Source organism: Streptomyces sp. NPDC042638 (genome assembly GCF_040647235.1).
Classification (GTDB): Bacteria; Actinomycetota; Actinomycetes; order Streptomycetales; family Streptomycetaceae; genus Streptomyces; species Streptomyces rameus.
In genome coordinates this window covers 113,535-163,036 of record NZ_JBEZBT010000012.1, presented here as the reverse complement: position 1 = coordinate 163,036, position 49,502 = coordinate 113,535, and the positions used below count along the sequence as shown (strand labels likewise).

The window sequence follows — 49,502 nt, the reverse complement described above, 5'->3', positions numbered from 1 at the left end:
GCTGCACCGGCTGGCCGGACGCCTCGTTGACGGGGTGGTGTCCGTATGGTATGCCACCACCGTGGACGGGGTCGTGGACGTCCCCGACGTCGGTGATCCCGTCTCGTTGATCACGTGCTCGTACTGGCCGTTGCCGCCGAGCGAGACCACCAGAAGGTCGTGGAACTTCACGCCCGGCCGGTTCGGGGCGGCGAAGCCGTGGTGCTGCACGATGGACGGGGCGACGTTGTAGTAGCAGTAGCTGCCCAGGCCCCAGCCCTCATGGACCGTGACGTTGTCGCCGACCTTGTAGGCCGCGTAGCCCTTCACCGACCCGTTCTGGATCGCCGCCTGGTTCGGGGCGTCGTACGCCTTCTCGTTCTGGAAGAAGATCGTGCGGCCCCGCTGGCCGTTCCACTGCACGTCGTACTTGTTGAAGTGCTCCACGAACAGGCCGGTGCACAGGACGTCGTCGCCGTTGACCACGATGCCGTAGTCGGCCCGGTTGGTCTCCCAGCCGACGCCGGTGCCGTGGTCGGCACGCCAGACCCAGGTGTGGTCGACGATGGTGTGCCGGCTGTTGATCACCATGCTGGTGGTCGCCTTGCCCGCGCCCGCCCCGCCGATCCGGACGAAGACGTCCTGCACGGTGGTCGGGTTGGCCGAGTGGTCCGCCGACGCGCCCGCCGGTCCGACCTCCAGCAGGGTCGCGGAGTTCACGGGCCCGGCGTCGACGAGGAATCCGGCGAGCCGGACCCCGTCCACGTCGGCGACCTTCAGCACCGTGGTCCCGTTGTCGGGCACGAGCGTCGCGTACCCCAGGCCCAGCACCACGGTGCCCGCACGGTTGACCTGTATCGGCTGGTCCACGTGGTAGATGCCCGGTGTCAGCAGCAGGTGAAGGCCCTGTGCCAGCGCCTGGTTGAGGGTCGCGGCGCTGACGCCCGGCTTGGCGACGTAGAACTGTGACAGCGGCAGGGAGGTGCCCCGCGGAGTGCCGTTGCCCCAGGTGACACCCCGGGCGTTGGTCCGCTTCTCCGGCAGGAACACGCGGAACTCGCTGCCGCTGACGTAGAGGAACGGCTTCTCGCGGGAGACGGGAGTGGTGTCGAGGGTGGTGTACGGCGGGTTGGGGAAGCTCTGCGCCGGGGCCCCCTGGACACCGGAGAACACCATGTTCCACACGCCGTTCAGCCAGCTGCCGATGACGCTGTCCCGGGTGTACCACTGCTGCTGCGAGTAGGGGCCGACCTGGCCGTCGATCCGGCTGTCCGCGAGGTAGCCGCCGCTCGCCCAACCGTACCCGGACGGCGCGAGGTTGAGCCCGCCGCGCACGTGCATCCGGCGGAACGGGGCTGCCTGGGCCACCGCCCACCGGTTGGTGCCGTTGGCGGGGACCAGGGCCAGGTTCTCCGCCGAACGCCAGAAGTTCTGCGTGGCGTTGCCGTTGAACCAGCCGGCGTCGACCGTCACGTCTCCGTTGATCGTGGTGTCGTCGGGGGAGAGCCCGAGACCGGCGATGGAGGTGTAGAAGCCGATCTGGGCGTTCAGGCCGTTGTAGGTGCCGGGCTTGAAGAACAGGGCGTAGCGGCCGGTGCCGAACTGCGCCGACTCCTGCTGACGGAAGACCTGGTCCAGCTTGGCCTGGATGCCGGGCGTGGACGGGTCGAACACGAGGACGTTCGGGCCGAGGTCGCCCCCGCCGGGCAGGGCGGACGGGGACACGCGGGAGGTGCCGGCCGCCCGGGCGGGCGTGGACACACCGGCCAGCACGGGCACCGCGGCGGCCGCCGCACCGAGAACGGCCCGGCGGCCGACGGAGGACGAGGACGGGGAGGTGGGGGAGGAGGGAGGCATGCGCGGCTCTCCTTGTTCAGGAAATGAACGAAGCGGGGTGGGGGAGCGCTCTCTCGACGTTGGATGCTTCATTGGCGTGAACGATGCGTCAAGAGTTGCGACCGAATTCCCCCACGAGGCGCCTGAGCGGCCGTCAATTCGCCTGTTCTGTCTTCGAGTAGTGAGCAGGACCGGCCGACTCATCTGATCCTTTGGCGGTTTCCCTTGACACCTCCCGTCGCCGCCTCAACACTCCAGCGGTGGGAGAGCGCTCTCCCACCTCCGTACGACCTCTCCTTCCCCTCCCGTCGAGGAGCCCCCATGTCACGGAGATCGAAGATCCTCTCGGGCGCGCTGATCACCTCCGCCCTGGTGCTGGCCTCGTTCGGCGTCACCGGTGTGGCCGCGTCCTCCACCCCCGGAGCCGCGGTGACGGCGGCGCACGCCGGCCACGGCATGGCGCTGTCGACGGCCGCGTCGCCCGAGGACCCCGACGGCGACGGCTACATCCCCGTCAACCCGCCCGTCACCGGCACCGCCCCGTCCACACAGGTCCCGCCGCACCGCTACTTCCACGAGTTCCAGGCCAACTGCGCGGTCAGCCACACCAGGCCCGACGACCCGATCGTCTATCCGCAGCAGCCCGGCAAGTCTCACGACCACACCTTCATGGGCAACACCACCACCGACGCGGGCAGTACGACCGCCTCACTGAGCGCGGGCGGCACCACCTGCAAGGCGCCGGGAGACCTGTCCGGCTACTGGATGCCCACCCTGTACAACGGCGGCAAGCAGATCCTGCCGGTCGGCCCGCAGGTCATCTACTACAAGGCCGGCGTCACCGACTACACCAGCGTCCGGCCCTTCCCCAAGGGGCTGAGGTTCGTCGTCGGCAGCCCGATGCAGAGCGCCGACGAGTTCCGCCACCACCCCGGCTTCGTCGAGGGCTGGGAGTGCGGTGACAGCTACTTCAACACCGAGTTCCCGGCGACCTGTCCGAACCGCGCCGACGTCCAGCTCAACATCCGCTTCCAGGCGCCCAGTTGCTGGGACGGCAAGTACCTCGACACGCCGGACCACAAGAGCCACATGTCCTACCCGGTGGTCAAACCCGGCACCAACGACAACGTCTGCCCCGCCGACCACCCGGTGGCGCTGCCGATGATCGAGTTCAAGATGGCGTTCCCCGTCAACGGCGACATGTCACAGGTACGGCTGTCCAGCGGCACCGGTCACAGCTTCCACTACGACTTCTTCAACGCCTGGGACGACCGCACCCTCAAGGCGCTGGTCGACCACTGCATCGTCGGCGGACTGCAGTGCGACGCCCGCGGCTACGACGAGACCCACCCCGAGGCGGGTGCGGCCCTGAACGCCGACTACCGCCTGCCCTGACACCCCCCCGCACGGCACCGCCCCCGTAAGGCACCCGCCCCCCACGGCACCCGCACCCCCCCGCGACACCCGCACTCCCCACGGAGACCGGACTCACCATGACCCCACCACCCCGCACTCACGCGCGCCGCCTCGCCGCGCCGCCCCTCATCGCCGGCGTCCTGACCGTCGGCGCCCTCACCGCCCTGCCGGCCGTCCAGGCCCACGCGGCCGGCAGCGTCGTCAAGGTCACCGGCACCCAGGGCAACTGGCAGCTCACCGTGGACGGACAGCCGTACCAGATCAAGGGACTGACCTGGGGCCCGTCCATAGCCGACGCCGACAGGTACCTGCCCGACCTGAAGTCCATGGGCGTCAACACCATCCGCACCTGGGGCACCGACGCCACCAGCAAACCGCTGTTCGACTCCGCCGCCGCGAACGGCATCAAGGTCATCGCCGGATTCTGGCTCCAGCCCGGCGGCGGCCCCGGCAGCGGCGGCTGCGTGAACTACCTGACCGACACCGCCTACAAGAACCAGATGCTGGACGAGTTCCCCAAGTGGGTCCAGACCTACAAGGACAACCCCGGTGTCCTGATGTGGGACGTCGGGAACGAGTCGGTCCTCGGACTGCAGAACTGCTACAGCGGGACCGAGCTGGAACGCCAGCGCGACGCCTACACCACCTTCGTCGACGACATCACGAAGAAGATCCACGCCGTCGACCCCGACCACCCGGTCACCTCGACGGACGCCTGGGTCGGCGCGTGGCCCTACTTCAAGAAGAACGCCCCCGACCTCGACCTGTACGCCGTCAACTCCTACAACGCCGTCTGTGACGTCAAGTCGGCCTGGCAGCAGGGAGGTTACAACAAGCCCTACATCGTCACCGAGACGGGCCCGGCCGGCGAGTGGGAGGTGCCCGACGACGCCAACGGCGTGCCACTGGAACCGAGTGACCGGGCCAAGGCCGACGGATACACCCGCGCCTGGGGCTGCGTCACGGGGCACAAGGGCGTCGCCCTCGGCGCCACGATGTTCCACTACGGCACCGAGTACGACTTCGGCGGCATCTGGTTCAACCTGCTGCCCGCCGGCCAGAAACGGCTGTCGTACTACGCGGTGAAGCGGGCCTACGGCGGGGACACCTCCCGCGACAACACCCCGCCCGTCATCTCGGACCTGACCGTCGAGGGCGACGCGGGCAAGGTCCAGGCGGGCCGGGACCTGACCCTCGCGGTCAAGGCCACCGACCCGGACGGGGACGCGCTCTCCTACGAGGTCCTCGACAACAGTATGTACATCGACCAGAGCAAGAACCTCACCCCGCTGCCCTTCACCGCCCTCGGCGGCGGCCGTCTCAAGGTCACCGCGCCGGACCGGCCGGGCGTCTGGAAGGTCTACGTCAAGGTGACCGACGGCCACGGCAACGTCGGCGTCGAGACCCGGTCCGTCAGGGTCGTCCCGCCCACACCGAGCGGCACGAACCTCGCCCTCGGCAAGCCCGCCACCGCCTCCTCCTCCCAGGCGAGCTACGGCGACTGCCCCTGCACCGCCGCCAACGCCGTCGACGGCAACCAGAACACCCGCTGGGCCAGCGACTGGAGCGACCCCCAGTGGATCCGGGTCGACCTCGGCACCCGCACCGCCTTCCGGCACGTCCAGCTGCTCTGGGAGGCCTCCTACGCCAAGGCGTACACCGTCCAGACCTCGGACGACGGCCAGACCTGGCAGACCGTTCGCACCGTGACGGACGGAAACGGCGGCGTGGACGACTTCGACGTCACCGGAACCGGCCGGTACGTCCGGATCAACGGCACCGCCCGCGGCACGGGCTGGGGCTACTCGCTGTACGAGTTCGGCGTCTACAGCTGACGATCACCGTCGATGCCCGAGGGGGTGGGGATGGCCGACGAGGACGAACTCGACCGGCTGCTCGACAAACTGACCGTACGCACCAAGGTCCGGCTGCTCACCGGCGCCACCACCTGGCGCACGGCGGCCGAACGGGACCTGGAGCTGGGCGAACTGGTGCTGTCGGACGGCCCGGCGGGGGTCCGCGGGGAAGGCTGGGACGAACGCCGCACCTCCGTGCTGCTGCCGTCGGCCTCCGCGCTGGCGGCCACCTGGGACGAGCAGCTGATCGAGGAACTCGGCGGCCTCCTCGCCTCCGAGGCCCGGCACAAGGGCGTGGACGTGGTCCTCGCCCCCAACCTGAACCTGCACCGCACCCCCCTGGCCGGCCGGCACTTCGAGTGCTTCTCCGAGGACCCCGTGCTGACCGGCAGGATCGGGGCCGCACTGATCCGGGGCATCCAGGCGCACGGCGTCGCCGCCACGGCCAAGCACTTCGTGGCCAACGACGCCGAGACGGACCGGCTCACGGTCGACGTACGCATCGACGAACGCACCCTGCGCGAGGTCCATCTGGCGCCGTTCGAGGCGGCGGTGGCAGCCGGTGTCCGGCTGGTGATGGCCGGATACAACCAGGTCAACGGCACCACCATGACCGCCCACCGACTGCTGACCGCACCGTTGAAGAGCGAATGGGGATTCGACGGCGTCGTCGTCTCCGACTGGGGCGCCGTCCGCGGCACCCACGACACCGCCCGTGCCGGGCTGGACCTGCAGATGCCGGGACCCGCCGGCGAGTGGGGCGAACTGCTGGTACGGGCGGTGGAGGCGGGCGAGGTCGAGGAGGCGGCCGTGGACGACAAGGTCCGCCGGCTGCTGCGGCTGGCCGCCTGGTCCGGCGCCCTCGGCAGACCCCGGCGCAGGGGCCGCCCGCACCTGCGGCCCCGGCAGGCGCGGGCCCTGGCCCGGCGGGCCGTCGCGGCGGGAGCCGTCCTGCTGGCCAACCGGGGGGTGCTGCCCCTGGACCCCGCACGGCTGGGCACGGTCGCCGTCATCGGCGCGGCAGCCGCCCGCACCCGCACCCAGGGCGGCGGCAGCGCCGGGGTGTTCCCCCAGGACGAGGTGTCGCTCCTGGACGGCCTCAGGGCGGGACTGCGGGGCCGGGCCCGCGTCGTCCACATACCCGGCCCCGCCCCGGCCGGGCCGCCGCCACCCCTGGACATGGTCATCGGATCCGACCCGCGCACCGGCACCCCCGGCGTGCTGCTGCGTGTCCTGGACGCCGACGGCACCGAGCTGCACGCCGAACACCGACGCGGCGGAAGGCAGTTGGAGCCCCCGCTGCCGCCCGGCGCGCACACGGTGGAGATCAGCGCACGACTGCACCCCCGTACCTCCGGCACCTGGCGGATCGGCATCTCCGGCTTCGGCCGTCTCAGCCTCCATCTCGACGGACACCCGCTCCTGGACGGCGAGTTCGCCGCCACCACCGACGATCCCGCCGTCCTCCACGTGAGCCCGCCCGCCCAGACCGTCACCGCCCGGCTGAGCGCGGGCTCCACCCCGTTGCTCGTCGCCCGCCGCGAACTCGCGCCCGGCACCGGCCGCGCCACCGTCGTCGGCGCCCAGCCACCCGGCCCCGCCCAGACCCTGGCCGCGGTGTCCCGCGCCGCACGCGAGGCGGACGTGGCCGTCGTGGTCGTCGGAACCGGCGAACAGCACGAGTCCGAAGGACGCGACCGCAGCCACCTCGCACTCGGCCCCGAGCAGGACGCCCTGGTACGCGCCGTCGCCCGGGCCGCCCCGCGCACCGTGGCGGTCGTCAACAGCGGCGGCCCGGTGGAACTGCCCTGGCGCGACGATGTCGGCGCACTCCTGCTGGCCTGGTTCCCCGGCCAGGAGGCGGGGGGCGGCCTGGCCGACGTCCTCCTCGGCCGCACCGAGCCCGGCGGACGGCTGCCCACCACCTGGCCCGCCCGCCTCACCGACGCCCCCGTCACCCGGACCCGCCCGGTCGCCGGCCGCCTGCCCTACGACGAGGGCATACACCTCGGCCACCGCGGCTGGCTGCGCGCGCGGCGCACCCCCGCCTACTGGTTCGGGCACGGACTGGGCTACACGACCTGGGCCTACGACGAACTCTCCGGCCCGGCGCACACCGCGGCGGGCGACGACCTCACCGTGTGCGTGCGGCTGCGCAACACCGGACCGCGCCCGGGACGGGAGGTCGTCCAGGTCTACCTCTCCCGGCCGGACGCCACCGCCGTCGACTATCCCGAGCGGTGGCTCGCCGGGTGGACCGCCGTCCGGGCCCGGCCCGGCGAGACGGTCGTCGCACAGGTGCACGTCCCGGCGCGCGCCCTGAGCCACTGGGACGTCGTCCCGGGTGGCTGGCGCACGGAACCGGGACCGTACCGCGTTCTGGCCGGCCCCTCGGCGGGCCGACTGCCCCTGACCCTCGACATCCATGTGAGCGAGCGGACCTGAGGGGGCGCCCGCACGCCGGAGAGCGCTCTATCCGCGCAGGCCGCCCGGCCGTTAGGGTGCCGGACATGAGCAGACAGGCCCCGACCCTGGAGGACGTCGCCCGGGAGGCAGGCGTCTCCCGGGCCACCGTCTCCCGGGTCGTCAACGGCGTACGCAACGTGGACCCCGCGATCCAGGAACTGGTCCGCCAGGCCATCGAACGCACCGGCTACGCGCCCAACCGAGCCGCCCGCTCCCTGGTCACCCGGCGGGCCGAGACCGTGGCACTGGTGGTCTCCGGCGCCGGGGACACCTCCGACGAGGCCCAGGCCGCCTTCGCCGCCCGGGTGTTCGCCGACCCGTTCTTCGGCCGGGTGGTCGCCGGGATCGTCGGCCGTCTCCGACCGCGTTCGGTCCACCCGGTGCTGATGTTCGCCGAGTCGGCCGCCGCCCGGCACGAGGTGGTGACCTACCTGAGGCAGGGACGGGCCGACGGCGCGCTGGTGGTCTCCAGCCACGCCGACGACCCGCTCCCCGCGCTCCTCGCCGGAGCCCGGCTGCCCGCCGTCCTCTTCGCCCGCCCCGTCCGCCCCGTCCCGCTCAGCTACGTCGATCTGGCCCACCGGGACGGCGGCCGGCTCGCCGCCGAGCACCTGCTCGCCCGCGGTTGCCGCAGACCGGCCACGATCTGCGGGCCCCTGGCGGTCGCCGCCAGCCAGGAGCGGCTGGCCGGCTTCCGTGACGCCCTGGCTCGCCGGGGCCTTCCCTACGTCCCCGTCGCCGAGGGCGGCTTCACCCTGGACAGCGGGTGCGCGGCCATGACCGACCTGCTCGCCGAACACCCCGACGTCGACGGTGTGTTCGCGGCCAACGACCTCATGGCCCGCGGTGCCTGCCAGGTGCTGTGGGAACACGGCAGGCGGGTCCCCGAGGACGTGGCGGTCGTCGGCTTCGACGACTCCACCGCAGCTGTCACCGGCCGGCCCCACCTGACCACCGTGCGCCAGCCGGTGGAGGACATGGCCGCCGAGATGGCCCGCCTCCTCGACGAGCACATCCACGGCATCCGCACCGAGCCCACATCCATCGTGTTCGACCCGGAGCTGGTCGTGAGGGACTCGTCCTGACGACGGCGGCTCAGCAGCCCGTGGTCCAGGTGTGGGAGCCGCCCTGGTCGTTGGCGCCCGCGTTGTAGCCGACCTCCTGGCCCGGAGCCAGGCAGAGGGTGACGCGTCCCAGCAGCTCACGGCCCTCGTACACCTTGACGTGGTCCTTGACTCCGGGGCCGGAGAGACCGTGGTTCGCCCACGAGGAGTCCTGCTTGAACATGTCGCCCTCCCACCAGTGGTCGTCACCGCTGTGTTCGATCTTCAGACCGTCGAAGTTCGCGTTCGTCCAGACACAGAAGTATCCGGCGCGGCAGTCCGCCGCCCGTGCCGTCGCCGACGTGGCGAACACGGCGCCGGCGGTGATCAGGGTCGCGGCGAGGAGAGTGGTGAGGCGCTTCACGGTTGCGGGTCTCCCGTAGTTCGAGGTGCTGAGCCGGTGCCGGGACGCGCATGTCTCGGGGCGCCCCGTGCGGCCGAGGTGACCGATGTGCGTGCCCACCCCACCATTTGGCACCCACCCCCTGCATCCGCCGTTGGAGTGATAGCCGCGGGCCGCTTCGACGGCACGGGCGGCCGAAGAGGCTCAACCGCGCAGGGCCGGGGTGCCATAGGACTTACCTATGGCAGCTGCTGATATTTCGTCTTTGCCTCGCGTTCTTTCCCGGCCCTACCGTGAAACGGGTCGACGAGGTGTTCACCACGATTCACGCGGAGATTCGTGCTCCGCGCACGTCGATCCTTTTCTGGCCAGTTTCTGTCGAGCGGACGAGTACGCGATCGAAAGGACCGGTGGTATGACCACCATCGAGAACGGACCGGGAACGCGGGAACTCGCGGGAAAGCGGGCTCTGGTGACGGGGGGTTCCCGCGGAATCGGAGCGGCCGTCGTGCGTCAGTACCTGGACGCGGGCGCGGAGGTGATCACGACCGCCAGGTCCGCCACGAGCACGGTGCCGGAGGGGGCCGCCTTCGTGGCGGCCGACGTGCGCACACGGGCCGGAGCGCAGGCGCTCGCCGCGGCCGTGCGGGAGACGCTCGGCGGGGTGGACATCCACGTGGCGCCGGGTCCGGCGAACGCCGACGGCACCACGCCGCTGGGGCGCGACGGTCAGCCCGACGACATCGCCCACGCGGTGCTGTTCCTCGTGTCCGGCCGGGCGAACTGGCTGACCGGGAGCAAGTTCGTGGTCGACGGCGGGGAATTTCCCAGGGGATGACGCCGACGGCATTTCGGAAGGCAAGTCCTGTGAGAGAGAAAGAAGGAATTCGGTATGGGAAAGTACAGCGACAAGAACGTGGTGATCACGGGTGGCGGCAGCGGTTTGGGGTTCGCGACGGCGAAGCTGCTGGCGGACGGCGGGGCGCGCGTGCTGATCACCGGTCGTTCTCAGGCCACGCTCGACACCGCGCGGGAGCGGCTCGGCGGGAACTCGGTCGCCGTCCGGGGCGACGTGGCCTCACTGTCCGACCTGGATGCCCTGGCTGACCGCGTGAGGGACGAACTCGGCACGGTCGAGGCGCTGTTCGTCAACGCCGGCATCGCCACCCTCACGCCGTTCGGATCGACGACCGAGGAGATGTACGACGAGCTGTTCGCGGTCAACGTCAAGGGCGCCTACTTCACCGTGCAGAAGCTCGCCCCGCTGCTGAGCACGGGCGCCGGCGTCGTCCTCACCACCTCGGTCGCGAACGTCATGGGCATCCCGGAGACCAGTGTCTACGCGGCCGGCAAAGCGGCGCTGCGCTCGATGGCCCGCAGCCTCTCCCGCGAGTTGCTTCCACGTGGCATTCGTGTCAACGCGGTCAGCCCCGGTCCCATCGACACGGGAATCCTGGACAGGTCGATGACCCAGGAGGCCGCGGCGGAGTTCAAGGCGCAACTGGTCGCGAACAATCCCATGCACCGCTTCGGCACCCCCGAGGAGGTCGCCGCAGCGGTCGCGTTCCTCGCCTTCGACGCCACGTACACCACCGGCGCCGAGTTGGCCGTGGACGGAGGCGCCACCCAGCTGTGAGGAAGAATTCGCGGCTCCCGCCTTCTTCCCGGCCGTCAGGGCACCGGTGAGAAGGCGGACCCCGACCAGGCCTCCTGACGCAGAAGTTCGAGCAGGGCCGTCTCCGCCGGGCCCGCGCCGTGCCGGACCACCGCGATGACGGGCTGGGACACGACCGGGAACACCGGGCGGACGAGGTGCTCGTGACCGTGGGGCACCGCGGAGGCCGGGACGAGCGTCACCCCCAGCCCCTGGGCGGCCCAGCGCACGGCCGTCGCCGTCTGGGAGACACGGGCGGCCGTGACCGGGGTCAGGTCATGGTCCCGCAGCACGTTCAGCAGCACGCCGTCGAGCGCGCTGTCGCGGTCGAACCTCACCCACGGCTCCCCCTGCAGTTCGCGCAGCTCGACCCGGTCCGCGGCGAGCTGCCGGTGCCCGGCGCCCAGCACCGCGACGAACTCCTCGTCGCCGAGATGGTGGGCGTGTCCGGGGCTCCGCTCGCACGCCGCCATCAGGGCGAGGTCCAGCACACCCCGCCGGCACAGCCGCTCCAGCTCGGCGGAGCTCGGCTCCTCGAAGACGGTCACCTCCAGCCGCGGGAAGCGGCGCCGCAGCGCGCCCAGCGCGCCCGGCAGCTGCCGCGTGCCGAAGCCCAGCTGTACCGCGACCACCAGCTCGCCCACCAGCTCATCGGCACCGGCCCGCGCCGTCGCCCTCGCCCGCCGCGACGCGCTCACGGCGACCTCCGCCTCCCGCAGGAAGGCACGGCCGACCACGGTGGGCACCAGCCCGGTCGGTGTGCGGGCGAACAGCTCCACGCCGAGTTCCCGCTCCAGGCCGCGGATCTGCTGGGACACCGACGGCTGAGCGACGCGCAGCAGCTCCGCCGCCGCCGTCACCGAACCCGCCTCGGCCACGGCCAGGGCGTACTCGAACTGACGAAGGCTCATCGGATCCTGTTCCCTCCCGCGGTCCATCCCCTTGTGATCGTGGGTAACCCGGTTCCGCCGGCGGAGATTCCCGTGCGCACGGTCGCCGTGTCCAAGGCTCCCCTGCCGGTTCCCGAGGCGCGGCCCGCGCGCGACGGAACGCCGCCGCGCCGCTCCCTCAGGCGTGCGTCGTCAAGATCATGTACGGGGCGGTCCGGGTCTCCGCCGGGGACTCCTCGGCGGCGCCGTCGGCAGGGAGGGTGGGCAGGTCGACGGTGGGGGCGGGGAAACCGGCTTCGGTCAGGAAGGACCGGTACCGGTCGAGGGAGCGGTAGTAGGTGGCGCCGGTCATCGTGGTGCCGTCGCGCAGGCGCAGCAGCGTGGGGACCGTGTCGCCGTCGCCGTAGACGGCCTTCGGCTCGCCGTGGCGCACAGTGGAGAAGGCCACACCGGTCGCCGCCGGGTTGAGGTCGGCCAGCAGGTACGGGGCACCGGGGCGCAGGACACGGCGGATCTCGGCGGTGAGTCCGGCCAGCCGTCCGTCGTCGGGGTCGGTGCAGTACACCAGGCAGCACACGGCGGCATCGACACTGCCGTCACCGAGCCAGTCCAGGTTGCGGCCGTCGAACAGCCGGTAGGAGACACGGGGGTGGGGGCGGTCGGAGCGGGCGACGCCCAGCATGTCGGCCGACGGATCCAGGGCCTGTACCGCCCACTCCCCGGCCTCCGCGAGCCGCATCGCGACCGCGCCGGTACCGCACCCGACGTCCAGGGCCAGCCGGCCGGGCCCGGCTCTGCCGGCCAGCCGCCGCAGTACGGCGGGGAAGATCAGCTGCTCGGCCAGCCGCATGTCGCGGTGGCGATAGGCGTCGGCCGCGGCGGAGCCGTCCCAGCCGACGGGGTTGTCCTCGACGCTCACAAGCGGTGCCTCCTGCGCTGAGCCGGGCCGGCGGAACGTTCGGCGGCAGCCTGGCACAGGACGACGCCGGAGATTCCCGAGGTGCCGGAAGTTCCCCCGACAGCGCCTCCGGCATGCGGGTGATTGACGTGGCCCTCTCCTTTCGCCGCCGCCGCCGCCCGCACGCCCGCACCGACGCCGTGACGGCGGTGCGGTGACGCCGACGCCGTGACATCGCCGGCCGGCCGGGCCCTGGGCCCCTGTCCTCGCCGCAGTCGTCGTCTTGCGCGGCTCCGGGTCCCGGCCGAGCGTGGACGCGGGGCGGCGCCGCGGTGGACCGGCCGCCGGCCGGGGCTGTCACAGACACGGCCGCTGCCCTGTCTCTCTTGTGTGCGGATGGCCGCACCGGATCCGGCGGGGTGTCCACCGGATTCCGCCGGGAAGCGAATCAGCAGATGGAGACAGTGATGAAGATCGTGGTCATCGGCGGTACGGGGCTCATCGGCTCCCAGGTGGTCGCGCTGGTGTGCGACGGAGGTCACGAGGCGGTGGCGGCCTCTCCTTCCACGGGCGTCGACACCCTCACCGGCCAGGGCCTGGCAGCGGCTCTCGAGGGCGCGGACGTGGTCGTGGACGTGTCGAACTCCCCCTCTTTCGACACCGAGCCGGCACTGGAGTTCTTCACCCGTTCGGCGCAGCACCTGATCGACGCCGAGAAGAAGGCGGGCGTCCGGCACCATGTCACGCTGTCCATCGTCGGCGTCGATCAGGTACCCGACTACGGCTACTACCGGGCCAAGGTCGCCCAGGAGAAAGCCGTGCGCGACGGCGGCGTCCCGTACAGCATCGTCCGTGCCACCCAGTTCTTCGAGTTCATCGCTCCGGTGATGGACATGTCGACCGTGGGTGACCAGGTGCGCATGCCGTCCGTCCGGCTGCGCCCGATCGCCTCCGCCGACGTGGCCTCCGCCGTCGCCGAGGCCGCCCAGGCCGAGCCGTTGAACGGTGTGCGCGACATCGGGGGCCCCGAGATCCACGGTCTCGACCGGCTCGGTGAGATCACGCTGGCGGCGAAGCCGGACGGACGCACCGTCGTCACCGACGAGACCGCCGGCCTCTTCGCGGGCATGCCCGACGTTCTCGTCGGCGACGACACCGTGCAGGTCGCGGCCACCCGCTACGAGGACTGGCTCAAGCGGAACTGACGGTTCCCACCCGCTTCGGCCCCGGCCCGCGCGCACCGGTGCGGGCCGGGGGCTACGGGCGGCCGGCGAGCCTGTCCGCCGACCGCTCGTACGCCCTGAGCTTGTCGGGGGCCAGAACCCAGTAGAGCCCGTCGATGCCGTCCGGACCCGCGGTGACGCTCACCAGCGCCACCGTGACCCCGTTCTGGACGAGCAGCAGGCCGGGCCGGCCGTTGGCCTCCCCCACGGCGTACTCGGCCCTGGGGAAGAACTTCCTGGCGAAGGCGCTGATCCTGGCCACACGCCGGACACCCGTGACCTCCAGGCGGGCCACACCGCGCATGCCGTTGCCGTCCGCGTAGGCGACGACGTCCGCCGACAGCACGCTCTCCAGGGCGGCGACGTCACCGTGCCGAGCCGCCGCCACGAAGGCGTCGAGCAGGCGTCGGTGCTGCACCGCGTCGACCGGGTCACGGCGCTCGGCGGACAGCCGCTTACGGGCCCGGCTGACGATCTGCCGCGTATTGGCCTGACTCAGCTGCAGCATGCCCGCGATCTCGTCGTAGGCGTACTGGAACGCCTCCCGCAGCACGTAGGCGGCCCGTTCCACGGGGTTCAGCCGCTGCAGGACCAGCAGCACCGCCAGCTCCAGCGCCTCGCCGCGCTCCGCCCCCACCTGCGGATCCACACTCGTGTCCACGGGCTCGGGCAGCCACGGCCCCACATATGTCTCCCGGCGTACCCGCGCCGACTGCGCCACGTTGATCGCCAGGCGTGTGGTGATCTTCGCCAGGAACGCCCCGGGCTCCAGCACCGCACTCCGGTCGGCGCCCTGCCAGCGCTCCCACGCGTCCTGCACCACGTCCTCGGCCTCGGACACGCTGCCGAGGATGCGGTACGCGATGCCGAACAGGCGTGGACGCAGCTCCTCGAACGCGCCCGCCGCCGCGCTCAGCGAGTCGTCGGGGAAAGGCCGTGGCCGGTCCATGGTGCCGATGCCTCCGCAGGTCGTATTGCCGTACGCAGGCATGCCCCGGCGCACGGACGGCCTGCTCGTTGTGATGCTACGGAGGCCGGTCCGCGCGCCGGGGAGGACGGTCGCGCGAACCGCGAACCCCGAACCGCTCGCAGTGCATGATCGCAAAAGGGCCGATACCGTCGGATTCACGGACCAGCAGGCCCCAGAGGCCGCCCGGCGGTCGACGGAGGCCCGTTCCATGGTGGCGGGCACGGCCGTACTGCCAGGCCAGTCAGGGAGACAGGCATGAGCCGAGCCAAACGCAGGCCCCGCGGTACCCCCGGCGGAGGGGCGACACCCGAGCAGGACGGCGGCTCCGGCTCCACCGCGCACATAGGGCCCGTCGGACACCAGCATCCAGGCCCCCCCGATGGGCCCAGGGCGCGAACCGCGCCCTGGGCGGGCCGTGGGCCGGAGCACGCGCCGCGGAACCGGCCAGGCCCCAGTGGGCGTACGGGGTCCGCGCCAGGGCGTCCCGTCCGGCCCGGACCCGCCCCGAGCACCGTTCGCCCGTTCGGACCCGCCGGGGTGGGACGGCCCGGCCCCGCGGTCGGGACCGGGCACCGTCCGGCACCGTCCGGTGCGCGCACCGGGCCCGGTCGGCGGACGATACGACTGCGGCTGGCAGAGGCTGATCCCTGGTCGGTGATGGTGACGAGTTCCCTGGTTCTGGGAGGGCTCGGCGTACTCGCGGTCGTCACGGCGTGCGTCGCCTGGATCATGCTGGAGGCCATGGCGCCGGACGTCCTGCCCGCGCTGACCACTGTCCTGGGCGTCGCTGTCGGCGTCGTCAGTCTGGAAGTCGTCCTCGGGACCTGCCTGGCGACGCTGGCCGCCTTCCTCTACAACCTGTCGGCGCAGTACAGCGGTGGTGTCGAAATAGCCGTGACCGACGGTCTGATCGGCCCGACCCCGGCCGCCAGCCAGGCCCTGCTGTTCCTCGCCCGAACCCGTGCCCGCGTCCGCCGTCAGCTGCGCAACCGCCTCCGGTTCCGGGGGACCGGCGCCCTACGGCACCCGCTCGACGGCCCCGACGTCCGGACCCGGACCGTCGCCGACCGGCCCGCGGGGGCCCGCCCGGAGGCCGACGGGGCGGGGAGATCGGACGGGGGAGCGGCCGGGCAGCCCCGGCCCTGACGCCCGGTTACGGCAACGGCGGCCACGCCATGTTCGGCAGCCGCACGTACGCTCTCGCCCGGCTCACGGGGTGGCGCGCACGATCACGAGCGACCCTTCGTACACCGGCCGGACGCGCAGGTGGCCGAATTCCCCGTCCCAGATCCCGGCCGCCAGGTCGTGGCGCAGCGTCCGGTCGAAGCGCTCGCGGACCCGGTCGTCGGCGAAGCTCCATGCCGAGCACGCCTGGCGGGCGGCCGGGTCGAGGAGCATCTCGGGGCGGCCGTAGTACGCCTCGTTGAACCCGTCGGTGCAGTCCAGGGGGATGGGCACGGTCTGGACGGTCCAGGTGCCGCCCAGCGCCGCTGCCAGTTCCTCGACGGGCGGGTGCCGACGGGCCTCGATGTCGAGCACCTCGGGTGCGTACCGGTACAGCCAGAAGTCCCGGACCAGGGCGGGATCGAAGGTCAGGACGACCACGGGCCCACGGGTGACGCGCCGCATCTCGCGCAGGCCGGCCCGGACGTCGGACCACTGGTGCACGCTGAACAGCGTCATCGCCGCGTCGAACGCACCGTCGGCGAAGGGCAGATCCTCGGCCACGGCGTCGATCGCCGGGGCGAGCCGCGTCGGCCGCCTGGCGCGCATCGACTCCGAGGGCTCGACCGCCGTCACCGCACGGGCCGCGCTCTCGTAGGACCCGGCGCCCGCGCCGACGTTGAGCACCGTGCGGGCGTCGCCCAGGGCCTCGGCGACGAGCCGGGCGATGCGTTCGTCCGGCCCGCGGTGGGAGGGACAGCCGGAGTCGGCGTCGCCCTGGCCGACGCGGGCTGCGCTGCCGTCCCGGGTGCGTGTGGTCATGGGGGATTACCTCGCCTCGTGAGCAGGAACAGGGGAAGGGGCCCCACGCGCCCATCGGTTGTGCCGGTCGGGGCGTGAGGGCAGGGGGAGCCGCGGTCCGCGGCCACCCGCGGTCAGTACTGCCGTGCTCCCGTGCCCCATGGGGCCGCCTCCTCCACCGGACGCCTTCATGCCTCATCCTGCATCTGCGGCCTATATTCGACAATCACCTGGCAAATGCTTGGCTGAAGGCACAAACAGCGCCGCTTCCGGGGAGACCCCATTGGAGGTAGCGACAAGCCGCGGGCGTATACGCGCGCGTGGCTCGCACGGGGTCTACGGGCAGTCGCCCACGCTCCGATCCGTCACCCCCGCCTCCCGCAGCGCCCGCCACACCCGGTCACGGGTGAAGGGCAGCTCGGTGAAGCGCACCCCGGTCGCGTCGCGCAGGGCGTTGGCGAAGGCGGGGGCGACCGGGTTGAAGGGGCTCTCGCTCATCGACTTGGCGCCCAGCGGGCCGATGGCGTCCGCGGTCTCCATGAAGTGGACCTCGGTGCGCGGCACGTCCGCGTACTGGGGAAGCCGGTAGCGGCGGAAGGCGGCCGTCTCCACCTCGCCACGCGCATCGATGCGGACGTTCTCGAAGAGCGTGGAGCCGAGCGCCTGAGCCACCCCGCCCTCGACCTGGCCCCGGCACTGCATCGGGTTCATCACCTTGCCCGCGTCGGCGGCGTGCACACTGCGCAGGATGCGGATCTCCCCGGTGCCCGGGTCGACGGCCAGTCTGAACCACTGGGCGTTGAAGGCGACCGAGCGCGGGGTGCCGCCGAAGTTCCCGTCGGCCGTCACCTCGACGCCGACGGCGCGAGCGGCGGCATACAGCTCCTTCAGCGGCAGACGCCCGGCGGGATGAGTCACGGCCTCGTCCGCGAGCCGGCACTCCGCACGCGGGACACGAAGGTGGGCGGCGGCGAAGTCCAGCAACATGTCGGCGAGGGCGCGGGAGGCGCGCAGGGTGGCCTTGCCCGCGACCACGGTGCCGGTGGAGGCGAACGCGCCGGTGTCATGGCGTACGACGTCGGTGTCGGACTGGCGGACGGTGATCCGGTCGACGGTGGTGGCGAGTTCGCCCGCCGCGATCTGCCGGTGCACGGTCGTCGTGCCGTTGCCGAACTCGGCCGTGCCCACGGCCAGATCGAAGGTGCCGTCGGGCAGCAGGGAGGCCTTGGCATCGGCGATGTGGCCGCCGGGCGGGCCGGTGGCGATCATCGCGAGCGCGGCCCCCTCGCCGACCAGCCACCCGTCCGGGACGGTCCCGCCGGCATGGGTGTCCGCCTGCGCCCGGCGGACGATGCCGATGCACTGGTCCAGGCCGTAGCTGGCGATGTGCAGGTCCTCCTCGTGACCGCCGGGGGTGACCATCGGTTCGTCGGCGCCGATGACATTGCGGGCCTTGAACTCCAGCGGATCCAGGCCGAGTCGGCGGGCCAGCTCGTCGAAGGCGGACTCCACGGCGAACATCACCTGCCCGAGGCCGTAACCGCGGAAGGCGCCCGCCGGGACGGTGTGCGTGTACACCGAGTAGGCGTCGACCTTCTTGTTCCGGGCACGGTAGATCGCCATGGACTCGCCGACACTGTGGAACATCACGGCCGGACCGTGGTTGCCGTACGCTCCCGTGTTCGCCACCACGCGCAACTGGAGGGCGGTGAGGACGCCGTCGCGGCGGGCGCCCGCCTTGACGTGGACGGTGAAGGGATGCCGGGTGGTGGCACCGTAGAACTGCTCGGCGCGGGTGTACTCCAGCTTCACCGGACGGCGCAGCCTCAGCACGGCCAGGGCGACGATGTCCTCGACCAGCATCTCCTGCTTGCCGCCGAACCCGCCGCCGACCCGGCCCGCGACGACCCGCACCTTCTCCAGCGGCAGGCCGTACAAGGCGCACAGGGCGCGGCGGGTGAGGAACGGCGTCTGCGAACTGGTGCGCACGGTGAGGCGGCCGTCCTCGTCGAACCAGGCGACGGCTCCGTGTGTCTCCAGACTCGCGTGCTGCCCGCGCTGCGTGCGGAAGGTGTCCTCGTAGACGACGTCGGCCTCGGCGAAGCCGGCCCGGATGTCGCCGATCTCGCCGTGCGCCTCACCGACCACGTTGTTCCCGGGACGCGAGATGCGGTGGGTCCTCGCGTCCTTGTCGTGGACGACCGGCGCGCCCGGCCGCATCGCGTCCTCCGGGTCGAGGACGGCGGGCAGCACCTCGTACGACACCTCGATGCGCCGGCAGCCCTCCTCGGCGGCGCCCTCGCTGTCGGCGACGACGGCCGCGACGCGCTGGCCGATGTAGCGGACGGTGTCGTCCAGCACCCGGGTGTCGTCCGGGTCCTCCTCGGGGTGCTCGTGCCGGGCCGTGGAGAAGTGCTGTTCCGGGGCGTCGTGGTGCGTGAACACGGCGTGCACCCCGGGCACGCGCAGGGCCGCGGAGGTGTCGACCGCCACGATCCGGGCGTGGGCGTGCGGGGAGCGCAGCAGCTTCATGCGCAACACCCCCGGCACGTCGATGTCGAAGGTGTAGCGGGCGGTGCCCGTGACGACCTGCGGACCGGCCGGGGCCGCAAGACTGCGTCCGACGCAGTCGCCGGGCACGGGCTCCTCGACGTTCTTCACTCCGCGTACGGCGTCCTCGATGGCCCGGTAGCCGGTGCACCGGCACAGGTTGCCCTTGAACGCCCTGGGCAGATCGGCCAGTTGGTCCTCGCCCAGAGCGGCCGTGGTCATCAGGAAGCCGGCCGTGCAGAAGCCGCACTGGAAGCCCTGGGCGTCGAGGAACCTCTGCTGGACGGGGTGGAGGTCACCCCCGGCAGGCGCAAGGCACTCGATGGTGGTGACGGTGCGGCCGTCGGCGCGGAAGGCCGGGTACACACAGCTGTGCACCGGCCTGCCGTCGACATGGACCGTACAGGCGCCGCAGTCACCCTGGTCGCAGCCCTTCTTCACACCGAACCAGCCGCGCTCGCGCAGATAGGTGCGCAGACACTGCCCGGGGCGCGGCTCCTCCTCGTGGGACCGCCCGTTGACCTCGACCCTCATCGTGCCTCCTGCTGCACCAGCTCGCGGCGGATCTCCTCCGCGTAACGGAACGTCATGTGCCGCCGCCACTCGGGCAGCCCGTGGATGTCGTCGAACCACTCGTCGTCCGCGACGGCCGAACCGATCGCCGCGCGCAGCGCCTCGGCGGTCGGCGGCAGCGGGAACCACACCCGCACCGGCCGGACCGTCGAAGCGGTGACGGTGACGGCGAAGGAGCTGTCCAGCGGGTCCAGCGCTGAGGTCGATCAGGCGCCGCAGGTGCGGCTGCTGGAGGACCCCGCCCGCTTCGTCCGGCCCGACGAGGTCGTGCTGAGCGGGCTCGTCTGGTGGAGCGCGGACGGGGGCCGGAAAAAGGCCGAACGCTTCGTCGCCGGGCTGAAGGACGCGGGCGCCGCCGCACTGCTCGCCGGTGAGGAGACCCACGGCTCGGTGCCCGAAGACCTGGTAGAAGCATGTGTACGGCACGGCGTCCCGGTCGCCGGTGTGCCGGCCCACGTGATGTTCCGCGCGATCACGGACGCCGTGTACCTGAGACAGTGGGGCGGCCTGAGCCGCCACCACGCGCTGCCCGAGCACGTGCGCGTCCGGCTGAACCGGCTGGCCGCGCAGGACCCCGACCCGGCCCTGATCCTCGCCACCGCCTTCGCACACCTCGACGCGGGCCCCGCCTACGTCCTGACGCCGGCGGGCCGGACCGTCGCGGCGACGCCGGGCGCCGGCCCGCTCCAGGCGCGCGAGGCGGCCCTGACCGGGGGCGACAGCGGTACGACGGTCCTGACCAGGAGCGACAGCGGTGCGACGGTCCCGGTGGAGGGCGACCCGGCCAGCCCCTACGAACGCTGGTGGCTGCACCTGCCGGACGGGGCCGCCGCGCCACCCCGGCCGCTGCACGAGATCGCCGCGTTTCTCGGCCGCTGCCAGGAGACGCTGACCCGCCGTCGGTCCCTCCATCGCCGGGCGGCGGACGGACTCGGCAGGCTGCTCACCGACCCCGGCGCCGGCCCCGGCACCGACCCCGACGGCGGCTCCGGCACCGGCCCCGACGCCGGAGACCTGACCACCGCGGTGCAGCTCTGCGGTCTGCCCACGCGGGGCCCCTACCGCGTGATCGTGGCCGACACCGGGGCACGGCACCGGGGACTGGCGGACGGAGCGCTGACGGAGATGATCGCGCACACCTCCCCGGCTTTCTCCGCCGTGGGACGCCTGCCCGACGGAACCGCGTTCGCGGTGGTACCGGAGGACGCCACCACCGACCTGGTCGAGATCTGGCCCCTGGTGGCGGGCTGCGAGCCGGACGTCTTCCTGCACGGCGGACTCGCCGCACCGGCCGCCGGGACGACCGGGCTGCCCGGCGCCCTGGCCGAGGCCCGCTACGCCCTGAGCTGCGCACGGGAGACCCAGCCGGGGAACGCCCCGCTCATCGACGCCACGGACATCACCACACTGGACACCCTGCTCACGGGCATACCGGCCGAGGTCCGTACCGCCTACAGCCGCACGGTCCTTGGCCCGCTGTTCGACTCGGCGAGCGCCTCCGCCGCCGCACTGCTGAACACCCTGGAGGTGTTCCTCGCCCACGACGGCTCCTGGACCCGAACGGCCGAGGAACTGCATCTGCACGTCAACACGGTGCACTACCGCATCCAGCGCATCGAGCACTTCACCGGCCTCGACCTGTCCCGCCTGCGGGACCGCCTCGACGTGTGGGCGGCCCTGCTGTGCCGGACGGACCCGCACCGCACACCCGCGCCTACGACCGCTCGACCTCCACGCTCGTCGACTTCACCCGCGCGACGACCGTGACCCCGACGGCCAGACCCAGCTCGTCCACCGCCTCCCGGGTCACCAGGGACACGATCTCGTGCGGACCGGCCTGGATCCGCACCCTGGCCACCACGTCGTCCGTGGCCAGGGCCGTGACGATCCCGGTGAGCGCGTTGCGCACCGGGGCCGGGGGACCCGCCGCCCCGCCCCCCGCGCTCCCGGCCGCCCGAGCCCGCACGAACCGCGCCAGCCCCACACCGTCGATCACCCGGTTCCCCGAGCCGTCCCGCCCCATCGGAAGCCGGCCCGCGTCCGCCCACCGGCGGACGGTCTCCGGACTCACTCCCAACAGACGCGCGGCCTGGCCAATGCTGTACGTCGGCACCGTAGAACCCTAGCCGTCCCCCGCGTGATGACGGCGCTGTCCCCGGTCAGCGAGGGGATTCGGTTTCCCGAACCCCACTGCCGTGCCGGGATGGACCGGCCCACCCGGGGCCACGTCTGGGGGGACGGCACCCGCCGGTGTGCTGCGGATGTGGCACCTCACCCTGAAGCGGTCGGTTCACCGGTCGCCGTCCCTCAGGTGCCGGCTCCAGGAGGTGCGGGCCGGGGCGACCAGGACCAGGTGTTCGTGCGGTGGCTCGGGTCCCACGGGACGCCAGACGAGGTCCGGGTCCCCTTGCGAGCTGCTCAACGTGCGCAGCGCGACCAGGTCGTCCTGCCCGATGAGCCGATGACGGAAGAGGGTGTGACCGGTGTTGTCGTCCGGAACCGTCTCCGCGCTCCAGCCCCGCTGACGCAGGTGCGCGAGAACGGTGGCCGCATAGCCGGGGGCACGCTCCGACGGAAACCACAGCAAGCGCTGCCCGGGGAGGTCGGACCAGGTCAGTCGTCGCCGATGGGCGAGCGGGTGCCGATCGTGCAGGACGAGGCCCAGAGGCTCGTCGTTGATCGTGCGCGGCTCCAGGCCCGTGGTGTCCACGGGAGCGCGCAGGATCCCGAAGGCCAGTGCGCCGGACCGCAGCAGATCGCCTTGCTGCTCGGAGTCCACCTGGCGGTACGAGACGCTGAACCGGCCTCCGCGCGTGATGATCTGCTCGGCATGGGTCAGGACCGACCGTGCCACTCCCCGGCACACGCCCACCGTCGCCACCGGGACCGCGGCGCGCGCCGCCGCGACGCACGAACTCAGCTCGCCGAGCGCCCGGTTGACCCCGTCGAGCAGCAGCCGGCCGCCCTCGGTGAGCTCCATGCCCTGCGGCACGCGCCGGAACAGAGGTGTGCCGACGCGCTGTTCCAGCAGCCGGATCTGCTGACTGAGGCTGGGCTGGGCGATCCGCAGACACCTGGCCGCCTCGGTGACGGTGCCCGCCTCGGCTACGGCGGCGAAGTACCGCAGATGACGCAGCTCCACACCCGGGATCTCATCCATGCCCAGTTCACCGACTCTCAGCTGCGCCCATAGGCGCCAGCCTATAGTGCCGTCCAGGAACCGGTCTTGGCGCTCCGGCGCGGCTTGCCCTTGACTGGAAACATGTTCGTGATCGTGTTCAGGTACCGCGCATCGCTGGAGACCATCGATGCGCTCAAAGACGCCCACTACTCCAACCCCCGCGGAGTGTTCGCCACAGGACTGGCACGCTTCGCGGGCCCCCTGGAGCCCCGTACGGGCGGCTTGGTCCTGGCGGAGGGCGAACGGTCGGCGGTCGAGGCCGCCGTCGCCTCCGACCCCTTCGTCACCAGCGGCGTCGCCACCGCCGAGATCCTGCAGTTCCGCCCGACCTGGCCGCCGGAGCAGGCCGCGACCGTGTCGACCGGGAGCCGGAACGCGGCTTCGGCCGCCACCGCCGCCTGTCACGGCCCGCACCCCCGACCCGCCGGCTGACCGGCACGCGTCCCGCACCCCGACCTGTCGGCTGGTCGGCACGCGTCCCGCACCCCGACCCGCCGGCTGACCGGCACGCGTCCCGCACCCCGACCTGTCGGCTGGCAGGCACGCGTCCCGTACCGCCGCGGAGCCGGCCGCGCACGGGCACGCGCGGTCGAACGCGGTCGAACGCAGCCGGACGCGGCCGGACGCGGCCGACGCGGAGTACCGGCCGACAGCCGCGTGGCCGGCGGCCGGTCCCTGCTTCCCGGCTCACTCCCTCCAGGCGCCTTCCTCCAGGCCCTTCCCCACCCGTGACTCCACTCGGTCGCTCCTCACTGGAGCGGGGCTGGGGCGGCGACCTCGGGCGCGTCCGTTCCGCGCCCCTCGGCCCGGGCGGCGGCGCGGTGGTCGCCCCAGGCCGGCACCAAGGCGGTCAGCATCGCGGCGCCGGTCAGTGCGAAGGCCCAGGAGTACCCCGTCCCCGCCGCGAGCCGGCCGAACGCGACGGCGCCGACGCCCATTCCGGCGTCGTACGCCAGGTTCCACAGCGCGCTGACGGTGCCGTACCCAGCCGCGGGCACGCGCGCGTACATCAGCGTCAAAGTGGCGTTCTGGGCGATGCCGAAGCCCACTCCGAACACGCCGACCGCGAGGACGACGGCCACCGCGCTACCGGTCAGTGACATCGCCAGTGTGCCGACGGCCGACAGCAGCAGCCCGGGCAGCACCAGCCGGCCGGAGCCGTGCCGGTCCCCGCGCCGGCCGGCGAGCCAGCGGGCGAGCGTGGTCGCCGCGGGCTGGACGAACAGGGCCACGCTGACCATGTCCGTGTCCGAGGCGGGCACGGCGAGCGGCAGAAAGGTGACGACGATCCCGGCCGCGACGGCCGTGACGGCGAACACCACGGCGGGGCCCCGAAGTTCGCCCGTGCGCAGTCCTTCGATCATGCCCACCGGCCGCCCCGGCGCCTCGACGCGGCCGGGCAGGCCGGGCACCGTGAGGAGCGCGACCAGCGCGGCCACGGCTCCCGCCGTGAACACCACCCCGTATCCCAGGTGCGCGGTCAGCCACACGCCCAGCGGCAGCGCCACCAGCGATGGCACCCCGCCGACGATGCCGACCAACGCCAGCCCCTCGCCCCGCCGTTCGGCCGGGATGAGCGACGCGGTCAGCGCGCCACCGGCGACCACCGTGAACGCGAATCCCAGTCCGCGCAGCAGGCAGACCCCCACGATCCACCACAGGTCCCGGGAGACCGTCAGCGCGGGCGCCGGCGCGCCCAGCAGGGCCAGGCCCACGGCCAGCACCGTGCGGTAGCCGAAGCGGTTGACCAGGACGGGCGTGGCGAGTTCGCCCACCACCGTGGTCAGCATCAGCGCTCCGGTGGCCAGTCCGGCCGCGCCGTCGCCCGCGCCGCCGGTGGTGGCGTAGCGGGGGACGGCGGACAGCAAGAGGTAGAAGCTGGTCGAGGCGCCCAGTATGGAGACGAAGCGCAGCAGCAACGGCCGGGTCAGCAGGGGCGGACGCGGCGGCAGGGCCTGGGAGTTCGCATCGGGAGTTTCGGTCACGGCAGGACGCTAGGCGGCCGGCCGGATCGCGGTAAGCTCCGGTTCCATGCCGTTGGAGTGGTCCAGTTGCCCGCCCGAACTGCTGCTGGCCGTCGACCGAAGCGGTGGTCAGCCCCTGCGGGCACAGGTGGAGCACGGGCTGCGCGACGCCATCCGCACCGGCCGCGTACAGCTCGGCGAACGGCTGCCGTCCTCCCGGGAACTGGCCCGCACGCTCGGCGTCTCACGCGGGCTGGTGCAGGAGTGCTACGCCCAGCTCCAGGCCGAGGGCTATCTGGTGACGCGTCCGGGCTCCGCCACCCGTGTGGCGGGCGGTGCCGTGGTACCGCCCGCGGGAACACGGCCGCGGAGGACCGCCTCCCGTCTGGTGGCCGACTTCCGGTGGGGCGTCCCGGACCTGGCCGCCTTCCCGGTCCAGGACTGGCTGTGGGCCACGCGCGAGGCGGCACGCGCCATGCCGACCGAGGACCTCGGCTACGGCGACCCGCGCGGCAGCCGGATCCTCCGTGAGGTCCTGGCCGGATACCTGCGCCGGGTCCGCGCCGCGGCGGCCGACCCGGAGCACATCGTGGTCTGCAACGGTTACGCCCAGGGCCTCGGCCTCGCCCTCCACGTCCTCGCGGCCGGCGGTGTGAGGACGGTGGCCTTCGAGGACCCCGGCTCACCCGCCACCGTCGGCGCGTGCGCCGCCGCCTCGGGCCTGCGTGCGGTTCCCGTGCCCGTCGACGAGCACGGCATCGACGTATCCGCACTGGCCGCGACCGGCGCCCGCGCCGTCCTCGTCACCCCCGCCCACCAATGGCCGACGGGCGTCGCCCTCACCGCCGAACGCCGGCTGGCCCTCGTCGACTGGGCGAGCAGCCATGACGCGTTCATCCTCGAGGACGACTACGACGCCGAGTTCCGCTACGACCGCGAACCTGTCGGCGCGCTCCAGGGTCTGGCGCCCGACCGGGTCATCTCCCTCGGCACGGTCAGCAAATCCCTCGCCCCCGCCCTGCGGATCGGCTGGATGGTCTGCCCTCCCCACCTGGTCGCGGCACTCACCGAGCACAAGCTTCGCAGTGACCGGGGTACGTCCACGCTCGACCAACTCGCCCTGGCCCGGCTGATCGAGTCCGGGCGCTTCGACCGCCACCTGCGCCGTATGCGCGGCACCTACGCCACGCGCCGCACCGCTCTCCTCGCCGCGCTCGCCGAACACGCCCCCGGGGTGCCGGTCACCGGTCTCGCGGCCGGTTTCCACGCCGTCGCGCACCTGCCCGCCGATGCCGACGAACACCACGTCGTCACCACCGCCCGGGAACGGTCCGTAGGCCTCTACGGCATGAGCACCTGCCGCGCCTCCGCCGCCACCACGCCCGCGCAGCTCGTCCTCGGCTTCGGCGACGTCGGCGAACGGGCCATCACCGAAGCCGTCGCGGCGGTCGGCCACCTGCTCACCGGTCAGCCGTAGCACCCGTGCCCCCGGCACCGCCGCATGATCGAGACGAGCGGTCCTGTTGTCCTGAGCACCCCGCCGGCCCCTTCGAAGGAGCGTCATGTCCTTTCCCGAGCTTCCCCAACCCGCGCCCGGTGAAGTGCTGTTGGTCTGCGTGTGCTACGAGGAGGGCGAGGCCCGGTGGGGCGGGCTGCTGGGGGAGATCGCGGGGCGCCGGGAGGGGGACGTGGTCGTCCTCCCGGACGGCGGGGTGCGGCTGCGCCTGGCCGAAGGACCCGGATGGGACCACCTGCACGGCGGCAACGTACCGGCACTCGTCCCGGACGGCGGCCCCGTGCCACCGGTGGCCGTCCTGGCGGACAGCGCCGCCGTGCACGGCGGGGACGGGCCGTTGCTGGTGGACCTGGCGGCGACACCCGGGCGCGGCGTCCGGGTCCCGTCGGCCCGGCTCGGCGAGATCCTGGCCGGGCTGCTCGGCGGCGCGCTCACCTTCGACGACCTGGTGCGCGCCATGGACGCGTACGGCATGTACCAGGGAGACGGCGGCCGGCCAGCCTTCCCCACGCCGACGGACCCGGCGCGCGGGGCCTTCCCGGCCCTGCCCGCCACCGCCGGGGCCCTGCTCGTCCGCACCTTCTTCGACGACGAGGAGGGCTGGCGCGCCCTGCTGGCGGAACTGGGCGGCACGGACGAGGACGGCTGGGTCGGGACAGGCCAGGACCCCGACGAGATCGACGTCGAGCACTACCCGTTGGAGGCGCTGGTCGTCGACGCCCGCGCCTTCGAGGGACTCCGGCCGGGCCAGGTGCCCGCGCTCGTCCCGCCCGGGGAACACGCCACGGTGGTCGTGCTCGCCGACGCCGGCACCTTCGCCGGGCCCGGCCGACCGCTGACCGTCGTCGACCTGTACGACACCCCGGGGCAGTCGACCGTGCTTCCGTGCCGCGACGTCGGATCGCTGGTGTGCAACCTGGAGATCGGCAACATGGACTTCCACGAGTTCGTCGCCGTGGAAGGTACGACGCCGTGGTGGGAGGAATGACCAGCGGCCTCCGGTGACGGCACCGGCCCGGCCTGAAGCGCCCCCTGCGGGAGTTCCTGGCCTGCCGACTGCCGCGAAGGCGCGTGGTGGCGGGGGCACGCGGTGGCGGAATCGCGCGGTGGCGGAGTCATGCGAGTACGAGGAGAGCCTTCCGGCCGGCTCCGACCGCCCCCGATAGGCTGGGCGTTCGGGACGTCGTAACACGGGGGAGGTACGCGTCGTGCAGCCGGACGGGCTGTGGAGCATCGGGGAACTCGCCGAGCGGGCCGGAGTGAGTGTCAAGACGGTGCGGTTCTACTCGGAGCGGGGGCTGCTGCCGGAGGCCGGCCGCAGCGGGGGCGGCCACCGGCGGTACGGGCCCGAGGCGCTCGACCGGATCCGGGTCATCCGGTCGCTGCGCGCGCTCGATCTGGCCGTGCCCGAGGTGGGGCGGGCGCTGGAGGACCGGGACGCCGGACTGGAGCAGGCGCTCGCCGGACGCCTGCGGGAAGTCGAAAGAGAGCTGGCCGCACTGCGGTGGCGGGCGGCCTCGCTGCGGCTGCTCACGGAATCCCCGGCCGGGGAACGGGCGGAACGGCTGCTCATGCTCGGGGCGGTGGGACTGCCGCCCGGCACGGACGACGTGGTCCGTTTCTGGCGGCGGGTGCTGCCGGTCCGACTGCCGGGGCGACTGGTGTCCCGGGTGCTCGACGCGGTGGTGCCGCCGCTCCCGGCGGACCCCGCCCCGGAGCAGGTGCTCGCCTTCGCCCGGCTGCACGCACTGGTCCGCGATCCACAGCTGGACCGCGTCCCGGCCCTGCGCCCGGGGCCGCCGCTGCCCGGCGAGAGGTACCGGCCGACCGTCCTGTACGAGGGACTGGAGGAGGCGTACGGCCTGGCGGGCGCGGAGACGCGCGGTGGGCGCCCACCCGAGGGCGGGGGCGCGCTCGACTGCTTCGTCACCGCCTACGCCGCGGCGCTCGGCACGCAGGACACCCCGGCCTTCCGGCGGCGGCTCGTGCGGCTGCTCGCCCGCGACGACGGCCCCGTGATGTCGCGTTACTGGAAGCTGGCCGTCCCGCTGTTCCCGGCGGAGGAGCCGGCCCTCGGACAACTGCACTACCGGCTCGTCCTCGCGCTGCGCGCCGACAGCGCCACGACCGCCTGAGCCGCCCCCCCGGTACGCCGACTTCTCGTCGGGACGGACGGCGATAAGGCCGTTCGGGTTCTCCTCCGCAGGTCTCTTTCCGCGTCCACCGGAGGTCGTAGGAAGACTGCCCCGCAGATGGATTCGCCCCCTTGGGCGACCACGAAATCGTGGACCCGTCCTGACAGTTGACCGAAAGGAACGGCCATCGTGCGGATAGGACGCATCGCGCCCCTGCTCGCCGTGGGGGTCACGGCGACGCTGATTCCCGCCCTCGCCCCGGCACAGGCGTCGGCGGCGGAGCCGCTGCAGAGATTCACGCACCAGAAGCCCGCGTGGCACAGATGCGACACGTCGTCGCCGGCAGCGTTCCAATGCGCGACGATCAAGGTCCCGCTCGACTACGGCCGCCCCGACGGCAAGACCGTCAAGCTGGCCATCTCCCGCGTGAAGACCAGCGTTCCGGGCAAACGGCACGGCGCGCTCCTCTTCAACCCCGGCGGTCCGGGCGGCGAAGGCCTGGACATGCCGTTCATGATGAAGGACACCCTGCCGAAGAAGGTCCGCGAACAGTACGACCTCATCGGGTTCGACCCCCGTGGCGTGGGCCAGAGCAGTCCGGTCACCTGTGGTCTCACGGGCGTCGAGCAGAACTCCGAACGCCCCTACAAGGCCGAGACGTTCAGCCGTGACGTCAAGTGGGCCCAGAGGGTCGCGGACAAGTGCCGTGCCAGGAACGGCGACAGGCTTCCGTACATCACCACCCGCAACACCGCCCGCGACATGGACGTCATCCGTGCAGTCCTGGGCGAGAGGAAGATCTCCTACCTGGGCTACTCGTACGGCACGTACCTCGGTGCCGTCTACGCGCAGATGTTCCCCCAGCGGACCGACCGCTTCGTGCTGGACAGCTCTATCGACCCCGCACGGGTCTGGCGCGGCATGATCCAGGTCTGGGCGGAGGGCACCGAGCCCGCGTTCACCCGCTGGACGCGGTGGACCGCGCAGCGGCACCGCACGTACAAACTCGGCGACACCCCGGCCAAGGTCAGGAAGACCTTCTGGGCCCTGATCGCCCGGGCCGACCGCACTCCCATCGACAACGGCGGGGAGAAGGTGAGCGGTGACGACATCCGGGCGATGCTGCGTCCCGCGTTCTTCAGCCCCGAGTACGCCGCCCGGGCGGTCGTCGAGCTGAAGAAGGCCGCCGCCGGCCACGCGACGGCTTCCGGCCGTCCCTCCGCGCCGGACCGCGAGCAGACACCGCGCCGACCTGCGGGAGCCGCCGCACAGGCGCCGGCCGACAACGGCTCGGCCGCCTTCTGGACCGTGGTCTGCGGCGACACCTCGGCCTGGCCGCGCGACCCCGAGCAGTACCGGCGTGACGCGATCCGGGACAAGGCCAAGTACCCGCTCTACGGCGACTTCGCCTCCAACATCACGCCCTGCGCGTTCTGGGACAAGCCGGCCGAGCCGGTCACCGCGGTCCACAACAACGTCGGCCTGCTCACGGTCCAGAACCAGTGGGACTCCCAGACTCCGCTGATCAGCGGCCTCGGTATGCACCACGCCCTGAAGGGCTCGCGCATGGTGTACGTCCGGGGCGGCGAAGGCCACGGTGTCTACAACGGAGACCCGCGCGCCTGTGCCGACCGCGCCGTCGACGCCTACCTGAGCAGCGGAAGGCTTCCGGCACACGACCTCACCTGCAAGCCGCCCGCCGGCCACGGACCGGGGTCGAGCCGGCGTGTCGCCCCGACACCGCAGCACACACCGGGAGCACCCCGCTTCTGACGGGCCCCGCCGCCACGCCGGTCGCCCGCAAGGGAGTTGCGACGCGACCGCGTGCCGTGCCCGGCCAAGGCACCCCCGCCACCCGCACGGTGGCGGGGGTGCCCGCGTGCGGTCCCGTCCGTGCGGCCGGACCGAGCGCCGAGCCGCCGTTGGCCCTTACGCCGGCACGTCCTGCCCGGCCGGCTGGGCGGCGGCCCCTCGCGTGAGCAGCAGGAGGGCGTCGACCAGGTCCTCCGCGGGGCTCCCGGTGGCCAGGCGCCGCAGTTGCAGACCCATCACCACGGCGACCGTGGTGGCCGCCAGGCGCTCCGCGTCCGGGACGCCCAGAGCGCCGAGGATCCGGGTGGCGAGCCGGTCGTAGGCCCTGAACGCCTCCGCCGCCGCCGCCCGCAGCCGCTCGTCGCGGCTGGCGTGGAGGTACAGCTCGAACGGGGCGAGATGGGCACTGTCCAGCGCCGTGCCGCACGCGACCTGGCCGGCCAGGGACGCCGCGTCCTCCACCCCGATGCCGTCCGTCCGGCACTGGTCGGCCAGCTCGGTGAAGTGCCGCGCCTCCTCACGCACGAAGTGCAGCAGGCTCTCGCGCAACAGGTCGTGCTGGGTCTCGAAGTGGTACGTCACCGAGCCGAGCGACACTCCCGCCTGCCGGGCGATCCGCCTGTTGGTGACCGCCGCGACCCCGTCCTCGCCGATGATCTGCAGGACGGCGGTGATGATGCGCTGGCGCGTCGGGGCGGAGGATGCGGCGTTCGGCATGTCGGGCATTGTCCCATCCACGGTCCGAGGTCACTCACTTCGGGACGTCGACGCCAGTGTGACCGGTGGACAGAACCTCCGGCCATCCCTATCGTTCGTTCGAACGAACAGACTGGGAGGACGGCCGTGCACATCGCAGGGGCAACTGTTCTGCTCACCGGGGTCACAGGCGGCATCGGCGGCGCGATCGCCGCGGAGATGTCGGCGCGCGGCGCGCGTCTGATCCTCACCGGCCGGCGCCGCGATGCGCTGGCCCCCCTCGCCGACCGCTACGGGGCGCGGACGATCCTCGCCGACCTCGCCGATGACGACGACGTCAGGCGCCTCACCGAAGAAGCCGCCGGTACGGACATCCTCATCGCCAACGCGGCCCTGCCCTCCAGCGGGGACCTGCTCGACTACACGCCGGCGCAGATCGACCGAGCGCTCGCGGTGAACCTGCGCGCGCCCGCGATGCTCGCGCGGCTCCTCGCCCCCGGCATGGTGGACCGCGGACGCGGCCACATCTGCTTCGTCGGCTCCCTGTCGGGCATGGCGGCCACCAAGTCGTCGTCCCTGTACAACGCGACGAAGTTCGGGCTCCGCGGTCTCTCCCTCGCCTTCCGCCAGGATCTGCACGGCACCGGTGTCGGTGTCTCCATCGTCCAGCCCGGTTTCGTACGCGACCTCGGCATGTTCGCCGACACCGGTTCGGCGACCCCCGGCGGCGTCCGTACGGTCGCACCCCGGCAGGTCGTCAAGGGCGTCACGCGGGCGATCGAACGCGACATCGCCGAAATCAACGTCGCCCCGCTCGAACTGCGCTTCCTCACCAGGATCGCGTCACAGTTCCCGGGGTTCGCCGAACGGGTCCAGCGGCGCGCGGGCGCGGAGAAGACCCTGGACGCGATCGTGGCGGCACAGCGGGGGAGCCGCTGACCCGTCGTCGGACCGAGGACGGGTCAGGGCGGGCGGCCTTGGGTCCGGCACCATCGCCCGCCGCCGCTCGGCACCGGTCCGTGCGCGGCGACCACCGTGCGGGGGTGCGATCACCCACGGGGTTCGAGGAGCATGCGGGACGACCGGTCGACGAGGTCCCGCAGGGTGGACAGGTACCGGTCGTGGCCGCCGAGTTCGTCGAGGACGCGGTGGGCGCGGTCGCGGAACTCGTCGATGGCCTTCGCGTAGCGGCACAGCACCGCGGGCGCGAGCAGCAGCTCGGCGATGTCCGCACGGGCGCGCGCGGAGTGCCTCGCGGCGGCGTGCAGAGCCGACGCCCGCTCCGTGGAGCCGGGGGCCGCCTCCTCCAGCGCACAGGCCAGCAGGAGGGTCACGGTGCCGTTCCGCAGATCCTCGTCCCGGCCGGACAGGATGTCCTCCTGGTCGTTGAAGATCTGCCACAGCACGCCGAAGACGTTGCCGAACTCGCGCCACAGCTCCACGCGCGGCTGCCGAGCGCCGGCCAGTTCGGCGGCCATGGCGGTGATCATGCTGAAGGGAGCGCCGGACTTGCCCAGGTACGCCGCGAGCACCGAGTCGCGCGTGGCGCCTGCCGCCTGTCCCTGGAGGTCCCTCAGCTGTCCCTCGGCCGCGAGGGTCCAGCACCGTATGATCTCGGCCGACAGCGTGCCGCGGACCGGCTCCGGGATGCGTTCGGACCGGACGACGCTCAGGGGGAGCGGCGTTCCCGCGATGACGGTGGCGAGCAGCGCGGCACTCTCGTCGAGGTCGCCGGCCCGATAGGCGCCCTGGGAGTCGGCAAGGTCGTCCAGGCAGCAGGCCGACGTCCACCACAACTCGTGGACGACGGCCAGGGGGAGCGCAGGCTCGACGGCTCCGGTCTCGACGGCGTGAACGATCAGCGGCAGGACCGACAACGGGTATCTGAAGGTACGCCGGGCGAGGAGTTCGGCGACGACCGCGCGGACCGCCGGTGCCGAGGGGCCGAGCAGGTCGAGTGCGGCTTCTCTCTCCGCTTCGATGGCCGTGGCCATCCGCCGATGCAGATCCTCGTACGTCACCGCCGTCAAGCGAGCCCCCATCATCGAGTGTGACCGGACACCGATTCGATCATTCCCAGCGGTGCGGAGCCAGACCGAGTTCCAGCCATGGCCGGTTCGCTCGGTGACGTCCCCGGTCGACGTGCGGCGGCGGACGGGAGTCGCCCGGACGGTCGTCGCTGATCACCGGGGGCACGCAGACTCCGCCGATCGAGTGCGCGTGCCCGCGGGGATGTGCGACCGCGGTGCCTGGCCACGCCCCTCACGTTCCCCCGTGGTGACGGGCCTGAGCCGGCAGGCGGCCCGGGATGTTCGAGCCAGACCGGTCCACGGATAGTCGCGCGGTCCCGCAACGGCATTCACCGGTCCTCGGCACAGCAGCCGGCGGCCTGAGGGTGCCCGGCGCGCTGAAGACGGCAGAAGCAGGAGGCCTGGATCGGTACGTCCGCCAGCGCCATGGCGATGGTCAGCTGCGGGGCGACGAGGCGGGCCTCTTCGTTCTTGCCGAGCCGTACGAGGCATTCGTGGAAGCCGTGCAGGGCCCATACGTTGCCCGGGTGCTGCAGCGGACGTGGCAGTGTCCCGTCGAGCCCGAGGTCCGCGCGGTACACGGCCTCGGCCTCCGCGACCAGGCCCTGTTCGAGGAGCAGGGCTCCGTATGCGTGCCGGGTGGGCTGCATCCACCCCCACGGCTCGTCGTACGGCAGGCCGTCGTCCAGCTCGATCGACCTGCGCAGTGCGGTGAAAGCCGTTTCGTGCTCGCCCTTGCGGTAGGCCAGTTCCCCGTCCAGCATGTGGGCGGCGATCGCCAGGATGTCCGCGCAGGTGTTGTTGAACAAGGTCCGTGTCGCCGGGACCCGGGCGACCGCGTCGCGGAAGAGCGCGTGTTCCCTCTCGGCCTCGTCGATCCGGCCGGTGGCCGCGAGGGCGATGCCGCGCCCGTAGCGCAGCATGGCCGTGGACACGCAGTACAGCCGCGTGTCCGTGGGCAGCGGCAGAGCCAGGATGTCGGTCCAGCGGCCGAACCGGATCAGCACGTGCACCCGCATCGCGAGGAAGCCCTCCAGCCAGTCCGCCATGGGCGGGCTCTCCACGCGGAGCACGTCCTCGGGCACCGCCGCCTCGAGCCGGTCCGCCGTTTCGACCGCGTCCTGGTAGCGGCCGAGAAACATCGCGCCGTAGATCTTGAAGTGGTAGTTGTGACAGCGGTACAGGGTGTAGAAGTTCATCGCCCCCGCCCGGGCGTGGAACTTCTCATCGGCGGCGATCGCCTCGGTGTTGTCGCAGACCACGCGGCGGTAGTCGCCGCAGAGCACTTCGAGGTGTGAGGGCATGTGCCGGAGATGGCCCGCGTCCGGTACCAGGCCGCGCAGCCGGTCACCGATGGACAGGGCGGCCTCGGGAGTCGGCGACATCTCCATCAGGTGGATGTACATGTGGAGCAGACCCGGGTGCCGCGCGCCCGCCTCCGTGGCGATCGCCCGTTCGAGCACCGCCCTGGCCTCCGCGGTGCGCGCGCCCGGGGCCGGCCGGCCGGTGCGGATGTCCCACAGCCGCCAGGGCGTGAGGTTCATCAGGGCATCGGCGTACAGGGTGGCGACGTCGAGGTCGTGGGCCGCGAGCCGGTGGACGGCCCGCATGCTGTCGGCGTAGGCGGCGTTCCACACGCCACAGCCCTCGGCGTCCGGGACCCGGGCCCGTGGATAGCGCGCCGCCAGGGCGCCGATCAGCGCCCGCTCGACCGGGGTGGCGCCGTCCGCCTTCGCCTGTGCGCGCCGCACGGCGGCATGCGCACGCTCCACCGTCCGCCCCAGGTCCCGCTCGTCGAAGGACTCCCAGGGCTTGTTGTAGTTGGGGCCGAGCGCGTAGGCCAGCCCCCAGTCGGCCATGGCACAGGACGGATCCGCCGCGGCGGCGGCCTCGAAACAGCGGACGGCCTCCTCGTGGTTGAAGGCGTACGTCCAGATCAGCCCGCGGTCGAACCATGTCTGCGCCTCGGGAGACGACGTCGTCACGCGCCGACCGTGACTGCCGAGGTCGTAATAGTCCATACAAGCTCCTCAGGGCTGACGGCCGCGGCTTCCGGTACCGGGCGGCACGGCAGCGGCCGGTGCGGACGACGCTAGCCAAGGCCGGGGCGGACGCCTCCCGTCCCGGCGGAAAATCACCCGGGCGGCACTTCTGGCGAGGCGCGCGGCCGGCCGCCCGGCGGCGGCTCCACGACGCGCGTGCCACCCCGCCCGCAGCCCGTCGAGGCAGACGTGCCGGAGACGATGACGCCCGCCACCGAGCGTGGGCGACCGGAACCTCCCGCACTCACGGCCGGCATGGGCCGTCTTCGGCAAACCACCCGCAACACATCGACCGAGTCCGTAGGCTCTGATGAGCACTGATCGGGGACTTTCCTACGTTGGCCGAGGGACCGTGGACACATCGACGCTGCTTCTGCTCGGTGCCGCGGGCGGCACAGTGCGCGGGGCCGTTCACGCATACGACTGCATGATCGAGTGGCTCCACAGACGACGGCAGTATCTCCTCGCTCCGGATCCTGAAGCCGAGGGACCTCCTGCGTTCAGCACGTACTACGACGTCGCAGGAGAGTGCATCGCCGCGTTGGTGCACATCCTGTTGGGGGCGGGAGTGGCAGCGCTCCTGGGGAGCTCGGGCCAGCTCAACGGCGGCTTCGCGGTGTTCGCCGCTGGCGCCTCCGCACCGCTCGTCCTGGTTCAGCTCAAGAGCTCCCGCCTGGCCGAGGCCATTCTCGGCGACGTCTCTGCCGCGGCGACCATCCGGCAGCCGGCGGGTGCGGCGAACGAACAGATGCCAGAAAGCTCGAGCGGGATCCGGGCGCCGGAACCTGCTGCCGACATGGGCCTGTCGCGGGCTTCGAACGGCTCCGGGACTCCCCGTTCGCAGCGTTCCGCCGGCCTTGGCGGACAGGCGGCGGACCAGGAGGGCGCCGTATGACACGCCCCCCTCTCCTGCGTCGAGCCGCTGCGGCCACCCTCGGAAAGGGGCAGCATCCGAGGTCCACCACCGTCCTGTCCCCTCCTCAAGAACTCGGCCTGATGCGCCGGGCCGCGGCCGCCGCCATCGGCATCCGTTCCTATCGGCCCGCTGACGCAACGGCACGCTCCTCCGGCTCGTACCCCACGCACACGAGGATCTGGGCAGTCCCACGCAGGACACATGTGGTCACGCCTCGGTCAGTCGCCGGATCACGGACGCCTGAGGGCGCCGCGGAGCCTGCGCCGAACGATCCCTCGGTGCCATCAGGCGTGACTCCGACAAGCAGCCCTCACCGCAGGCCGGTTCCAGCCCTGGACTTCGACCTGGCCGCACCTGTCGTGATCGGTGCGCCCAGTGTTCCCGCGCCACGCCATGACCGCGTGGCCGGCGCGGGTCCGCGGCGCAGTCTGGTGCTGGCCGCGATGGCTACCGTCCTCATCCTTGCCTTCGGCGCTCTGAGCTACTTTGCCTTGGACGCTCCGGGTGATCACGCCTCCCCCGTCGTCCAGCCGCCGACTTCCTCGCCCGTGGTCGGCAGCGGCGACGTACCGGAGCCTTTTCTGGGCACCTGGAGCGCTGTCGTCACCAACGCCGACGGCGAGAACAGTCGCCGACTGACCATCCGGCAGGGAAACATAGGCGCGGTGGTCATGACCATGACGGCCGACGGCTCAAGCGTCGCCGGCTCCTACCACTGCGACTTCACGGCGAAGCTGGCCGCTGTGCGGGGCCAGAGCATCCAATTGAGCGCCTCAACAGTGGCAGAGGGCAGTGACCGCAGCTACTGCGCGCCCGGCGATCTCACCACACTGACACTCGTCGGCAGCGACCGGTTGAAGCGCAGGAACAGCACCACCGGAGAAACACTCACCTATCGCAGGCTGGCGCCGTGACCGGCTGGTACTCCAGCCGTAGAGCACGGTCGTCGCGGCTGATATACCTTGATCCACTTCCTCGGTGGCCCTAGTTTGCTCACATGACTGAATTCGGCGTTCTCGGTGACAGCACGGAGTGGCAGAAGGATTTCGAGCGACGGCTACGCGCCTCGTACGCCGCGGCCGGGCTCCACTCGGCCGCGGCGGAGCGGATGTTCGAGGACGCGAGCGCCGGCATCGGTGACTGGACCGTCGCCGAGATCAAGGACGGCGGGACCCGCGTGGGACACGTCGCCGTGGCCGTGACCGAGGACGGCAAGGACGCGCTCGCGGGCCGTCTGGGCGACCTCCATATCGAGGCGCCCCACGCCGGCCGGGGGCACGAACGGGCCGCCCGGGACTGGGCCGAGGCATGGTGTGCGCGGCGCGGCGCACACCGCCTGGACATACGGCTCGCCCGGCCGGACGACGGGCTGTTCGACGACTACGGTGTCCGCGGTCAGCTCAGAACGCGTCGCGTGATCTCCCCGCCGGAACCCCTCGACGGCGTCACCGCACGGCCGATGACACCGGCCGAGTATCCCGAGTGGGTCACCGCCGAGAAGGCCGCCTACGTCGTCGACATCGTCCGCTCAGGAGCCATGGGCCAGGAGGAGGCCGTACGCAAGTCCGACCGCGACTTCGCGAAGCTGCTGCCCGAGGGCCTGGCGACGCCCGACACCACCATCCTGGTCCTGGAGGCGGCCGGCGAGCGGATCGGCACCGGCTGGCTGAAGCACGGGTACCTCCCGGGGGTCACGTACGGCTACTCGCTGTTCATCCAGGAGCAGCACCGCGGAAGGGGGTACGGGCGGGCCGCGATGGTGGCCGGCGAACAGGCCACGCTCGCGGCCGGCGACTCGATGCTGATGTTCACGGTGTGGGGCGGCAACGAGGTGGCCATGAACCTGTACACCAGCGCCGGCTACCGGGTCGTCGAGGAGAGCCGTTCGCTCGGCCTTCCCCGCAAGGCGGCTTGACGTCGCGCGGGGCTCCCTTACCTCGGCGGTAATCGTGCCGCGGGGCGGGACACGGCAAGGTGAAGCCATCGGGTTCCGGGCCGGCGCACTCCGGGCCGGAACCCGGGCCGACCGTGCCGAACACGGACCCACTCCAACCCGAACGGGAGTCCCACCATGTCGATCTACGCTGCCGCCGTCACCCGTTACTTCGAGGCGTGGAACGCCACCGACGCCGACGCGCTCGCCAAGGCCGTCGCCGCCGCGTGGACCGAGGACGGCACCTACACCGACCCGCTCGCCGACGTGCGCGGTCACGAGCAGATCGCGGCCGTCGTGCGGGCCGCGCACGAGCGCTTCCCCGGATTCGAGTTCAAGCTGACCGGCGACGTGGACGGCAACCACCACATCGCCCGCTTCAGCTGGGAGCTGGTGTCCACCGCCGACGGCTCCGCGCCGGTCGCCGGTTCGGACGTACTCACCCTGGCCGAGGACGGCCGGATCACCTCCGTCCTCGGTTTCCTCGACCGGCTCCCCGAGGCGTGACTCCCCCCGCCACCTCGGCCACTTGGCCGGCCCGTAGGGCGGACCGCGGACACGGGCCGCCCTACGGCCGTTCGCCTACTCGATGTTGATCTTGAAGGTGCTGGTCCTGTTGCGGACGTCTTCGGCGTTGCCGCTCATCCGCAGGTTGCGGAAGGTGGCCTCGCCGACCGCCGGGCCCTGGTTGGGTTCCGGCAGTTCGTTGGCCCAGATGCCGAAGCCTGACTTGGCGTCGAAGGCGTCCCCGCTCTTCCTGGAGTTGGTGATGGAGATGTCGGTGAAGACGGTGTCCTTGACCGGGAACTGCGGCTGGCCGCCGACGTAGTTGGTCTGGAACATCACGCCTCCGTAGGTGGAGTCGTCGATGTCGACGTCGTTGACCCGGATGCCCTGGAAGACCTTGGAGGCGGAGAACGCCCAGATGGCCGGGAAGACCTGCGAGCCCCAGAAGTGGCCGCCCGTCCGGTCCAGGGAGACGTTCTCGATCGTCGTGGGCTCGGTCCCGAAACCGTTCATCGGATAGCCGAAGTCCAGGGAGGAGATTGTGATCCCGGAGTACACCAGGGTGTCCGCGACCCGGATGTTGCGGAAGGTGTTGCTGTAGCCGCCGTAGACGGCCACGCCCGCCGCCCGCCATGTCAGCGTCGAGGTGAGGTTCTCGTAGAGGTTGTTCTTCTCGTCGGCGCCGCCCGCGTCGATGGCCGAGAAGAGGGCGAAGCTGTCGTCGCCCGTGGCCCGGGCGTCGTTGTTGACGACGTGGTTGTCCGTGGAGCCGTTGGTCATGTTGATGCCGTCGGCGAAGGTGTCCCGGATGCGGGAGTTGCTGATGGTCATGTTGTCGGTGTTGGCGCCCCAGTAGAGGCACACCATGTGCTCGACCCAGACGTTGTCGATGGTGATGTCGGAGACGTTCGAGAAGTCGAACACCTTGCCCGGACCGTCGATCCGCGAGGTGTAGTTGCCGAAGTAGGAGAAGCCGGCGAACGTGGAGCCCTTGGCGCTCGCCTCCGCCCGGAAGCCCACATCGGTGTTCTCCTGCGAGGAAGGCGCGTGGAAGCGGGCGAACCACGGCCCGGCCCCGACGACCTTGACCGCCTTGCCGTAGACCTGGAACTTGCTGGAGGTCTCGTAGTCGCCGGGGGGCAGGTAGACGCCGACGAGCTTGCCCGTGGTGTCCATCCGGACCTTGTCGAGGGCGTTCTGCACGTCCTGGTGCGAGAAGCCCGCCGGGACCGCGTAGGCGGCCGGATCCGGGTTCGCCGTCGCCGTCGCCTGCTCGGTGTTGACGAAGTCGATGGCGTAGCTGGAGGTGTTGGCCGCGTCCTTCTGCAGCCGGATCCGCGAACCGGCCGGGACCGTCTTGCCGAGCAGCAGGTTCGCCTCGTCGTAGATGTGGCGCGGGGCACCGGAGCCGGGCGAGTTGCCGGGTGCGGACTCGCTGCCGTAGAGCCATGCGTACTTCGAGGTCAGGTCGACAGCCTTGAGGAACTGGCCGTCCACGTAGACGTCGAGCGTCGTGGTGGTGCCGTCCGGGATCGAGAAGCGGGTGACGAGGGTGTTGGTCGCCGCGCGCGTGGTCCACTCGACGTACTGGCCGGTGCCGGTCAGGGTCACGGCCTTGCGGCCGCTCGCCTCGCCGGCGAGGTCGCCGATGGTCCGGTTCGGGCCGACGACCCTGGCGCCGCCGCCGAGGGTGCCGTCCTCGGCCTCGTACATGTCGTAGGGCATGTCCGCGCCGCGGCCGACGAACAGCGGTTGCGTCGTGGTGTTGTTGGCCCGCTTGACCGGCAGTTCGTTGGCGTCGTCGGCGATGACCGTCCGCACCGTGTACTTGCCGTTGCCGGCGGTCCAGGAACCGAGGGCGACCGGGGCGGTCGTCTGTCCCGCCGCGATGGTCCCGTTGAAGGCCCCGCTGAGGGTCTTCACGGTCGTGCCGTCGGCGCCCTGGATGGTGAGCGTCACGTTGTGGGCGCCGGAAGCCGAGTCCGTCGTGCCCTGGTTCTTGATCGAGACGGTGAACCTGACGTCGTCACCGGCCGAGGCGCTGGACGGAGTCCAGGACACCGGCGCGGCGACCAGGTCGGAGCTGGAGACGGGCTTGACGACGAGGGCGTCGGAGCGGGTGAAGGCGTTGTTCGCCTCGTCCTGCTCGATGACCTTGTTCGAGGGGTCCACCGTGGCGCCGACCGCGTAGCTGCCCGCGTCCCGTGTCCCGATGCTCGCCGTGACGGACCTCGACTCGCCGGACGCGAGGGCCGGGACGTCCGCGGTGGCCACCTTCGTGCCGCCGAGCGTGAAGTTCAGGTCGGTCGCCTTCGCCGGCTTGCTGCCACTGTTGGTGACGGTCGCCGTGAGGCTGATCGCGTCCGACTCGAGCGGGGCCGAGGGCGTGTTGGTGATCCCGGTGACCTTGAGGTCCGGGTTGGCGGACGGCGTGCCGATCACCTGGAACTCGGCGACCTGCGCGCCCGGCGCGCCGGTGTTGCCGGTGAACCTGAGCTGGACGTCGGCGGCGGATCCGGAGACCGGGATGGTCACCGTGTTGCCGGTGCCGGGGGAGAAGGTGTAGTCCTTCGCCGCCGCGAGGGTGGTGAAGGACGTGGCGTCCTGGTCCCGGCCGAGCACCTGGATGTTCTGGGTGCGCGTGGACCAGGCCGGGTCCGGGTTGAGCTTGACGACGACCTGGCCGATGTCGGCGTTGGCGCCCAGCTTGGTCGTCAGGGTGGCCGGGTAGGCGCCGCCCGCGCTCTCCCAGTAGGTGCTGGTGAGACCGTCGTTGGCGTTGGCGGCGAGGTAGGTGAAGGTGTACGAGGACGCCTCGATGGGCTTGCCCTGGGCCAGGTCCGAGCCGGGACCGCCGGGCGATCCCGGCCGGGTGACGCTGTTGCTCGGCGCCGAGGTGTTTCCGGCGGCGTCCTTCGCCTTGACGTAGTAGGTGACGGTGGAGGTCGCCGGCGGGCTGTCGGTGTACGTCGTCACGTCTCCCGCCACGGACTTGACGAGCTGGCCGTTGGCGTACACGTCGTAGCCCGTGACCTTGACGTCGTCGCTCGACGTCTGCCAGGTGAGCTTCACGTCGCCGCCGGACTGCGTGTAGGCGAGGTTGCCGGGCGCGGTGGGGGCCTGGGTGTCGCCGCCCGATCCCTTGCGGGTCACGCTGTTGCTGTTGGCGGAGACGTTGCCCGCGGCGTCCTTGGCACGGACGAAGTAGGTGATGTCGCTGCCGGCGGGCTGGGTGTCCGTGTACGTCAGGACGTTCCCGGCCACGCTCGCCCGCAGCTGGCCGTTGGCGTAGATGTCGTAACCGGTGACGCCCGTGTCGTCGGTGGCCGCGTTCCAGGTGAGCTTGATCTGCCCGGTGCCGGGTTCGGTGTAGCCGAGGTTCGCCGGCGCGGTGGGTGCCTGGGTGTCACCGGTGGCCGGCCCGTACACCTCCAGCTCGGAGACCTGCCCGGCGGGCCAGCCCGTGTTGGCGGTGAACAGCACCCGCACGTACCGCGTCGTGGTGGTGTCGAGGCTGATCGTCGCCGACTGGTCGTTGCCGCTGTCGAAGGTGTACGCCTTCGACGCCGTCAGGTCGGTGTAGTTCTGGTTGTCGGTCGAGCCCTGGACCTTGAGCGTCTGACTGCGGCTCGGCCATCCGCTCGGCAGCCGGAGTGTCACCTGGTTGACTTTGACCGAGGAGCCGAGATCGACCTGCACCCATTGCGGGAAGGCGTTGTTCTTGCTCTCCCAGTACGTTGCGCGGTTGCCGTCACCGGCGTTGGCCGCGCCGTACACGTCGGCGTGCCCGCTCTCGCTGAAGGGCTTGCCCAGGGCCAGGTTCGGGGTCGAGGCGTCGGTGGTGAGGACCTGCATCTCGGCGAGTTGCGCGCTGCCACCGACCGAGTTGCCGCTGAAGTCGGCCCGTACATAGCGGGCGAGGGTCGCCGGGAAGGAGATCTTCACCGTGTTCCCGTTGCCGGGACTGAAGACGTACGACGCCGACGACCTGAGCGTGGCGAAACTCCGGCCGTCGGCGCTGCCCTGGAGCGCGAGGGTCTGGCTGCGGGTCTGCCACCGGGCGGGCAGCCGCAGCACCACCTGTCGGACGCGCTCGGACCGCCCGAGATCGGTCTGCACCCACTGCGCCGACTTCTTGCCGGCCTGCCAGTAGGTGCTGGTGTCGCCGTCGTTCACGTTGGCGGCCACATGCGTGCCGAGCGCGCTGCCGGACCTGGCCGGGGCGTCGGCGGCGGCGTCCGGGCCGCCGGCCGCGTGCGCGCCGAGGGCCGGCAGTCCGAGAACCGCGACAGCGGAGACCAGCGCGGCGGTGGCGGTACGGCGTCTCCACGAACTGCGTTTGTGTCGAGTCATGCGGGGTCACTCCCTGCGGAGGGCTCACGTACCCGCTGAGGGCACGCGAGGGCGGCTCGTTTCGGGGCAGAGCGGTGGCGCGGTCGATCAGGACGGCAAGGGTCATCCGCCCGGAGGCTGGGAGGCTCCGGTCCCTCCCGGGCAGCTGTGCGCAGCTTCTTGCATTGATTCATCGCAATATTGCAGACGTTTCGCGGGCTCGTCCACGGTCGCGGCAGCACGAGTTTCTCCGGGTGCGCCTATGCCGCTGTGATGGAGGGAATCCAGGGGTCTTCATCGGTCGCGAAGCGGTGCGAAGCGGCTCATGTACCGCAGTCCGGGGCCGGGAAGTCGGCCCGCCCCGGGATAATCAATAATTTGCGTAGACTGGGAAGTTTTTTGCGCTCAGCCGGCATGGCGGCGCAACGACTTGCGCACACGGCGACGACTCAGCGGTCGGGACGGTTCCTCACCCCGTGACTTCCGTCGGCAGCACCACGCGGACCTCGTAACCGCCGTCGCTCGTCGGACCCGAGCTCATGGTGCCGCCGAGGAGCTCGGCGCGCTGGCGAAGACCGATCAAGCCGTGGTGTGCGCCGGGCAGCGGAAGGGGCGGCTGCGTCGGTGCGGTGTTGGTGACCCTGACGTGGACGAGATCGCCTGCCTGGAACAGGTCGATGCGTGCGGTGGCGCCGGGCGCGTGCTTGCGTGTGTTCGTCAGTGCTTCCTGGACCGTGCGGTAGGCCGCGCGCTGGACGGTGGGCGGAAGACCTTCGGGCAGGTCCATCGTCAGCTCGGTCTCGATGCCGCAGTTGTCGGCCAGCCTCCGGATGTCGACCAGTGCCGGCTGCGGGGTCAGATCCGTCGGGTTCCCCCCGGAGGCCCGAAGGACGCCGACCATGTGGCGCAGCTCGTCGAGCGTCTGCACGCTCAGTCTCCGGATCGTCGAGGCGGCCTCTTTGGTGTTCGGGTCCTTCGTGCCGACCTGCAGGGCTCCGGCGTGCACGGCGATCAGGCTGACCTGGTGGGAGACGACGTCGTGCATCTCCCGCGCGAGCTGGGCGCGTTCCTTGGCCAGCGCGGCCTGGGCGGTGAGCAGCTCCTGGCGGTCACGAGCCTGGGAGATCTCGGTCAGTCTCAGCGACAGGTCGCGGCGGGTCTGCACGAGCTGCCCGAGGAAGACGGCGGCGGCCGCCGTGGCGGTGCTGTAGCCGAGCGCGATCAGCGTGGTGCGAGAGGTCAGATCCAGCCCCCGCGCCGGCAGGGATGTCGTGTCGGCGAAGGCGAAGGCCAGGGCACCCAGGACCAGCAGCGTCCGCGGGCGCTTGAAGGAAGCGAGCGTGTACAGCGCGGCCAGGCAGGCGAAGACCGCGTCGGACAGCAGGACGGAAGGAAGGGTGACGCAGAAGGTGAGCAACGGATGCCGTCGGCGCAGCAGCAGGGCGAGGGCGGCGCTCAGGCCGCAGGCCATCCGCAACGGCTCATGGATGTCCCAGTGGGCCCATACGTCGAGGAGGGCCATGGCCACCGCCGCGCCGTCCAGGAGAAGCGGGGACGGGCGGCGGGTCATCCCGCGCCCTCCGCGAGGAGCCCGGCCCGCTGGGCGAAGAGGGCGGCCTGGACCCGGCCGCTGACACCCAGCTTGGTGAGGATGGCGCTGACATGATCCTTGACCGTGCCGGTGCTCAGATGCATCCGGGTCGCGATATCGGCGTTCGACAGGCCCTCGGCGACGAGGATCAGCACCTCACGTTCGCGGTCGGTGAGACGTTCGAGAGCCTTCGGCGGGCGCTCCTGCGGTCCTGCGCTCAGATAGCCGTCCACCACCGTCCGCGTGACCTTGGCCGACAGCACCGTGCCACCGTCGGCCAGACTCTGCACCGACGACGGCAGCGCCTCGGGATCGGTGTCCTTGAGGAGGAAGCCGGCAGCGCCCGAGCGCAGTGCCGTCTCCACGTATTCGTCCATGTCGAACGTGGTCAGCATGGCCACCACCGGAGGCTCCGGCAGCCGGCGGATCTCACTCAGGACGGTGAGCCCGTCCACGTCCGGCATCCGGATGTCCAGCAGGACGACATCGGGGTGCGTCTCGCGCACCGCCTGGAGAGCCTGACCGCCGGACACCGCCCCGACGACCTCGATGTTGTCGGCGGCGTCCAGGATGCTCCGGAAGCCCGTGCGGATCAGGGCTTCGTCGTCGACCACCAATACCCGGATCACGAGTGCTCCAGCCTCTGTCGGACCACTGTCCGATTCGTACCACGCCGGGAGCCGCCCCGCCGCTGGGCGCCCTCTGGTGCGGGCGTCGGGGCGTCAGGGCGGCCGGCCCGGCGCGGGCGGCAGGTCCCGTGATCCTCGGTGTCGGAGCGTTTCATCCCCCTGCCCCGGGAGGGGCACCGCCGCCACCCCACGGTGGGACGAGAGGGCCACCCCACGGTGGGGTGGGAAGGGGCGCCTGGGAGTCAGGGGCGGCCGGTGAGGCACAGGCGCCGTGAGGCGGTCCGTGCGGCCAGCACCGCGACGGGTGCGGAGCCGTCGGCCGGCTCCCGCCGCCGAGGCGCCGCCAGGCGGCCGAGCCGCGCGTTCCAGTGGCCGTCGCGCATCGTCAGCGTGACCGCGGAGAAGGACGGGACGTCCAGATGCCAGAAGGAGCGGGCCGGTACGGACAGGGCGTGGACGAGCGCGGCCCGGATGACGGAGCCTTCGGTGATCGCGAGGACGGTCTCCATGCCGACGGGCAGGGACTCCAGCCACGCGGCCGTCCGGCGGCACAGCTCACCGACGGACTCGCCCCCGTGCGGTGCGGCGGCGGGATCCGTCAGCCAGGCGGAGAGGCCGTAGGGTTCTTCGGCCGCGACATCCCGCAGCGGGCGGCCGTCCCACAGCCCGTGGTCCAGATCGCGCAGTGCGGCCTCGGGCGCGGCCTCGACGGCAAGGGTCTCGGCGATCTGCGCGCAGCGCACGGAGGGCGCCCGGAAGGCCTGTGAGTAGGGCGGGAGCGCCGACCGGGCGGCCAGGAGCTCCAGCCGGTCGCGGGCACTCAGCGCGCCGTCCCCGAAGACCTGGTCAGGGCTGCCTTCGGCGGCGGTCGCGCACAGCATCGTCAGTCGCACCCTCACGATCCGACCTCCTTCTCCGATGGGACGGCGCCCAGCTGGTCCGCTCACGTGGTCGTGAACCGCTCGGCGGGGCAGACACGTGTCCCATTGCTCACCAGGGTCCTGGAAGGGGTGCTCCCCGAACCATCCGGCATGCGGCCGGACCACCCCCGCCGGTCGGCGGGATCCGCGTCGGCGGATGGCGGGGGGCGGGGGGCAGGGCGGCGTGGGTGCGGTGCCGGGACGGCGGCGGGGGGCCTACGGCAGGAACGCGAGGTCGCACTGGTACCAGGTGCCGCTCTTACCGCCCAGGTCGGCGCGGTCGGCCGGCCCGATCGGGACGAAGCCGGCTTTGGTCAGCACCCTGTGGGACGCGGTGTTGTCGTGGGCGGTGGCCGCCCGCACCGTGCGCAGTCCGTGCCGCTGCGCCGCCAGGCGGCACAGCTCCCGGACGGCCGCGGTGGCCACGCCCCGGCCGGCGACGTGCTGCGCGACCCGGTAGCCGAGCTCCGCGGTACGGTGCTCGATGTTGACCAGGTTGAACCTGCCGAGTACCGAGCCGTCCTCGGCGACGAGCACGTAGCAGGCGCAGGCGCCGGCCTCCTGCTCGGCCAGCAGGGCGTTGTACCGGTCGGTGAACTGGTGGAAGTAGTCGTCGCCGCGGTCGGAGACCGAGGCCGCGAAGTAGGTGCGGTTCGCCAGCTCGAACGCCAGGACCGCCGGGGCGTGGGTGGCATGCAGCCGCTTCAGCTCAGGCACCGCCCGACTCTACCCGGACGGGGGCCGAGGCCACCGGAGCTCCGGCAGCATGCCTCCCGGTCGTTGTGGGGGAGCGCTCGCGGTATCACCCGTCCGGAGGTACACCTTGAACGATCTTGCTCCATATGCTGAACAACATGTGTCTTCCGCCGCTCTGTCGGACCGGTTTGCGCGTGGGATCTGTCGTACTCGCGCCTGTCTTCGCCCTGCTCCCGGCCGGCGCGACCTCGGCCGCCTCCGGCCCGGTCAGAGCGGAGGTCAGGCTCGGCTGTGACCCGGACACCTGGCGCGTGCGGTACACGGTGGGCGGCTTCGGGCACGCCCCCGGTTCGGCGCTGACCGCGCGGATCGACGTCCGTGTCGTCGACGAGTACGGGCCGGACAAGGTCACCGGCGAGGGCCCGTACGGCCTCGGGAGCGCCACCACCACCGGAGACGTGAGCCGCAAGGCCGACGCCGCGGGGGCGTGGTCCGTCCACGCGGTCCTGAGCCGGGGGCCTCGCCCTTCGGGCTACCCGCGTTCGCACACCCAGGCCACCACCGTCACCGTCCACGTGTCCGACGGCACCGGCACGGCCACGGCCGAGGGCGAGTGCCTGCTGGCGGTGTAGTGGACGGCGGGCTACATACCGCCCGGTCCGCTCGCGGGGATCTGCTGCCCCGTCGGGATGTGGTGGTGGGCGAGGTGGGCGTCGCGGTGGTGGTGAGCGGGGCGGTGGGCGTCGGGATGGCCGTACTTCCTGAGACGGCGGCGACCGGAGACGATGTCCCGGACGACACTGATACCTCGGGTGAGCAAGGTCTGCATGTGCGTTCCCCTCGTGCGGGTTTCCTGCCGGACAGTGTGTACCCGCCGGTAGGGGAACACGGCCGATATGAGCGGAACTTGAGCCTGCCACGGACGACGGCCGAACTCCCCCCGCCCGCCGTGTCGTGTCGCGCGCCGCACGTGCGGATGTCTGTTTCTGCAAGTTGGACGACATTGCTGACACGTCGCCCGCTCCCGTAGCGTTCAGGTCGGGCCGCCGCCCCGGCGCTTGGCCCAACTCCACCGCCACACAGATGACTTGAGGTACAGGCATGCCTACGACCACGCTGCGCCAGCTGAACGCCTTCGATGACACTCCCGCGTCGCTCGCGTCCGCGACGGTGATCCTGATCGACTACCAGAACACCTACACCCAGGGCGTCATGGAGCTGTCCGGCTGGGAGGCCGCCCTGGACGCCGGTGCCACGCTGCTCGCGAAGGCCCGGGAGTCCGGCGCTAAGGTCATCCACGTCGTCAACGACGGCGGCGAGGGCACGCCGTACGACATCCGTGCGGAGATCGGCCGGATCCACCCGAAGGTCGCGCCGGTCGACGGCGAGGCGACCGTGGTGAAGACGAAGCCCAACGCCTTCCTCGACACCGACCTCGGGGACCTGGTGGACGCGGCCGGGAACAAGGACCTGGTGATCGCCGGGTTCATGACCCACATGTGCGTCGCCTTCACCGCCCAGGGCGCCTTCCTGCGCGGGAACCGGCCGACCGTGGTGGCCGACGCCTCCGCGACCCGGCCGCTCGAGACCTCGGTGGCCCGGGTGTCCGCGGACGCCCTCCACCTCGGTGCGCTCGCCACGATCGGTGATCTGTACGGCGTCGTGGTGCCCTCGGCGGCCCAGCTCGGCTGACACCCCTCGAGACGTCGTCGCGGGCGGCCGGGTGTCTCATCCCCCGTGCACTCGGCCCCCGCGACGGCCATCGGTACGTAATGTTCCGTTTGCCGGAAACGAAAGCGGAACCTCCATTCGTGAAAAATAGCCGGTGATCACACGGTGTGTGGTGAGAACTACGGTGTGATCCACTAATAGCCCCGCCAACTCCCGTGCAAATACGGTCACGTGGTGGCGGGCGCGGACCGATCCGCGCCCCCTTCGAACAGAAGGAAACACCTCACGTGACCACACGAAGAACCGTTCTCGCGGGTGCGACCGCCGTCGGCACCGCCGCCGTGCTCGGCACCGCCGCCCAGGCCTCAGCGGCCGACGGGCTGGCCACTCCCACGACGTCGGACGCGGCCCAGAAGGAAGCCCGCGACGCGATACGCAAGGTCAACGCCGACATGCGCAGCAACTACGCCGCGCTCAAGGCGGACCTCGCCAAGCGGCTGTCGCCGATGATCGTCGTCACGAACACCGCGACCGGCGGTCAGTTCACCCTCCTGTACAACGGCACGACGGAGACCGTGCAGCCGGTCCCCGAGTACTTCGAACTGGCCAAGTCGATCGCGCACGTCCCGCTGGGCATCTACTCCGTGCTCGCCCAGTACCTCAGCGACCAGGTGCCCAACGTCCCCAACCGGGACCGCATCGACGCCCACGACCTCGACATGGTCGCGGCCAAGGGACAGTCGGACCACTCCTGGGTCACCCCGCTCACCAACTTCAGGACGACCCTCACCGCCGCCCGCGACAAGCTGACCGCCGCGAACCTCCCCAAGGACCTGCACGACAGCTGCAAGTTCATCCTGGACGAGGCGATCCACTACATCGACGGGGTCCTGCACGACCAGACGTTCGACATCCCCGGCTACGACGTCTTCTCGGCAACGGTCTACCCGAAGATCCGCACCAACATGGTCTTCTCGGCCAAGGCCCAGATCGACGGCATCGAAGGCCAGTTGAAGAAGTGGCGCGGCAAGCTCGGCGAGACCGCCTGGAGCGAGCTGTACGTGGTCGTGTTCTCCATCTGGACCACCAGCGTCCTCAACCAGGCGTCCATCATCATCAAGCGGTGCATGGACCAGTCCAAGGCCGACTCGCACCTGATCGACGTGCCCACCGCCGAGCCCCTCAGCGATCCCCTCGCCGTCGCCCGGG

General features: G+C 71.8%; 41 protein-coding genes and 1 pseudogene (1 of these 42 only partly in view). 22 read left to right on the top strand and 20 right to left on the bottom strand.

Translation table 11 applies throughout. From position 1 onward, the window contains the following. On the bottom strand, positions 1-1,836 hold a 1,836-nt coding region (locus AB0B40_RS13425), incomplete at its 3' end, for a coagulation factor 5/8 type domain-containing protein (protein ID WP_362263942.1). Between the two features lie 300 nt (positions 1,837-2,136). On the opposite strand from AB0B40_RS13425, the gene AB0B40_RS13420 reads away from it, so the two are divergent. The 4 genes from AB0B40_RS13420 to AB0B40_RS13405 all read left to right on the top strand — a co-directional run bounded on the left by AB0B40_RS13420 (position 2,137) and on the right by AB0B40_RS13405 (position 8,638). After that, complete coding sequence (locus AB0B40_RS13420) at positions 2,137-3,210, top strand: DUF1996 domain-containing protein (RefSeq protein WP_345051551.1); 1,074 nt, start codon at positions 2,137-2,139, stop codon at positions 3,208-3,210. Positions 3,211-3,308: 98 nt separating this feature from the next. After that, on the top strand, positions 3,309-5,066 hold the full coding sequence (locus tag AB0B40_RS13415) for a discoidin domain-containing protein (protein WP_362263941.1): 1,758 nt from the start codon (positions 3,309-3,311) through the stop codon (positions 5,064-5,066). Between the two features lie 30 nt (positions 5,067-5,096). Beyond that, positions 5,097-7,532, top strand: a complete 2,436-nt coding sequence (locus tag AB0B40_RS13410) for a glycoside hydrolase family 3 C-terminal domain-containing protein (RefSeq protein WP_362263945.1) — start codon at positions 5,097-5,099, stop codon at positions 7,530-7,532. A gap of 65 nt (positions 7,533-7,597) precedes the next feature. Beyond that, positions 7,598-8,638: a LacI family DNA-binding transcriptional regulator gene (locus AB0B40_RS13405; protein WP_345051545.1), complete on the top strand. Its 1,041-nt coding sequence runs from the start codon at positions 7,598-7,600 to the stop codon at positions 8,636-8,638. Between the two features lie 10 nt (positions 8,639-8,648). On the opposite strand, the gene AB0B40_RS13400 is transcribed toward AB0B40_RS13405, so the two are convergent. Then, on the bottom strand, positions 8,649-9,020 hold the full coding sequence (locus AB0B40_RS13400; RefSeq protein WP_345051543.1) for a peptidase inhibitor family I36 protein: 372 nt from the start codon (positions 9,018-9,020) through the stop codon (positions 8,649-8,651). 394 nt (positions 9,021-9,414) lie between these two features. Here AB0B40_RS13400 and AB0B40_RS13395 point away from each other — a divergent pair, with 394 nt between their 5' ends. Both AB0B40_RS13395 and AB0B40_RS13390 read left to right on the top strand, forming a co-directional pair. After that, entirely contained in the window at positions 9,415-9,837 is a 423-nt protein-coding gene (locus AB0B40_RS13395) for an SDR family oxidoreductase (protein WP_345051540.1), read from the top strand. Between the two features lie 54 nt (positions 9,838-9,891). Next, positions 9,892-10,635, top strand: coding sequence for an SDR family oxidoreductase (locus AB0B40_RS13390; protein WP_345051538.1), 744 nt, complete (start codon positions 9,892-9,894; stop codon positions 10,633-10,635). A gap of 35 nt (positions 10,636-10,670) precedes the next feature. Here the strand turns inward: AB0B40_RS13390 and AB0B40_RS13385 are convergent, their stop codons facing one another. Then, positions 10,671-11,564, bottom strand: a complete 894-nt coding sequence (locus AB0B40_RS13385) for a LysR family transcriptional regulator (protein ID WP_345051535.1) — start codon at positions 11,562-11,564, stop codon at positions 10,671-10,673. 157 nt (positions 11,565-11,721) lie between these two features. Continuing rightward, positions 11,722-12,462, bottom strand: a complete 741-nt coding sequence (locus AB0B40_RS13380) for a class I SAM-dependent methyltransferase (RefSeq protein WP_345051532.1) — start codon at positions 12,460-12,462, stop codon at positions 11,722-11,724. A 446-nt stretch (positions 12,463-12,908) separates the two neighbouring features. Between AB0B40_RS13380 and AB0B40_RS13375 the strand changes: the two genes are divergently transcribed. Beyond that, complete coding sequence (locus AB0B40_RS13375) at positions 12,909-13,646, top strand: NAD(P)H-binding protein (RefSeq protein ID WP_345051529.1); 738 nt, start codon at positions 12,909-12,911, stop codon at positions 13,644-13,646. 52 nt (positions 13,647-13,698) lie between these two features. Here AB0B40_RS13375 and sigJ read toward each other — a convergent pair whose 3' ends face one another. Next, the gene (gene sigJ / locus AB0B40_RS13370; RefSeq protein ID WP_345051527.1) at positions 13,699-14,613 is read right to left on the bottom strand and encodes an RNA polymerase sigma factor SigJ; all 915 of its coding nucleotides are present in this window, start codon (positions 14,611-14,613) and stop codon (positions 13,699-13,701) included. A gap of 678 nt (positions 14,614-15,291) precedes the next feature. On the opposite strand from sigJ, the gene AB0B40_RS13365 reads away from it, so the two are divergent. After that, the gene (locus tag AB0B40_RS13365) at positions 15,292-15,780 is read left to right on the top strand and encodes a DUF3566 domain-containing protein (RefSeq protein WP_362263940.1); all 489 of its coding nucleotides are present in this window, start codon (positions 15,292-15,294) and stop codon (positions 15,778-15,780) included. A gap of 63 nt (positions 15,781-15,843) precedes the next feature. On the opposite strand, the gene AB0B40_RS13360 is transcribed toward AB0B40_RS13365, so the two are convergent. The 3 genes and pseudogenes from AB0B40_RS13360 to AB0B40_RS13350 all read right to left on the bottom strand — a co-directional run. Continuing rightward, positions 15,844-16,620 (bottom strand): class I SAM-dependent methyltransferase, encoded by a 777-nt coding sequence (locus AB0B40_RS13360; protein ID WP_345051522.1) that lies wholly within the window; start codon positions 16,618-16,620, stop codon positions 15,844-15,846. Between the two features lie 315 nt (positions 16,621-16,935). Further along, positions 16,936-19,683 (bottom strand): molybdopterin cofactor-binding domain-containing protein, encoded by a 2,748-nt coding sequence (locus AB0B40_RS13355; protein WP_362263939.1) that lies wholly within the window; start codon positions 19,681-19,683, stop codon positions 16,936-16,938. After that, positions 19,680-19,916: pseudogene (locus AB0B40_RS13350) on the bottom strand (FAD-binding molybdopterin dehydrogenase); the annotation flags it as partial. The gene AB0B40_RS13355 and the pseudogene AB0B40_RS13350, both read right to left, overlap by 4 nt. Here AB0B40_RS13350 and AB0B40_RS13345 point away from each other — a divergent pair. Then, complete coding sequence (locus tag AB0B40_RS13345) at positions 19,879-21,489, top strand: helix-turn-helix domain-containing protein (RefSeq protein WP_362263938.1); 1,611 nt, start codon at positions 19,879-19,881, stop codon at positions 21,487-21,489. The pseudogene AB0B40_RS13350 and the gene AB0B40_RS13345 sit on opposite strands and share 38 nt — an antisense overlap. Here AB0B40_RS13345 and AB0B40_RS13340 read toward each other — a convergent pair. Both AB0B40_RS13340 and AB0B40_RS13335 read right to left on the bottom strand, forming a co-directional pair. Further along, positions 21,437-21,835 (bottom strand): helix-turn-helix transcriptional regulator, encoded by a 399-nt coding sequence (locus AB0B40_RS13340; protein WP_345051515.1) that lies wholly within the window; start codon positions 21,833-21,835, stop codon positions 21,437-21,439. The two genes, AB0B40_RS13345 and AB0B40_RS13340, sit on opposite strands and share 53 nt — an antisense overlap. Before the next feature lie 177 nt (positions 21,836-22,012). Then, the gene (locus tag AB0B40_RS13335; protein ID WP_345051512.1) at positions 22,013-22,882 is read right to left on the bottom strand and encodes a LysR family transcriptional regulator; all 870 of its coding nucleotides are present in this window, start codon (positions 22,880-22,882) and stop codon (positions 22,013-22,015) included. Between the two features lie 102 nt (positions 22,883-22,984). Here AB0B40_RS13335 and AB0B40_RS13330 point away from each other — a divergent pair, with 102 nt between their 5' ends. Continuing rightward, a complete protein-coding gene (locus AB0B40_RS13330; protein WP_345051510.1) occupies positions 22,985-23,335 on the top strand; it encodes a YciI family protein in 351 nt (116 codons plus the stop codon). A gap of 317 nt (positions 23,336-23,652) precedes the next feature. On the opposite strand, the gene AB0B40_RS13325 is transcribed toward AB0B40_RS13330, so the two are convergent. Continuing rightward, positions 23,653-24,888 (bottom strand): MFS transporter, encoded by a 1,236-nt coding sequence (locus AB0B40_RS13325; protein WP_345051507.1) that lies wholly within the window; start codon positions 24,886-24,888, stop codon positions 23,653-23,655. Between the two features lie 46 nt (positions 24,889-24,934). Between AB0B40_RS13325 and AB0B40_RS13320 the strand changes: the two genes are divergently transcribed. The 4 genes from AB0B40_RS13320 to AB0B40_RS13305 all read left to right on the top strand — a co-directional run bounded on the left by AB0B40_RS13320 (position 24,935) and on the right by AB0B40_RS13305 (position 30,291). Then, positions 24,935-26,344: a PLP-dependent aminotransferase family protein gene (locus tag AB0B40_RS13320; protein ID WP_345051505.1), complete on the top strand. Its 1,410-nt coding sequence runs from the start codon at positions 24,935-24,937 to the stop codon at positions 26,342-26,344. Positions 26,345-26,429: 85 nt separating this feature from the next. Then, the gene (locus AB0B40_RS13315) at positions 26,430-27,371 is read left to right on the top strand and encodes a hypothetical protein (protein ID WP_362263937.1); all 942 of its coding nucleotides are present in this window, start codon (positions 26,430-26,432) and stop codon (positions 27,369-27,371) included. 220 nt (positions 27,372-27,591) lie between these two features. Next, complete coding sequence (locus AB0B40_RS13310; protein ID WP_345051501.1) at positions 27,592-28,518, top strand: MerR family transcriptional regulator; 927 nt, start codon at positions 27,592-27,594, stop codon at positions 28,516-28,518. Between the two features lie 189 nt (positions 28,519-28,707). Continuing rightward, positions 28,708-30,291, top strand: coding sequence for an alpha/beta hydrolase (locus AB0B40_RS13305; protein ID WP_362263936.1), 1,584 nt, complete (start codon positions 28,708-28,710; stop codon positions 30,289-30,291). A gap of 156 nt (positions 30,292-30,447) precedes the next feature. Here the strand turns inward: AB0B40_RS13305 and AB0B40_RS13300 are convergent, their stop codons facing one another. Next, positions 30,448-31,047: a TetR family transcriptional regulator gene (locus AB0B40_RS13300; protein WP_362263935.1), complete on the bottom strand. Its 600-nt coding sequence runs from the start codon at positions 31,045-31,047 to the stop codon at positions 30,448-30,450. A gap of 126 nt (positions 31,048-31,173) precedes the next feature. Here AB0B40_RS13300 and AB0B40_RS13295 point away from each other — a divergent pair, with 126 nt between their 5' ends. Beyond that, entirely contained in the window at positions 31,174-31,965 is a 792-nt protein-coding gene (locus AB0B40_RS13295) for an SDR family NAD(P)-dependent oxidoreductase (protein WP_362263934.1), read from the top strand. Positions 31,966-32,075: 110 nt separating this feature from the next. Here AB0B40_RS13295 and AB0B40_RS13290 read toward each other — a convergent pair whose 3' ends face one another. Continuing rightward, entirely contained in the window at positions 32,076-33,020 is a 945-nt protein-coding gene (locus AB0B40_RS13290) for a polyprenyl synthetase family protein (protein WP_362263933.1), read from the bottom strand. A 365-nt stretch (positions 33,021-33,385) separates the two neighbouring features. Continuing rightward, the gene (locus tag AB0B40_RS13285) at positions 33,386-35,077 is read right to left on the bottom strand and encodes a hypothetical protein (protein WP_362263932.1); all 1,692 of its coding nucleotides are present in this window, start codon (positions 35,075-35,077) and stop codon (positions 33,386-33,388) included. Between the two features lie 373 nt (positions 35,078-35,450). Here AB0B40_RS13285 and AB0B40_RS13280 point away from each other — a divergent pair, with 373 nt between their 5' ends. The 4 genes from AB0B40_RS13280 to AB0B40_RS13265 all read left to right on the top strand — a co-directional run bounded on the left by AB0B40_RS13280 (position 35,451) and on the right by AB0B40_RS13265 (position 38,454). After that, positions 35,451-35,993 carry a hypothetical protein gene (locus AB0B40_RS13280; RefSeq protein ID WP_345060381.1) on the top strand — a complete coding sequence of 181 codons (543 nt, stop codon included), beginning with the start codon at positions 35,451-35,453 and terminating at the stop codon, positions 35,991-35,993. A gap of 422 nt (positions 35,994-36,415) precedes the next feature. Then, a complete protein-coding gene (locus AB0B40_RS13275) occupies positions 36,416-36,928 on the top strand; it encodes a hypothetical protein (RefSeq protein WP_345060383.1) in 513 nt (170 codons plus the stop codon). 83 nt (positions 36,929-37,011) lie between these two features. Then, positions 37,012-37,929 (top strand): GNAT family N-acetyltransferase, encoded by a 918-nt coding sequence (locus AB0B40_RS13270; protein WP_345060385.1) that lies wholly within the window; start codon positions 37,012-37,014, stop codon positions 37,927-37,929. Positions 37,930-38,085: 156 nt separating this feature from the next. Next, positions 38,086-38,454, top strand: coding sequence for a nuclear transport factor 2 family protein (locus AB0B40_RS13265; RefSeq protein ID WP_345060387.1), 369 nt, complete (start codon positions 38,086-38,088; stop codon positions 38,452-38,454). Between the two features lie 75 nt (positions 38,455-38,529). Here AB0B40_RS13265 and AB0B40_RS13260 read toward each other — a convergent pair whose 3' ends face one another. From AB0B40_RS13260 to AB0B40_RS13240, 5 genes are all read right to left on the bottom strand, one after another. Beyond that, the gene (locus AB0B40_RS13260) at positions 38,530-42,807 is read right to left on the bottom strand and encodes a discoidin domain-containing protein (protein WP_362263931.1); all 4,278 of its coding nucleotides are present in this window, start codon (positions 42,805-42,807) and stop codon (positions 38,530-38,532) included. Between the two features lie 448 nt (positions 42,808-43,255). Continuing rightward, the gene (locus AB0B40_RS13255) at positions 43,256-44,356 is read right to left on the bottom strand and encodes a histidine kinase (RefSeq protein ID WP_362263930.1); all 1,101 of its coding nucleotides are present in this window, start codon (positions 44,354-44,356) and stop codon (positions 43,256-43,258) included. After that, positions 44,353-45,006 (bottom strand): response regulator transcription factor, encoded by a 654-nt coding sequence (locus AB0B40_RS13250; RefSeq protein ID WP_362263929.1) that lies wholly within the window; start codon positions 45,004-45,006, stop codon positions 44,353-44,355. The genes AB0B40_RS13255 and AB0B40_RS13250 overlap by 4 nt, the downstream gene beginning before the upstream one ends. Before the next feature lie 242 nt (positions 45,007-45,248). Then, positions 45,249-45,905: a histidine phosphatase family protein gene (locus AB0B40_RS13245; RefSeq protein ID WP_362263928.1), complete on the bottom strand. Its 657-nt coding sequence runs from the start codon at positions 45,903-45,905 to the stop codon at positions 45,249-45,251. A gap of 237 nt (positions 45,906-46,142) precedes the next feature. Continuing rightward, positions 46,143-46,643 (bottom strand): GNAT family N-acetyltransferase, encoded by a 501-nt coding sequence (locus tag AB0B40_RS13240; protein ID WP_362263927.1) that lies wholly within the window; start codon positions 46,641-46,643, stop codon positions 46,143-46,145. A gap of 173 nt (positions 46,644-46,816) precedes the next feature. Here AB0B40_RS13240 and AB0B40_RS13235 point away from each other — a divergent pair, with 173 nt between their 5' ends. Then, on the top strand, positions 46,817-47,254 hold the full coding sequence (locus AB0B40_RS13235) for a hypothetical protein (protein WP_345060397.1): 438 nt from the start codon (positions 46,817-46,819) through the stop codon (positions 47,252-47,254). Between the two features lie 11 nt (positions 47,255-47,265). On the opposite strand, the gene AB0B40_RS13230 is transcribed toward AB0B40_RS13235, so the two are convergent. Further along, positions 47,266-47,451 (bottom strand): hypothetical protein, encoded by a 186-nt coding sequence (locus AB0B40_RS13230; RefSeq protein WP_362263926.1) that lies wholly within the window; start codon positions 47,449-47,451, stop codon positions 47,266-47,268. 272 nt (positions 47,452-47,723) lie between these two features. Between AB0B40_RS13230 and AB0B40_RS13225 the strand changes: the two genes are divergently transcribed. Both AB0B40_RS13225 and AB0B40_RS13220 read left to right on the top strand, forming a co-directional pair. Beyond that, positions 47,724-48,314, top strand: coding sequence for a cysteine hydrolase family protein (locus AB0B40_RS13225; protein ID WP_345060401.1), 591 nt, complete (start codon positions 47,724-47,726; stop codon positions 48,312-48,314). A 266-nt stretch (positions 48,315-48,580) separates the two neighbouring features. Further along, on the top strand, positions 48,581-49,502 hold the 5' portion of the coding sequence (locus AB0B40_RS13220; RefSeq protein ID WP_362263925.1) for a hypothetical protein. Its footprint extends 257 nt past the window's final position; 922 of the gene's 1,179 nt are visible here — the first part of the coding sequence; the start codon lies at positions 48,581-48,583; its stop codon lies beyond the right edge, outside the window.

What these genes read in the sequence shown, in the direction of transcription:
- AB0B40_RS13420 (WP_345051551.1), top strand. Translation starts at nt 2,137, where the DNA reads ATGTCACGGAGATCGAAGATCCTCTCGGGCGCGCTGATCACCTCCGCC.
- AB0B40_RS13415 (WP_362263941.1), top strand. Translation starts at nt 3,309, where the DNA reads ATGACCCCACCACCCCGCACTCACGCGCGCCGCCTCGCCGCGCCGCCC.
- AB0B40_RS13410 (WP_362263945.1), top strand. Translation starts at nt 5,097, where the DNA reads ATGGCCGACGAGGACGAACTCGACCGGCTGCTCGACAAACTGACCGTA.
- AB0B40_RS13405 (WP_345051545.1), top strand. Translation starts at nt 7,598, where the DNA reads ATGAGCAGACAGGCCCCGACCCTGGAGGACGTCGCCCGGGAGGCAGGC.
- AB0B40_RS13395 (WP_345051540.1), top strand. Translation starts at nt 9,415, where the DNA reads ATGACCACCATCGAGAACGGACCGGGAACGCGGGAACTCGCGGGAAAG.
- AB0B40_RS13390 (WP_345051538.1), top strand. Translation starts at nt 9,892, where the DNA reads ATGGGAAAGTACAGCGACAAGAACGTGGTGATCACGGGTGGCGGCAGC.
- AB0B40_RS13385 (WP_345051535.1), bottom strand. Translation starts at nt 11,564, where the DNA reads ATGAGCCTTCGTCAGTTCGAGTACGCCCTGGCCGTGGCCGAGGCGGGT.
- AB0B40_RS13375 (WP_345051529.1), top strand. Translation starts at nt 12,909, where the DNA reads ATGAAGATCGTGGTCATCGGCGGTACGGGGCTCATCGGCTCCCAGGTG.
- sigJ (WP_345051527.1), bottom strand. Translation starts at nt 14,613, where the DNA reads ATGGACCGGCCACGGCCTTTCCCCGACGACTCGCTGAGCGCGGCGGCG.
- AB0B40_RS13365 (WP_362263940.1), top strand. Translation starts at nt 15,292, where the DNA reads ATGGTGACGAGTTCCCTGGTTCTGGGAGGGCTCGGCGTACTCGCGGTC.
- AB0B40_RS13360 (WP_345051522.1), bottom strand. Translation starts at nt 16,620, where the DNA reads ATGACCACACGCACCCGGGACGGCAGCGCAGCCCGCGTCGGCCAGGGC.
- AB0B40_RS13355 (WP_362263939.1), bottom strand. Translation starts at nt 19,683, where the DNA reads ATGAGGGTCGAGGTCAACGGGCGGTCCCACGAGGAGGAGCCGCGCCCC.
- AB0B40_RS13335 (WP_345051512.1), bottom strand. Translation starts at nt 22,882, where the DNA reads ATGGATGAGATCCCGGGTGTGGAGCTGCGTCATCTGCGGTACTTCGCC.
- AB0B40_RS13330 (WP_345051510.1), top strand. Translation starts at nt 22,985, where the DNA reads ATGTTCGTGATCGTGTTCAGGTACCGCGCATCGCTGGAGACCATCGAT.
- AB0B40_RS13320 (WP_345051505.1), top strand. Translation starts at nt 24,935, where the DNA reads ATGCCGTTGGAGTGGTCCAGTTGCCCGCCCGAACTGCTGCTGGCCGTC.
- AB0B40_RS13315 (WP_362263937.1), top strand. Translation starts at nt 26,430, where the DNA reads ATGTCCTTTCCCGAGCTTCCCCAACCCGCGCCCGGTGAAGTGCTGTTG.
- AB0B40_RS13300 (WP_362263935.1), bottom strand. Translation starts at nt 31,047, where the DNA reads ATGCCGAACGCCGCATCCTCCGCCCCGACGCGCCAGCGCATCATCACC.
- AB0B40_RS13290 (WP_362263933.1), bottom strand. Translation starts at nt 33,020, where the DNA reads ATGGCCACGGCCATCGAAGCGGAGAGAGAAGCCGCACTCGACCTGCTC.
- AB0B40_RS13285 (WP_362263932.1), bottom strand. Translation starts at nt 35,077, where the DNA reads ATGGACTATTACGACCTCGGCAGTCACGGTCGGCGCGTGACGACGTCG.
- AB0B40_RS13270 (WP_345060385.1), top strand. Translation starts at nt 37,012, where the DNA reads ATGACTGAATTCGGCGTTCTCGGTGACAGCACGGAGTGGCAGAAGGAT.
- AB0B40_RS13265 (WP_345060387.1), top strand. Translation starts at nt 38,086, where the DNA reads ATGTCGATCTACGCTGCCGCCGTCACCCGTTACTTCGAGGCGTGGAAC.
- AB0B40_RS13260 (WP_362263931.1), bottom strand. Translation starts at nt 42,807, where the DNA reads ATGACTCGACACAAACGCAGTTCGTGGAGACGCCGTACCGCCACCGCC.
- AB0B40_RS13255 (WP_362263930.1), bottom strand. Translation starts at nt 44,356, where the DNA reads ATGACCCGCCGCCCGTCCCCGCTTCTCCTGGACGGCGCGGCGGTGGCC.
- AB0B40_RS13230 (WP_362263926.1), bottom strand. Translation starts at nt 47,451, where the DNA reads ATGCAGACCTTGCTCACCCGAGGTATCAGTGTCGTCCGGGACATCGTC.
- AB0B40_RS13225 (WP_345060401.1), top strand. Translation starts at nt 47,724, where the DNA reads ATGCCTACGACCACGCTGCGCCAGCTGAACGCCTTCGATGACACTCCC.